The sequence below is a fragment of the Thermoactinomyces daqus genome (genome assembly GCF_000763315.1).
Classification (GTDB): Bacteria; Bacillota; Bacilli; order Thermoactinomycetales; family Thermoactinomycetaceae; genus Thermoactinomyces_A; species Thermoactinomyces_A daqus.
The window spans coordinates 171,758-229,428 of record NZ_JPST01000003.1 but is presented as its reverse complement, the minus strand read 5'-3'; the positions used below and the strand labels follow the sequence as shown (position 1 = coordinate 229,428).

51 protein-coding genes, 3 pseudogenes and 1 riboswitch (2 of these 55 running past the window's edge) are annotated in these 57,671 nt (G+C 51.8%); of the genes and pseudogenes, 38 read left to right on the top strand and 16 right to left on the bottom strand.

Annotated elements, in window-relative coordinates; all coding sequences use genetic code 11:
* The 5 genes from JG50_RS0101525 to JG50_RS0101505 all read right to left on the bottom strand — a co-directional run.
* On the bottom strand, nt 1-442 hold the 5' portion of the coding sequence (locus tag JG50_RS0101525) for an ABC transporter permease subunit (protein WP_052153877.1). It extends 338 nt beyond the left edge of the window; the window shows 442 of its 780 coding nt (coding positions 1-442); its start codon is at nt 440-442; its stop codon lies off the left edge, out of view.
* Nucleotides 429-1,586, bottom strand: a complete 1,158-nt coding sequence (ssuD, locus tag JG50_RS0101520) for an FMNH2-dependent alkanesulfonate monooxygenase (RefSeq protein ID WP_033099312.1) — start codon at nt 1,584-1,586, stop codon at nt 429-431. The genes JG50_RS0101525 and ssuD overlap by 14 nt, the downstream gene beginning before the upstream one ends.
* Nucleotides 1,587-1,611: 25 nt before the next feature.
* A complete protein-coding gene (locus tag JG50_RS0101515) occupies nt 1,612-2,583 on the bottom strand; it encodes a sulfonate ABC transporter substrate-binding protein (protein WP_033099311.1) in 972 nt (323 codons plus the stop codon).
* A 107-nt stretch (nt 2,584-2,690) separates the two neighbouring features.
* On the bottom strand, nt 2,691-2,885 hold the full coding sequence (locus JG50_RS0101510) for a YezD family protein (protein WP_033099310.1): 195 nt from the start codon (nt 2,883-2,885) through the stop codon (nt 2,691-2,693).
* Nucleotides 2,882-3,319, bottom strand: a complete 438-nt coding sequence (locus tag JG50_RS0101505; RefSeq protein ID WP_033099309.1) for an RrF2 family transcriptional regulator — start codon at nt 3,317-3,319, stop codon at nt 2,882-2,884. Before JG50_RS0101505 ends, JG50_RS0101510 begins: the two co-directional genes overlap by 4 nt.
* Before the next feature lie 315 nt (nt 3,320-3,634).
* On the opposite strand from JG50_RS0101505, the gene JG50_RS0101500 reads away from it, so the two are divergent.
* From JG50_RS0101500 to JG50_RS0101490, 3 genes are all read left to right on the top strand, one after another.
* Entirely contained in the window at nt 3,635-4,612 is a 978-nt protein-coding gene (locus JG50_RS0101500; RefSeq protein ID WP_033099308.1) for a 2-hydroxyacid dehydrogenase, read from the top strand.
* A gap of 148 nt (nt 4,613-4,760) precedes the next feature.
* Entirely contained in the window at nt 4,761-5,267 is a 507-nt protein-coding gene (locus JG50_RS0101495) for a DUF1572 family protein (RefSeq protein ID WP_033099307.1), read from the top strand.
* Between the two features lie 45 nt (nt 5,268-5,312).
* Nucleotides 5,313-6,482: an aminotransferase class I/II-fold pyridoxal phosphate-dependent enzyme gene (locus JG50_RS0101490; RefSeq protein ID WP_033099306.1), complete on the top strand. Its 1,170-nt coding sequence runs from the start codon at nt 5,313-5,315 to the stop codon at nt 6,480-6,482.
* Nucleotides 6,483-6,526: 44 nt separating this feature from the next.
* Here JG50_RS0101490 and JG50_RS0101485 read toward each other — a convergent pair whose 3' ends face one another.
* The gene (locus JG50_RS0101485; RefSeq protein WP_033099305.1) at nt 6,527-6,802 is read right to left on the bottom strand and encodes an Mpo1-like protein; all 276 of its coding nucleotides are present in this window, start codon (nt 6,800-6,802) and stop codon (nt 6,527-6,529) included.
* A gap of 187 nt (nt 6,803-6,989) precedes the next feature.
* Here JG50_RS0101485 and JG50_RS0101480 point away from each other — a divergent pair, with 187 nt between their 5' ends.
* From JG50_RS0101480 to JG50_RS0101440, 10 genes are all read left to right on the top strand, one after another.
* Nucleotides 6,990-8,480, top strand: a complete 1,491-nt coding sequence (locus tag JG50_RS0101480; protein WP_052153876.1) for a tagaturonate reductase — start codon at nt 6,990-6,992, stop codon at nt 8,478-8,480.
* Nucleotides 8,481-8,621: 141 nt separating this feature from the next.
* Nucleotides 8,622-9,497, top strand: coding sequence for an SDR family oxidoreductase (locus JG50_RS0101475; protein WP_033099303.1), 876 nt, complete (start codon nt 8,622-8,624; stop codon nt 9,495-9,497).
* Nucleotides 9,490-9,621, top strand: a complete 132-nt coding sequence (locus tag JG50_RS20840) for a hypothetical protein (protein WP_255517793.1) — start codon at nt 9,490-9,492, stop codon at nt 9,619-9,621. Before JG50_RS0101475 ends, JG50_RS20840 begins: the two co-directional genes overlap by 8 nt.
* A gap of 52 nt (nt 9,622-9,673) precedes the next feature.
* Nucleotides 9,674-10,615 (top strand): class I SAM-dependent methyltransferase, encoded by a 942-nt coding sequence (locus JG50_RS0101470; protein ID WP_052153875.1) that lies wholly within the window; start codon nt 9,674-9,676, stop codon nt 10,613-10,615.
* Nucleotides 10,616-10,720: 105 nt separating this feature from the next.
* Complete coding sequence (locus JG50_RS0101465) at nt 10,721-11,473, top strand: VanW family protein (protein WP_052153874.1); 753 nt, start codon at nt 10,721-10,723, stop codon at nt 11,471-11,473.
* 287 nt (nt 11,474-11,760) lie between these two features.
* Complete coding sequence (locus tag JG50_RS0101460) at nt 11,761-13,308, top strand: fatty acid--CoA ligase (RefSeq protein WP_033099302.1); 1,548 nt, start codon at nt 11,761-11,763, stop codon at nt 13,306-13,308.
* Between the two features lie 27 nt (nt 13,309-13,335).
* Complete coding sequence (locus JG50_RS0101455; protein ID WP_033099301.1) at nt 13,336-14,481, top strand: acyl-CoA dehydrogenase family protein; 1,146 nt, start codon at nt 13,336-13,338, stop codon at nt 14,479-14,481.
* A 24-nt stretch (nt 14,482-14,505) separates the two neighbouring features.
* Entirely contained in the window at nt 14,506-15,684 is a 1,179-nt protein-coding gene (locus JG50_RS0101450) for a CaiB/BaiF CoA transferase family protein (RefSeq protein WP_033099300.1), read from the top strand.
* A 24-nt stretch (nt 15,685-15,708) separates the two neighbouring features.
* The gene (locus tag JG50_RS0101445; protein ID WP_033099299.1) at nt 15,709-16,860 is read left to right on the top strand and encodes a thiolase family protein; all 1,152 of its coding nucleotides are present in this window, start codon (nt 15,709-15,711) and stop codon (nt 16,858-16,860) included.
* 23 nt (nt 16,861-16,883) lie between these two features.
* Nucleotides 16,884-17,651, top strand: coding sequence for a 3-hydroxyacyl-CoA dehydrogenase (locus tag JG50_RS0101440; protein WP_033099298.1), 768 nt, complete (start codon nt 16,884-16,886; stop codon nt 17,649-17,651).
* Nucleotides 17,652-17,713: 62 nt separating this feature from the next.
* Here JG50_RS0101440 and JG50_RS0101435 read toward each other — a convergent pair whose 3' ends face one another.
* Nucleotides 17,714-18,730 (bottom strand): acyltransferase, encoded by a 1,017-nt coding sequence (locus JG50_RS0101435; RefSeq protein WP_033099297.1) that lies wholly within the window; start codon nt 18,728-18,730, stop codon nt 17,714-17,716.
* Between the two features lie 392 nt (nt 18,731-19,122).
* Between JG50_RS0101435 and murQ the strand changes: the two genes are divergently transcribed.
* The 4 genes from murQ (at nt 19,123) to JG50_RS0101415 (ending at nt 23,311) form a co-directional block, all read left to right on the top strand.
* The gene (murQ, locus tag JG50_RS0101430; protein WP_033099296.1) at nt 19,123-20,037 is read left to right on the top strand and encodes an N-acetylmuramic acid 6-phosphate etherase; all 915 of its coding nucleotides are present in this window, start codon (nt 19,123-19,125) and stop codon (nt 20,035-20,037) included.
* A complete protein-coding gene (locus JG50_RS17985; RefSeq protein WP_052153873.1) occupies nt 20,034-20,825 on the top strand; it encodes a MurR/RpiR family transcriptional regulator in 792 nt (263 codons plus the stop codon). The genes murQ and JG50_RS17985 overlap by 4 nt, the downstream gene beginning before the upstream one ends.
* A gap of 105 nt (nt 20,826-20,930) precedes the next feature.
* Nucleotides 20,931-22,301: a PTS transporter subunit EIIC gene (locus JG50_RS0101420; protein WP_033099295.1), complete on the top strand. Its 1,371-nt coding sequence runs from the start codon at nt 20,931-20,933 to the stop codon at nt 22,299-22,301.
* Complete coding sequence (locus JG50_RS0101415; protein WP_033099294.1) at nt 22,298-23,311, top strand: MupG family TIM beta-alpha barrel fold protein; 1,014 nt, start codon at nt 22,298-22,300, stop codon at nt 23,309-23,311. Before JG50_RS0101420 ends, JG50_RS0101415 begins: the two co-directional genes overlap by 4 nt.
* Before the next feature lie 73 nt (nt 23,312-23,384).
* Here JG50_RS0101415 and JG50_RS0101410 read toward each other — a convergent pair whose 3' ends face one another.
* The 5 genes from JG50_RS0101410 to JG50_RS0101390 form a co-directional block, all read right to left on the bottom strand.
* Complete coding sequence (locus tag JG50_RS0101410) at nt 23,385-24,992, bottom strand: gamma-glutamyltransferase family protein (protein ID WP_033099293.1); 1,608 nt, start codon at nt 24,990-24,992, stop codon at nt 23,385-23,387.
* A gap of 129 nt (nt 24,993-25,121) precedes the next feature.
* Nucleotides 25,122-25,571 carry an Lrp/AsnC family transcriptional regulator gene (locus JG50_RS0101405; RefSeq protein WP_033099377.1) on the bottom strand — a complete coding sequence of 150 codons (450 nt, stop codon included), beginning with the start codon at nt 25,569-25,571 and terminating at the stop codon, nt 25,122-25,124.
* Between the two features lie 61 nt (nt 25,572-25,632).
* Complete coding sequence (locus JG50_RS0101400) at nt 25,633-26,535, bottom strand: ABC transporter permease (protein WP_081943643.1); 903 nt, start codon at nt 26,533-26,535, stop codon at nt 25,633-25,635.
* A 1-nt stretch (nt 26,536) separates the two neighbouring features.
* Entirely contained in the window at nt 26,537-27,490 is a 954-nt protein-coding gene (locus JG50_RS0101395) for an ABC transporter permease (protein ID WP_033099292.1), read from the bottom strand.
* 12 nt (nt 27,491-27,502) lie between these two features.
* Nucleotides 27,503-29,023 carry an ABC transporter substrate-binding protein gene (locus JG50_RS0101390; protein WP_033099291.1) on the bottom strand — a complete coding sequence of 507 codons (1,521 nt, stop codon included), beginning with the start codon at nt 29,021-29,023 and terminating at the stop codon, nt 27,503-27,505.
* A gap of 318 nt (nt 29,024-29,341) precedes the next feature.
* On the opposite strand from JG50_RS0101390, the gene JG50_RS0101385 reads away from it, so the two are divergent.
* From JG50_RS0101385 to JG50_RS0101305, 17 genes and pseudogenes are all read left to right on the top strand, one after another.
* Nucleotides 29,342-30,118 carry an IclR family transcriptional regulator gene (locus tag JG50_RS0101385; RefSeq protein WP_033099290.1) on the top strand — a complete coding sequence of 259 codons (777 nt, stop codon included), beginning with the start codon at nt 29,342-29,344 and terminating at the stop codon, nt 30,116-30,118.
* A 1-nt stretch (nt 30,119) separates the two neighbouring features.
* Complete coding sequence (locus tag JG50_RS0101380) at nt 30,120-30,890, top strand: SDR family NAD(P)-dependent oxidoreductase (protein ID WP_033099289.1); 771 nt, start codon at nt 30,120-30,122, stop codon at nt 30,888-30,890.
* Nucleotides 30,891-30,934: 44 nt separating this feature from the next.
* The gene (locus tag JG50_RS0101375; RefSeq protein WP_033099288.1) at nt 30,935-31,783 is read left to right on the top strand and encodes a fumarylacetoacetate hydrolase family protein; all 849 of its coding nucleotides are present in this window, start codon (nt 30,935-30,937) and stop codon (nt 31,781-31,783) included.
* 123 nt (nt 31,784-31,906) lie between these two features.
* On the top strand, nt 31,907-33,151 hold the full coding sequence (locus JG50_RS17980; RefSeq protein ID WP_235281573.1) for an MFS transporter: 1,245 nt from the start codon (nt 31,907-31,909) through the stop codon (nt 33,149-33,151).
* Nucleotides 33,152-33,439: 288 nt separating this feature from the next.
* On the top strand, nt 33,440-34,447 hold the full coding sequence (locus JG50_RS0101365) for a C-terminal binding protein (protein ID WP_033099287.1): 1,008 nt from the start codon (nt 33,440-33,442) through the stop codon (nt 34,445-34,447).
* Nucleotides 34,448-34,471: 24 nt separating this feature from the next.
* Nucleotides 34,472-35,734, top strand: a complete 1,263-nt coding sequence (locus JG50_RS0101360) for a nickel pincer cofactor-dependent isomerase, group 22 (RefSeq protein WP_033099286.1) — start codon at nt 34,472-34,474, stop codon at nt 35,732-35,734.
* Nucleotides 35,731-37,950 (top strand): dihydroxy-acid dehydratase domain-containing protein, encoded by a 2,220-nt coding sequence (locus JG50_RS0101355; protein ID WP_033099285.1) that lies wholly within the window; start codon nt 35,731-35,733, stop codon nt 37,948-37,950. Before JG50_RS0101360 ends, JG50_RS0101355 begins: the two co-directional genes overlap by 4 nt.
* A 19-nt stretch (nt 37,951-37,969) precedes the next feature.
* Complete coding sequence (locus tag JG50_RS0101350; protein WP_033099284.1) at nt 37,970-38,731, top strand: IclR family transcriptional regulator; 762 nt, start codon at nt 37,970-37,972, stop codon at nt 38,729-38,731.
* A gap of 157 nt (nt 38,732-38,888) precedes the next feature.
* Nucleotides 38,889-39,770, top strand: a complete 882-nt coding sequence (locus JG50_RS0101345; protein WP_033099283.1) for a fumarylacetoacetate hydrolase family protein — start codon at nt 38,889-38,891, stop codon at nt 39,768-39,770.
* 15 nt (nt 39,771-39,785) lie between these two features.
* A complete protein-coding gene (locus JG50_RS0101340; protein WP_033099282.1) occupies nt 39,786-40,094 on the top strand; it encodes a UxaA family hydrolase in 309 nt (102 codons plus the stop codon).
* Nucleotides 40,084-41,242, top strand: a pseudogene (locus JG50_RS17975) (UxaA family hydrolase). Before JG50_RS0101340 ends, JG50_RS17975 begins: the two are co-directional and overlap by 11 nt.
* A 30-nt stretch (nt 41,243-41,272) precedes the next feature.
* Nucleotides 41,273-42,734 (top strand): annotated as a pseudogene (gene gucD, locus JG50_RS17970) (alpha-ketoglutaric semialdehyde dehydrogenase GucD).
* Between the two features lie 77 nt (nt 42,735-42,811).
* Nucleotides 42,812-43,621: an ATP-dependent sacrificial sulfur transferase LarE gene (gene larE, locus JG50_RS0101325; protein ID WP_033099281.1), complete on the top strand. Its 810-nt coding sequence runs from the start codon at nt 42,812-42,814 to the stop codon at nt 43,619-43,621.
* Between the two features lie 17 nt (nt 43,622-43,638).
* Complete coding sequence (gene larB / locus JG50_RS0101320; protein ID WP_033099280.1) at nt 43,639-44,319, top strand: nickel pincer cofactor biosynthesis protein LarB; 681 nt, start codon at nt 43,639-43,641, stop codon at nt 44,317-44,319.
* A complete protein-coding gene (larC, locus tag JG50_RS0101315; protein WP_033099279.1) occupies nt 44,316-45,521 on the top strand; it encodes a nickel pincer cofactor biosynthesis protein LarC in 1,206 nt (401 codons plus the stop codon). Before larB ends, larC begins: the two co-directional genes overlap by 4 nt.
* A 173-nt stretch (nt 45,522-45,694) precedes the next feature.
* Nucleotides 45,695-46,702, top strand: a complete 1,008-nt coding sequence (locus tag JG50_RS0101310) for an LLM class flavin-dependent oxidoreductase (protein ID WP_033099278.1) — start codon at nt 45,695-45,697, stop codon at nt 46,700-46,702.
* An 88-nt stretch (nt 46,703-46,790) separates the two neighbouring features.
* Nucleotides 46,791-47,717, top strand: a complete 927-nt coding sequence (locus JG50_RS0101305; protein WP_033099375.1) for a S66 peptidase family protein — start codon at nt 46,791-46,793, stop codon at nt 47,715-47,717.
* Between the two features lie 35 nt (nt 47,718-47,752).
* On the opposite strand, the gene JG50_RS0101300 is transcribed toward JG50_RS0101305, so the two are convergent.
* Together JG50_RS0101300 and JG50_RS0101290 are read right to left on the bottom strand one after the other, a co-directional pair.
* On the bottom strand, nt 47,753-47,935 hold the full coding sequence (locus JG50_RS0101300; protein WP_033099277.1) for an H-type small acid-soluble spore protein: 183 nt from the start codon (nt 47,933-47,935) through the stop codon (nt 47,753-47,755).
* A 252-nt stretch (nt 47,936-48,187) separates the two neighbouring features.
* The gene (locus tag JG50_RS0101290) at nt 48,188-49,018 is read right to left on the bottom strand and encodes an aldo/keto reductase (protein ID WP_033099275.1); all 831 of its coding nucleotides are present in this window, start codon (nt 49,016-49,018) and stop codon (nt 48,188-48,190) included.
* 554 nt (nt 49,019-49,572) lie between these two features.
* Here JG50_RS0101290 and JG50_RS0101285 point away from each other — a divergent pair.
* Nucleotides 49,573-51,306 (top strand): ABC transporter ATP-binding protein, encoded by a 1,734-nt coding sequence (locus JG50_RS0101285; RefSeq protein WP_033099274.1) that lies wholly within the window; start codon nt 49,573-49,575, stop codon nt 51,304-51,306.
* A gap of 124 nt (nt 51,307-51,430) precedes the next feature.
* On the opposite strand, the gene JG50_RS0101280 is transcribed toward JG50_RS0101285, so the two are convergent.
* Together JG50_RS0101280 and JG50_RS17965 are read right to left on the bottom strand one after the other, a co-directional pair.
* On the bottom strand, nt 51,431-52,174 hold the full coding sequence (locus tag JG50_RS0101280; protein WP_033099273.1) for a CAP domain-containing protein: 744 nt from the start codon (nt 52,172-52,174) through the stop codon (nt 51,431-51,433).
* A gap of 303 nt (nt 52,175-52,477) precedes the next feature.
* Nucleotides 52,478-53,767 (bottom strand): annotated as a pseudogene (locus JG50_RS17965) (homocysteine synthase).
* A 69-nt stretch (nt 53,768-53,836) separates the two neighbouring features.
* Nucleotides 53,837-53,951, bottom strand: a riboswitch (SAM riboswitch).
* Nucleotides 53,952-54,259: 308 nt separating this feature from the next.
* Here JG50_RS17965 and JG50_RS0101270 point away from each other — a divergent pair.
* From JG50_RS0101270 to JG50_RS0101260, 3 genes are all read left to right on the top strand, one after another.
* Nucleotides 54,260-54,667: a DUF4395 domain-containing protein gene (locus JG50_RS0101270; RefSeq protein WP_033099272.1), complete on the top strand. Its 408-nt coding sequence runs from the start codon at nt 54,260-54,262 to the stop codon at nt 54,665-54,667.
* An 88-nt stretch (nt 54,668-54,755) separates the two neighbouring features.
* Nucleotides 54,756-56,540, top strand: a complete 1,785-nt coding sequence (locus JG50_RS0101265; RefSeq protein WP_052153872.1) for a B12-binding domain-containing radical SAM protein — start codon at nt 54,756-54,758, stop codon at nt 56,538-56,540.
* Between the two features lie 313 nt (nt 56,541-56,853).
* Nucleotides 56,854-57,671 carry the 5' portion of an MFS transporter gene (locus JG50_RS0101260; protein WP_232330988.1) on the top strand. 439 nt of this gene lie beyond the right edge of the window, so the window shows 818 of its 1,257 coding nt (coding positions 1-818); it begins with the start codon at nt 56,854-56,856; its stop codon lies beyond the right edge, outside the window.

Here is a 57,671-nt window from a genome sequence, read left to right as displayed (position 1 = left end):
GAAAAGTATTCAAATAGATCGGGAAGAACACACCCAGGGCCACGAGGAACAATTTTGATTCTTCACCGATTCCGAACCACATGATGGCCAACGGGATCAGGGCCAGATGAGGGATATTTCGCAACATCTGCACAGTGGAATCGAGGATTTTTTCCGCAAATCGAGAAATTCCGTTTAAAAAGCCCAACACCAGGCCGATGCTTCCGCCGATTGCCAAACCGAGCAATGCGCGGACGGCACTGTCATCAATGTGATGAATCAATTCTCCCGAACGGGCCAGGTGAATGGCCGTCCGGATCACGGTGACGGGGGCCGGAAGGGTTTCCGTGGAAATCCAGCCCATGCTGCTGAAGATTTGCCAAAGGATTACCAAAATGGCCGGGAGAGACCAGGACAGAAGGGCATCCATCTTTGTTCGCCATCGGAAATTACTCAGCTTCATGGGCAACACCTTCTTTTTCCCGGGGGAAATGGTCATTTGCCACGATTTCGCCAAAGGGACTGTAAACATGAGGATGAGAAGCAGGCGGATTATTGGTTAAAGGTAATTCCGGGAAGAGCAATTCGGCGACCCGATAGGCTTCTTCCAGGTGGGGATAGCCAGACAGGATAAACGTTTCTATCCCCAGGTCCGCATATTCCCGCATCCTTTCTGCCACGGTGCGTGGATCCCCGACAAGAGCTGTTCCCGCACCTCCACGAACCAGTCCGATGCCCGCCCATAAATTGGGGCTGATTTCCAAATCGGTTGTTTTTCCGTTGTGAAGCCGGGTCATCCGTTGTTGTCCGACAGAATCATAACGGGCAAAAATACGCTTTGACTTCGCGATCGCCTCGTCGTCAACATAGCGGATCAAACGCTCAGCTGCCGCCCAGGCTTCTTTTTCCGTCTCCCGGACGATCACATGCAAACGGATGCCGAAGCGCAATGATCTTCCCTGTTTGGCAGCCAGTTTCCTCACTTGTCCGATTTTTGCCTCTACTTGTTTCGGGGGCTCACCCCATGTGAGATAAACATCGGTATGTTTGGCCGCGACTTTCATTCCCGCCGGTGAAGACCCTCCGAAGTAAAGGGGGGGATACGGGGTTTGCACAGGCGGAAAAATCCGTTTGCCGCCGGAAATTTTCAAATGTTTTCCGGTGAAGTAAACATCTTCTCCCCGCATGATTTCCCGCCAGACGGTCAGGAACTCGTCCGTTAACTCATAACGGGTATCGTGATCCAGATGCAGGCCGTCACCGGCTAATTCGACTGGATCTCCGCCTGTTACGATATTGATGAGCAGACGGCCCGCGGATAAGCGGTCAAACGTGGCTGCCATTCGCGCGGCAAGCGTGGGAGAGATCAGGCCGGGACGGACAGCGACCAGAAATTTCATTCTCTCTGTGGCAGACAATAAAGAGGAGGCGACAATCCATGCGTCCTCGCAAGACCGTCCGGTCGGCAGCAATGCTCCGCTGTAACCGAGATGGTCAACCGCTTGGGCCAATTGTCTCAGATACGGAAATCCAATGGCGCGTCCGCCTGATGCGGTAGCCAGATACCGACCGTCTCCGTGTGTGGGGATAAACCAGAATATTTGCATGATTATCATCCTTTCTCAAAAAGAGTTATGATTTTTGCTCCCGCCAAACGACGTCACGAACCTGAATCGATTTGGGAATCAGGCCAATGCGCAGAAAAGTATTGGCGATCTGCTGTTGATCGTCGATAATGGATTGATTGATCGGTTCGATTCCATACTCAGCGCGCTGAATCGCCAGGTTGACCGGCTTCAGGTCCATCCCGATCTGTTTGGCCAAGAGCCGGGCGGTTTGATCGGGATTCCGGTTAAACGAATCGGCTGAATTTTTCAGCTCATCGACAATGATCCCGATCACGTCCCCGTGCTGCGCAGCATAGTTTTTTGCCGCAAGATAATAAGAGCGGTTGGACGTATATCCATGAGCATCCGTCAACGTTCTGGTTTGCAGACTGGTTTCGGCATCCGCATAATAAGGGTCCCAAATAACCCAGGCATCGACGTTTTTTTCGGCAAAAGCAGCCCTGGCATCGGCCGGTGCCAAATAAACCGGTTGGATGTCGCTGTATGTCAGTCCCGCTTTTTCCAATGCCCTGACCAACAGATAATGGACGTTGGAACCTTTGTTCAGTGCCACTTTTTTCCCTTTCAGGTCCCTGATGCCGCGAATCGGGGAATCTTTGGGAACGATGATCGCCTCCGCTTCGGGCCGCGGCGTTCCGGCTGCGAAATAGACGAGCGGAGCATTCGCTGCTTGCGCGAAAATCGGGGGTGTATTTCCGGTTTCGCCGATATCAATGCTGCCGACGTTCAGGGCTTCCAGCAGCTGCGGACCGGCCGGAAACTGAATCCACTTCACCTTGATTCCGCGGGATTTCAAACGTTTTTCCAATGTTCCGCGGGCTTTCAAAATGCTCAATATGCCGAACTTCTGATAGCCGATGCGGATTTCGTTTTGCCTGTCGTCGGAATCAGCCGGCTGGCAACCGATTGTCAGCGAAGTGAACAAAACGATGAGAAGGGCGATGGAAAAGAACCTCAGTGTCTGTTTGATGCGCATGATGTATTCACCTCATCTCGCCGAAAAATGAAAAAGGCCCCAAAACCCTCAGTTCGATGATGAGGGACGGGGCCTCCGGTGGTCCGGTCGGCATCGAATGGTCTCTCCTATTTTTTATTTGCCGCGCTGGCATGTTTTTTGGACAAGGATGAAGCTTCGGACGGAAAGCGATGTTTTTCGGTTCTTTCAATTTGCACGATATTGGAATCGTGAACGGTGATCAGAACCGTGCCGTATTGAAGACCTTTCAACGCTTCCCAAATGCGGTGGATTTTTTCATCCGGGAACGAAATTGGCTTCATGCTTTTTTCACTCTCCTTTCCTCTCTTGGAATGCGGCCTTCCAGCAAATCCTCCAGCGTCGTATTTTCCAGAAGCCGGGCGACGGTATCGCGGATCAGGGTCCACAGCGGTTTTAACAGACATCCCTCTTCCAGGGGACATGGATCATAAGCGGTAACACTGACACAACCCATCGGTGCCAATGGCCCTTCCAGCTGTCGGATCACCTCACCGATCACGATTTGGTCAGGAGGCTTGCGCAGTGCGTATCCTCCCCGAATTCCCCTTTTGCTTCTGACATAACCGAGGTTTTTGAGCTGGAGGAGGATCTGCTCCAGATAATTGACAGGAACCAACGTTTTTTCGGCGATTTCACCGATGGAGATGACGCCGGAATGCTGCCCCAGAAGGATCAGAGCACGCAATGCATATTCTCCACGGGTAGAAACTTTCATTTTCTTGTCTCCTTCTAAGCGGAGTTGGTACAGTAAACCGTCACGCCGCGATGTTTAATTTCTATAATACCAAGTGTATTAGTCGACTTTTGGGTGAATGTCTCATATATATGTTCTTTGGCGATGGTTTATACTTGGACAATATTTCCTTAACTCAAATTTATTATAATATTTCGCGTCAGTCAATCATTATTTTGTCATTTCCTATCAAATTACTATGTTTTAAAATAGGAACTAAACAGGACGAACGCATGTCATTGAAAACAAGAATAGAGTTATAATGGCCTTAGAAAAGAGCTTAAGAGGGGGAGAAAGATGAAACCGCATGTATTTCTGGCAAGACGCGTTTCGAAAGAGGCTGAAGCATATATTGCCGAACATTGTACATACCGGAAATGGGAAAAAGACACCCCAATTCCCCGCAGCCAATTGCTCCGGGAAATTGCCGATGCGGAGGGTTTGCTCATCAGCGGCGGGAAGATTGACGATGAGCTGCTTCAGCATGCCCCCAAACTGAAAGTTGTCAGCAATATGTCCGTCGGTTACAACAATTTTGATCTTGAGGCGATGAAGAGGAGAAATGTGCTCGGAACCCATACCCCCCACGTCTTGGATGAAACCGTGGCCGATCTGGCATTTGCCCTGATTTTATCGGCGGCCAGGCGCGTCCCGGAATTGGATCGCTTTGTAAAAGAGGGAAAATGGACCAATGGGGACGATACGCATTTGTTCGGCGTTGATGTTCATGGCCGGACGCTCGGGATTATCGGGATGGGCCGCATTGGGGAAGCGATTGCCAGACGCGGAAAGCTCGGGTTTAACATGGATGTGCTTTACTTTAACCGAAGGCGCAAGCCCGATGTGGAAGAAAGATTGGGCGTCCGCTACTGTGAGTTGGAAACCCTTTTGAAGCAGGCTGATTTTATTGTGTTGATGGTTCCGCTGACCGCGGAAACAAAGCACATGATCGGGCGTGAACAGTTTGCCTTAATGAAGGAATCGGCTATTTTTATCAACACTTCGCGGGGCAAGACCGTGGATGAAGCCGCATTGATCGAAGCGCTGGAAAATAAACGGATTCGTGCCGCCGGACTGGACGTTTTTTACCAGGAACCGGTTCCAGCCGACAACCCGCTGTTACGCATGCCCAATGTCGTCACACTCCCGCATATCGGTTCAGCAACAGCGCAAACGAGACATAAGATGGCCATGTTGGCTGCCAAAAATCTGGTTGCCGCTGTCACCGGCCAAACGCCGCCCAACGTGGTCGAAGAATTAAAGGATTTGCTTTAAACAGCGGGCAAGTTTCCGACGGGGTCAATTTTTATCAACCCGGCAAGCAACTGGAAAGCTCGCCGGGTATTGGTGAACTCTTGTGCGGATGACTTTGACAGGGAAGTGTCAGATCTGCTCTTCCGCAGAGGCGAAAGGAGAAAACCGGATGGATGCAGAGAAGGCTCCGCTGCGGTTGTATCAAAAAAAGCTGGAAAGCACGTTGGAGCGGGCAAAAGAGTGCATTGTCCGACTGAATGATGAGGACATCAATTGGTGTCCGAACCGGGAGAGCAACAGCATCGCTTGGCTTGTTCTGCATATGGCAGGGAATCTGGCATTTTTCTTGAATGAGACGATAATGGGAAAAGAAGTGGATCATGAACAATTCCGGCCGCGGAAGCTGACGAAAGAGGAAACACTGGCCTTGCTGGAATCTTCTTTCAGTGATGCGATCCGTGTCCTGGATCAGCTTCCGCCGGAAAAAGCCGGGCAATCCGTCAGATTTCGGGGAAAGCTCATTCCGGTTTCGGATCTGGTATTCAATACGGTTGTTCATCAGGCGGAGTATGCCGCGCAGATTATCTGTCTCGCCAAACAGAGGCTTGGTGCCTCCTATCAACGATTAACGTCGCCGTATTTGGTATTCTCCGGCGGGGACTGGCAACTGGATTGAACGGGTTGTGATTGACAATTAAATGATCGGAATGGAGGAAAAGAGATGAAATCACATCGCTTACATACATTGCCGCAGGGAATCTTCAAAAAATTGGCTGAACATAAAGAACAGATGAAACGGCAGGGGAGATCGATCATCGATTTGAGCATTGGCAGTCCTGATCTTCCTCCACATCCGGAGATTTTGGATGCGTTGTCAGGTTGGGCCGCTGATCCGTCCGCCTACGGTTATACCCTGAAGGCCCTGCCGTCTTTCAATGAAGCTGTTGCTGACTTTTACGACAAGCGCTATAAAGTGGCGATTGATCCGAATCATGAAGTATTGCAGCTCAGCGGGACGCAGGACGGGCTTTCGCAATTGGCGCTCTCCTGTATCAACCCCGGCGATCTCGCCCTGATTCCGGACCCTGCCTATCCGATTTATGAGATTGGTGTTCTGCTGGCCGGGGGACGGGTCATCCGGCTTCCGCTTAAGCAGGAAAACCGTTATCTTGTTGATTTTTCCTCTCTCCCCGGCGAAGTGTTGGAACGGGCGAAACTGTTATACCTGAACTACCCCGGCAACCCGATCCCGGAGATGGCTCCTTTGTCTTTTTTTGAAGAAGTTGTTTTTTATGCGAAAAAATACGATATCAAAGTGATCCATGATTTCGCTTATTCCGAGCTGGTCTATGACGGTCGGCGGGCCCACAGTTTCCTGTCCGTGCCCGGGGCAAAAGAGGTGGGTGTTGAATTCAACTCGTTATCGAAAACATTCAGCATGGCCGGATGCCGCATCGGTTATATGGCGGGCAATCAGGAGATGGTTGAATCGCTCGCAAGCCTTATGTCCCATACACACTACGGGATTTTCCTTCCTGTGCAGAAAGCGGCCGAAAAAGCTTTGCGGCAAGGGGAAATCCTGTTTCGGGATCATGTGAACACTTATCAGCGAAGAAGAGATTTCCTGGTGCAGCGGCTGAGAGAAGCTGGCTGGGAGGTTTCACAGCCGCCGGCAACGATGTTTATTTGGGCCCGGATTCCGTATGCGGTCTCATCCATGGAATTTTGCGAGGAGTTAATGGAGGAAACGGGAGTGGTTCTGGTTCCAGGAGAGACTTTTGGAAAACAGGGAGAAGGGTATGTGCGAATCAGCCTGGTTCAGCCGGAAACATTGCTGGATGAAGCGGTGCGAAGAATTAAGGGGTTTTTGGAAGTAAAAGCGGGAGCATGACCAAGTGACCCTGCCGCCGTGTTGATATGGGCAGGGTTATTATCTCACCTCTTGCCTTTTATTAATTTTCGCAGGAAATAGATCGGCCCCACCAGCAAATAAACGGGATTGGAAAAGAAAGTCGGTTTTTTTCCTTCAAACATGTGTCCGACAAATTGAAAAATCCAGCCGACGACGAACAAGAGCAGCGCCAGTTTCCATTGGAAGAAAAAGCAGGGAAGCGAGATGATGATCAAAGGAATGCCAATGGCATGCGTCATTTTATTCACAGGATGTTGATGGTTCTGATGATATTTTTCCAACATTTTAGAAAAATCCATTTTCATACTCCTTTCCTTGGAAACTATATATTTTTATTATGAAATATTTCACAGGGATCAGCAACCGGCAAAATAGAGAATAATCTTAATTCAACAGAGATTTGTTACAATATTTGTACAGGAATTTTCGTCATCGCGGGATGACAGGAGACACGCAATCCGCGTTGACAAAAAAGGAGAAGAAAAAGTGAAACCCATTTTGGGCAAAGAGTGTTTAACCGATACAGAAAGAAGAGCGTATGAACAGATGAAAAAAAGCCCGGTCAAAGTGCTGCAGATCGGCGAAGGGAATTTTTTGCGCGGGTTTTTTGACTGGATGATTCACTCTTGCCGGAAGCAGGGGCTTTTTTCGGGAAGCATTGCCGTCATACAACCTCGTCCTTCAGGCCGGCACAAACTGGAGCAATTATGCCGTCAGGACGGGATTTATACTCTGGTGATCCGGGGAATGGAGAAAGGAGAATGGGTGGAGCAGAGGGAGAGGATTGCTGTTTTTTCCACCTTGGTTGACCCTTATGAAGATTGGCCGGGCTTTTTGGCCATCGCCGAAAAGCCGGAACTAGAATGGGTTGTGTCGAACACCACCGAAGCAGGGCTGGTTTATCAACGGATGGAGTGGAACCCGGAGAAACCGGCCGAATCTTTTCCCGGAAAGCTGACTCATTTTCTGTACCGGCGTTACCTTCATTTTGCCGGTGATCCCGGGAAAGGCCTGATTCTTCTCCCTTGTGAACTGGTGGATCGCAACGGCGATGAGCTGAAAGCGTGTGTGCTACGTCATGCCAGGGACTGGGGGTTGCCCGGTGCTTTCCTTCAGTGGGTCGATTGCCATAATCGCTTTTTAAATTCGCTGGTGGACCGGATTGTCACCGGTTATCCCCATACGGAAGCGGAGCGGTGGTTTGATGAATGGGGCTATCGCGATGAATTGCTGAACACGGCGGAGCCTTACCATTTTTGGGCGATTGAAGGGGAACCCGAACTGGAGTGCAGGCTTCCGTTGCGACAGGCCGGGCTGAATGTGGAGTGGGTTGCGGATTTGCGGTCTTTTCAATTGCGAAAAGTGCGCATTTTGAACGGTGCCCATACACTGATGGCGCCGCTTGGCCTGTTATACGGATGCAGTCTGGTAAGGGAAGTGATGGAGCACCCCGAGCTCAGCCGCTTTGTCCGGGAGACGGTGGAAACGGAAATCATCCCTTCACTTCCGCTGGATCAGCAAAAAATGAAAAAGTATGCCAAAAGCGTGTTTGAACGTTTCGCCAATCCCTGCATCGAACATCGGCTCTCCGATATAGTGCTGAACAGCGTCAGCAAGTTCAGGGTTCGCCTCTTGCCTTCGCTTCAGTCTTTTCTGGCTGAACAAGGCCGGCTTCCGCAAGGCATTGTGCGGGCTCTTGCCGGCTTAATCCGTTTCTTTCAAGTGCGGAAGGAAGGGGAGGAATATATCGGAACCAATTTGGCGGGGCAGGATTATACGGTTCGGGATGACTGGGAAATCCTTGCTTTTTTCCATGCGCAATTCGCTGGCTGTTCTGTTCGGAATATTTCACAAAAGGAGCGGGTTGGGAGAATTTTGGGCAATGAGCGATTATGGGGGGGAGATTTGACACAGGTGGATGGATTGCCGGAATCGGTGTTGCAACATCTGGCACGGATGGAGCGGGAAACGACGTGAACACCCGCTGTTAAAAACAAAAGCAATTGCAGAATAAAAAAAGAAATCAGCCTCCGTGCGTACCGGGGCACGAATTGGCGGGGTATAAGAGGGTGGCGTTTTGGACAACCTAAGGATATAAAGAGCGAAGGAGGAAAGAAATTGTCCAAACAAAGTCAAACGAAGTCCAAGCCCATTCTTCCGCCGCAGCATCAGGAGAGGCGACCCGGACTGGAAGCGGAAATGGATCCGCGGCCGGTGTTTGATCGGCCCGACCGCCCCGGGTGTGGCAAACTTGCGGGAAAAGTGGCTTTGATCACCGGAGGGGACAGCGGGATCGGCAGGGCGGTCGCCGTGGCTTTTGCCAAAGAGGGGGCTGATGTGGCGATTGTTTATTTGAATGAAGAGAGCGATGCCGCGGAGACAAAACGGTATGTGGAAGGGTTGGGCCGGCGATTGTTGGCGTTTGCCGGTGACATTGGCGACGAATCGTTTTGCGGACAGGTTGTCACCGAAGTGGTGAGAGAGCTGGGCCGGCTGGACATTCTGGTAAATAATGCTGCTGAGCAGACACCGCAGTCGGGAGTGGAACAGATTACTCAGGCTCAGCTGGAAAAAACGTTCCGAACGAATCTCTTTTCGTTTTTTTATTTTGTCAAGGCCGCTTCCCCGCATTTAAAGCAAGGAAGCGCCATTATTAACACAACTTCAGTGACTGCTTACAAGGGAAATGAGCAATTAATCGATTACTCGGCAACGAAGGGAGCGATTGTCTCATTTACCCGTTCATTGGCGCTCTCCCTGGTGAAAAGGGGAATTCGCGTCAATGGCGTGGCCCCGGGGCCAATCTGGACGCCGCTGATTCCGTCCACTTTTCCGGCCGACCAGGTGGCCAAGTTCGGCACCGATACCCCGATGGGAAGACCCGGACAACCGGTGGAACTGGCCCCGGCCTATGTTTTTCTGGCATCGGATGATTCTTCTTATATGACCGGGCAGATTCTCCATGTGAATGGCGGAGAGATCGTGAATGGTTAAAAAAGAGATGGTGATGGAATGGTGTTCCGAATCTGTTCAGAATGCCATTCCATTTTTTTTGCTTGCCTCGGCCGATTGTCGGGAGAACATAATGCAAGAAAAAGAACATATGAATGAAAAATGATCTTCTCATTGATTGCCTGGTTATTCTCCTTAATGGGAGGTGGAAAGGACTGATGAGCCATAAGAGGCGAAAAAGCGCCCGGGCGAGTAAGACGGCTGAGTTCGTCGCTTTTTTTCGGGCGCTGGAGTATTCCTTTCCGAAAGAGAGGCGCTTGTTTGAAGACCCGTTTGCAGTGAGATTTTTAAGCCTTCCCTTGCAGGTGGCTTCCTGCCTGTCACGGGTACCGTTGTTCGGGAAAGTGGTTCCCTTTCTCGTCGATTGTTTTGGCCCGGGGGCAAGAGCATCCGGGGTGGCCCGCACCCGGCTGATTGATGATCATCTGACAAATGCATTGGAAAAAGGAATTGAACAAGTGGTCATATTGGGCTCGGGATATGACAGCCGCGCTTATCGGATTGCGGATATTGAGCGGGTGCATGTTTTTGAAGTGGACCAACCGCAAACCCTGTCGGTCAAGCAAAAAAAGCTGAAGCGGGTGCTCAAGCGCCGGACGCGGAAAGTGACGTTTGTAGAGACGGATCTGAATGTTCAAAAATTGGAAGATACGTTGCTGAAGGCGGGATTTGATTTAACCCGGCCCGCCTTTTTCATTTGGGAAGGGGTGACCAACTATCTGATTGAACAAGCGGTCGATCTGACGCTGCGATTTATCAGCACGGCGGCGCCGGGGAGTTTTATCCTTTTTACCTACGTCCATAAGCAGGCGATTGACACATTGGCAAGCAGCCCGGAGACGCGGCGGATCTACCGGTTGCTGACATGGATTGATGAGCCGTGGACGTTCGGGATGGTTCCCGAAGAACTTCCCGCCTATCTGGAATCACACGGGCTGAAGCTGGTGGAAGATGTCAATTCGGTTGAATTTCGGAAACGCTACATGAATCCGGGTGGTCCCCATATGAACGCATACCGGTTTTACCGGGCGGCTCTGGCCGAAGTGAAAAACAAAGGCGATGAGCCGCAAGTGCGCTTTTTTCGATCCTTTTTTCATTGATCGCGGTTTCCGGCAAAGCCCATTTTCCCCATGCGGGAATCTGGGCTCTTTACATTTTTTTGATGGATGGGGAGAAAATTACCTTTAGCAGGAAGGAGGTTGAAGATGAAGCGCTGGGCGATTTTTATTCTGTGTGCGCTTTTTTTGGGATCCGGCTGTGCGTTGAAGCAAAATCAAACCGGGAACCAGGCTCCTCCGAAGCAAACGGAAGTGAGCGTTCCGACAAGGGACGGGAGGCTGGAAACGCTTGATTTGCTCAATACGGGAGACAAGCTTCTCGCTTCCTATGCAACTTTTTTTGACCAGACCAAGACGAATCGCGTCCACAATATCCAACTGTCAAGCGAGGCGATTAACGGCCATGTGCTGAATGTGGGAGAGGTGTTTTCCTTTAATCAGGTGGTGGGAAAGCGGACGCCTCAACGCGGATATTTGCCTGCTCCGGAGATTGTGAAAGGAGAGTATACGGAAGGAATCGGCGGCGGGGTCTGCCAAACCTCTTCCACTTTGTACAATGCCGCGGATGCTGCCGGGTTGCGCATTATTGAACGGGTGAGCCACAGTCATGTTGTTACATATGTGCCGAAAGGAAGGGATGCCACTGTTTCCTGGAAAGAACCTGATTTCAAGTTTCAAAATCAATTAAACGTTCCAATCAGAATTGCGGCGAAGACTCAAAACGGGAGAATCACAGTGGCAATCTATGCTCCAGCTCATGTTAATGCGCTGAGGCGGAAAGTAGCCGCTCCGCCAACCACACTGCCGGAAATCATCCGCGTCACCCCGGATGAGCCGATGTCTCTCGATCCGAAAAAAATAAAAAGAGAGTTGCAAAATCCGCTGCGGATTCCACAGTAAAAAGTTAAGTTTGGACTCTTCCGAGGTTGTGGATTGGTGCCGCTTTTTGCTTCCGGCTCCCTGGTTGTAAAGGTTGCCGCAGAATAGTACCGATCCCCTTTGAAAGATAAAACAAGCTGGGCTGGGTTTGCGGGCCCGGCTTTTTCTTTCAGAAGTTAACGACACAGTTTTTCATTTTTTGTTACAATAATCATAGAAATGGTTTCATAATATAAAGAAATTAATGAATAGTGATTTGAAAAAGAATCAGGAGAGATCAGGCGATCCGATTTGGGGGAGGGAACCAGATGCATCCTACCATTGGGCGGATGTTTGAGCAAACAGTCAGCAAATTTCCGCAGAAGGAAGCGGTTTATGATGTCAGGAAGGGACGGCGTTTGACGTACAGAGAGTGGGACCGTGAGGTGAACAGGGCAGCCAATGCTTTTCTGGCAGCCGGTGTGCGCAAAGGGGACAGGGTTACTGCGTACCTTTATAACACGGAAGAGCTGGCCACTTCCCTCCTCGCTTGTGCCAAGATCGGCGCCGTTTTCAATCCGGTCAATTTTCGCCTGTCTGCTGAGGAAATCGCGTTTATTTTACAGGATGCCGAACCGAAAATCGTGTTGTTTGAACAGGCTGTTGAGCCCTGCGTTGCCGCGGTTCACAAAGGCTTCCCGGGAACCGCCTTCTGGTTTATTGACTCTGATCCTCCTGACTATGCGGTTGATTATCATCAGCAGGTTCTCGCTGCGTCCGATACCCGGCCCGATGCAGATGTATCGGAAGAGGATCTCTACGCGATCATGTATACCAGCGGGACGACCGGAAAGCCCAAGGGCGTCATGCACTCCCACCGGACTATGGTGGAGCAGGGTATGATTGTGATCGGAGCCAAACGGCTGACGGCGAAAGATCGTGGATTGACCGTCGCGCCGATGTTTCACTGTGCCGAACTGCACTGTTGCTTTTTGCCCCGTGTTATGGTCGGCGCCAGCCAGGTGATCATGCATCATTTTGCTCCAAAACAAGTATGGCAGATTGTTGCTGATGAGAAAATTTCCTACTTTTTTGCTGCTCCGACCATGTGGAATATGTTGTTGCAGGAGAAATTTGACTACAATCGTCTGGGATCTCTGCGCCTCGGTTTTTACGGAGGGGCTCCGATGGCTCCGGCACTGGTGCGCTCCTGCCGGGAAAAGTTGGGCATTGATCTGATTCAGGCTTATGGCATGACGGAAATGGGGCCTGCGGTCACCTTTTTATTCGAGGACGAACAGCTGAGCAAGGCGGGATCAGCCGGGAAAGCGTGCCTCGGCCATGAAATTCGCGTGGTCCAAGTGCGGGAAGGAGCGCCGTCAGAACCGGATGATGTGCTGGAACCTGGAAATGTCGGCGAAATTATCATGCGCGGGCCGTGCATGATGATGGGGTATTACAAACGGGAAGAGGCTACAGCCAGAGCGATGTACAAAGGCTGGTACCATTCTGGGGATTTGGGTTATGTCGATGAAGACGGCTATCTGTGGGTCGCCGACCGGGTGGATGACATGATTACCAGCGGTGCAGAAAATATTTATCCTCGGGAAGTGGAGGATTTGTTGCATGAACACCCCGGGGTGCTGGATGTGGCTGTCCTGGGAGAAGCGGATGAGAAGTGGGGGCAGCGGGTGGTGGCTTATGTGGTCAAAAAAAATCCGGATCTCACGGCCGATGAATTGGATCGCTTTTGCCAGGAAAGCGGAAAGCTGGCCCGGTACAAACGGCCCCGGAGATATGTTTTTGTCGGACAACTTCCGCGCAATGCCAGCGGTAAGATTCAGAAGTTTCTATTAAGGAGTGGATCGTGGCAATAAACAGCCCGAATGAGGGAGGGGAGAGGAATGAACCATCCGTACCTGACAGAAGATCACCAGCTCTTTCGCCAATCCCTGCGCAAATTTCTGCAAAAAGAGGCGGCTCCCTTTTATGATCAGTGGGAGAAGAATCGCGAAATTCCCCGCTCTTTCTGGAGAAAAATGGGGAATCAAGGGTATCTGTGTCCGGGTCTGGAGGAGCAATACGGCGGTTCGGGAGTCGACTGGGGCTACTCTGTGGTGATCAATGAGGAATTGGAACGCATCGGTTCCGGACTTGTCGGGATCGGACTTCATAATGATATCGTCGTTCCTTACATCGTTGCCTACGGTACGGAGGAGCAGAAACGCCGTTGGTTGCCGGGATGCGCCAACGGGGATATTATCACGGCCATCGCCATGACCGAGCCGGGAGCGGGTTCCGATCTGGCTAACATTCAGACGAGCGCGATCCGCGACGGCGACGAATTTGTGATCAATGGGCAGAAAACTTTTATCACCAACGGAATTTCAGCGGATCTGGTTCTCGTTGCCGTCAAGACCGATCCCGATGCAAGGCCCAAACATACAGGAATCAGCCTCATTTTGGTGGAACGGGGTACTCCGGGATTTTTCAGGGGAAGAAAGCTGAACAAAATGGGGCTTCACTGTCAGGATACGGCGGAACTCATTTTTGATCAATGCCGGGTTCCGGCCGTAAATTTGCTGGGGGAAGAAGGAAAAGGATTTGCGTACATGATGGAAAAGCTGCAACAGGAGCGCCTGGTGGTAGCGATCTGTGCACAGGTGGCGGCGGAAGAGATGCTCAGGATGACCATTGATTATGTAAAAACGCGCAAGGCGTTCGGACAACCGGTCAGCCAATTTCAAAACACACAGTTCAAAATTGCCGAAATGGCGACAGAGATTGAGGTGGGGCGGGCGTTTCTCGATCAATTGATTGCCGCACACATGGCAGGAGAAGATCTGGTGACCCGGGTATCGATGGCCAAATGGTGGCAGACGGAAATGGCCAAGCGAGTGGCTGCCGAGTGCCTGCAACTCCATGGCGGGTATGGATACATGGAAGAGTATCCGATCGCGCGCCGTTACCGCGATATCCCGGTTTCCGCCATCTATGCGGGCACCAATGAGATCATGAAAACCATTATCGCCAAACGCCTCGGTTTATGAGAAGCGAAAGAGGGGGATTCGCAAGTGCCATTGCCGCTTTCATCTCTGCGTGTGCTTGACCTGACCCGCCTGTTGCCAGGGCCGTATTGTACCATGCTTTTGGCGGACTTTGGCGCGGAGGTGATCAAGATTGAAGAGCCCGGCCTGGGCGATTACGCCAGGTGGTACGGGAACGAATGGAACGGGGAAAGTGCGCTCTTCGCCTCTCTCAACCGCAATAAAAAAAGCGTCACCCTTAATTTGAAGACAGAGGCAGGCAAGAATATTTTCCGGGAAATGGTGCAGCGGGCAGATGTTGTAATCGAATCCTTCCGTCCAGGTACGATGGAGCGACTGGGGCTTGGATATGATGCCTTGAAAAAAATCAACCCCGGGTTGATCTATTGCGCCATTACCGGTTATGGTCAGGACGGCCCGTATGCCGACCAGGCAGGGCATGACCTCAATTACATCAGCTATGCCGGGTTGTTGGCATTGCAAGGTGAAAGAGAAGGAAAACCGGTTCTGCCCGCGGTGCAGATTGCCGATCTCGGGGGCGGGGCAATGATGGCGGTCGCTGGAATTCTTTTGGTCTTGCGTGCCCGTGATCAGACCGGAAGGGGACAACTGGTGGATATTTCAATGTTGGACGGGGTTATTTCCTGGATGCAGACAATTCTCCCGCATTATCTGGCGACAGGGAAGGAACCGGTACGGGGGGAATTGCCCCTGTCGGGCGGGCTGGCTTGTTACAGCGTTTATGAAACGGCAGATCATCGGTATTTGGCAGTGGGTGCGCTCGAGCCCAAGTTTTGGAAAACCTTTTGCCACGGAATCGGCAGGGGAGATCTGATCCCCCGTTTACAGGCAACGCCAGCGGAACAGGAGGAGATGAAAAAGATCATTGCCGCCGCGATCAAAAAACAGACGCTGTCGCACTGGATGAATGTTTTTGCCGGAAAAGACGCCTGTGTCTCACCGGTTTTGAATATGGATGAAATGGTGCGTGACCCGCAGGTGCTCCATCGCCGGATGATCGAGGACACGAAACATCCCTCAGTCGGAAATGTCCGGCTTCCGGGGATTCCGATCAAACTGTCGGAAGCGGTGGGGACGATCCGCTCTTTTGCTCCCTCCTTGGGTGAGCATAACCAAGAGTATTTGCAGGAATTGGGGTATAACGAGGAACAAATCTTGCGTTTTCGGGAGGAAAACATTATTTAGAGAAATGGAGAAGGAGAGATTGATGTGCGCGAAGCAGTGATCGTGGAAGCAGTAAGAACGCCGATTGGGCGCCGAAACGGGGTTTTAAGCGGTATCCGCCCCGATGAACTGGCCGCGATGGTGTTAAGGGCGGTAGTCGAGCGAGCCGGCATTTCCCCTGAGATGGTGGAAGACGTGATCATGGGCTGTGTTTCCCAGGTGGGGGAACAGGCGGGCGATATCGGGAGAATCGCTGCCTTGATCGCCGGTTACCCGGTGGAAGTGCCCGGAACGACGATTGACCGGCAGTGCGGTTCCAGTCAGCAGGCCGTTCATTTCGCGGCCCAAGCGATTATGAGCGGGGATATGGATGTGGTGGTGGCGGCAGGGGTCGAGAGCATGTCCCGCGTTCCCATGTTTTCCAATATGCAGGGGGCGGAATACAGCGAGAAGCTCACTTCCCGCTATGAAATCATCAACCAGGGATTATCGGCGGAAAGGATTGCCGCAAAATGGGGTTTCAGCCGCGCGCAATTGGATGAATTTTCTTTGAACAGCCACGAAAAAGCCGTGAAGGCGCAGAAGGACGGGCGTTTTCAACAAGAGATTTTGCCTCTGGAAGTTACTTTGCCAGACAAAGGAAAGATAATTGTAGACAAGGATGAGGGACCGCGGGAAGATACTTCAATGGAAAAGATGAGAGCGCTTTCTCCTTCATTTCAGGAAAACGGGCTGATTCATGCGGGTAACTCAAGCCAGATCAGTGACGGTGCGGCGGCTTTGCTGATCATGTCCCGTGACAAAGCCGAACAACTCGGGTTAAAACCGCGTTTTCGCGTTCTGGCACGCGCTGTGGTCGGATCGGACCCGACGCTGATGCTCACCGGACCGATCCCGGCGACGAAAAAAGTATTGGAAAAGGCGGGCCTCACCCTGAGTGAGATCGATGTGTTTGAAGTAAACGAAGCGTTTGCACCGGTTCCGCTTGCCTGGCTGAAGGAAACCGGTGCCGATCCGGAAAAACTGAATCCCAACGGGGGAGCGATTGCTCTCGGACACCCGCTCGGGGCATCGGGGGCCCGGTTGATGACAACCATGATGCATGAACTGGAACGGCGCGGCGGGCGTTACGGGTTACAGACCATGTGTGAAGGTCTTGGCATGGCGAACGCAACCATTATTGAACGGCTTGTTTAACGGACGGGGAGGAGGAAGTCGGAATGAAAATCAAAGATTGTGTCGCCCTGGTGACCGGCGGCGCATCGGGTCTGGGAGAGGCGACGGTGCGGCGTTTGGTGGCGGAAGGAGGAAAAGCGGCTATTGTCGATCTCGCAGAGGAGAAGGGGGCAAAATTGGCGGCGGAGTTAGGAGATGATGCTTTCTTCCTCACGGCGGACGTGGCAGATGAAGCATCTGTCAGGCAAGTGGTCAACCGGATTGAGGAACGGTTCGGCAAAATCGATATCGTCGTCAACTGCGCAGGGGTGGCCGTAGCCGAAAAAGTGTTGGGGAAAAAAGGGCCGCATGCGCTTTCCTCTTTTGTGAAAACAATCCAGGTGAATCTCATTGGCACGTTTAACGTGATCCGTCTCGCCGCGGAGAAAATGTCAGCCAATTTGCCAAATGAAGGAGGGGAACGGGGGGTGATTGTCAATACAGCTTCCGTGGCCGCGTTTGACGGACAGATCGGGCAGGCGGCCTACAGTGCGTCCAAAGGAGGGATTGTTGGCATGACACTGCCGATTGCCAGGGAACTGGCCCGGTATGGAATCCGGGTGATGACCATTGCCCCTGGACTGTTCGATACGCCTCTGTTTGCGTCACTGCCACAAGAAGCACGGGAATCGCTGGGAAAGATGGTTCCATTCCCGCCGCGGCTCGGGTTGCCGGATGAATATGCGCGGCTGGTTCAATCCATCGTGGAAAATCCGATGTTAAACGGTGAAACCATCCGTTTGGACGGAGCGATCCGCATGCAGCCCAAATAAGGATCCGGAGCCCGGAGTAAATGAAAGGACTGCTGACATTCCATTTTGCCAGCAGTCCTTGTTCATTTTCCGACCAGATATGCTCCCGGCCGGAAACGATGCAGCCCCATTGTGATTAGCAGCGGAAGGGAGATCATGGCGGCAAGCAGCAAGAGAAAACCGTAGAATGGCTTGGGAACCAGTTGGAACTTAACCCAGAGCGCCTGAACCATCGGATGCATGAGATAGACGCCGAACGAGTGGCGGCCGATGAGAGAGATTCCTTTGAGGGAAAACTGCCGGGCAAGCCGGTAGACCAGCACAAAAAGCGTAATCGCATAAGGAACGGTAACCAGAGAATAAAATCCGCTCCGGTTTTCCAATCCGACTTCCAAGGTCATCAGAAAAGCAAGCAGAATGGCAGTCAGGGCAATTGCCGACAAGGAGATGCTGTTCAGCTGTTTCCGGACCTTCTGCCAGTTCATTCCCAACCATCCGCCAAACGCAAAATAGAACAACCAAACGGGAAAGAAACGGCGAATGTTGTATTCATCGACGGAAATGCCCCAGACCGATGTCCATTCATTCCAGTTGAAGCTTAAGGCGAGGATGGAGACCCACAGGGTCAGCACCAGGATCAATGAATCGGGCAGCTTTTTAAATCCTTTCAACAGAAGAGGAAACAGGAAATAAAGTTGAACGAGAACAAAGAGAAAGTAAAGATGGTAATATCCCTGGCCCAGCAGGATTTTGATGAGATTGTCCGTCACAGTGCCTGTGAGGTTGTGGGGGTTGTCCCACCAGAGGTAGGCGGTATAGATCAGTGACCAGATGAGAAACGGCGACAGGATGAACGCACTTCGCTTTCGCCAGAAATTCCACAGGGGAAACGGTTCGCGATCGTGATATTGGTAGAAGAGAAGCAACCCCGAGGAGAGAAAAAAGACGGGAACGCTAAATCGGCTTAAATGATTGAGATAAAAGTAAATGTTGCCCGGCTCAGCGGAAAATGAGAGAAATGTGCCCGTTGCATGAATGACGGCCACGGCCAGGATGCATATCCCTTTGATGACGTTCATCTCGCGGATTTGTTCTTTCATGTTCAGCCTCCTTTTCTGTCCGCCAAAAAAAAAGGAACAGAGCGCAAGAAATCACTCTGTTCCACTTGTCTTCGGTCAGGCGGGTTTTTTTCTTCCCGTGTTGAGGGGAGAATCAATAACAACACCTGTTTTCTCATTTATTACCCGGGATTGGATACAGGTAAACATGGATTTGTTTTTCCGGTCGCCGGAACCATGTCAAATCGCATTATACAGGCCAATCCGGCACTTTTTGGTTCTGCATTTTTCTGATCTGCTCGTTTGGGATCTTTAAAATAAAATTTCGAACAATGACATATTATGAATAAAATTTTGTTTCAAACGTGGTATAATGAAAATGAAAACGGATACATTTCTTATTCAGCTTTTATGGAGACCGGAGGCTAATGTTTATGAAAGAACGATTACACGCACTTACAACCGAAAAGCGAAACCCAAACAGCATGCAGATCGATCAGGCGAGTACGATTGACATCCTGAAGCTGATCAACGAAGAAGATCAAAAAGTGGCCCTGGCTGTTCGGGAAGTGCTTCCGGATGTGGAAGTGGCCGTTGAATACGCTTATGATTCGTTGAAACAGGGTGGCCGGCTCATCTATGTCGGTGCCGGAACCAGCGGTCGGCTCGGTGTGCTTGATGCCGTTGAATGTCCGCCGACGTTCAGTACGGCGCCGGAAATGGTGCAAGGGTTGATGGCCGGCGGGGAAAAAGCTTTTGTCAAGGCGGTGGAAGGAGCTGAGGACAAAGAAGAATTGGGGGAGCAGGACTTGCAGAGGATCAGTCTTACGTCCAAGGATACCGTGATCGGCATCGCCGCCAGCGGACGCACCCCTTATGTTATCGGCGCTCTCCGCTATGCACGCAGCATCGGGGCGAAAACGGTGGCCCTCTCCTGCAACGAACAGGCCCGAATCAGCCAAGTGGCCGATCATCGCATTGAAGTGATCGTCGGACCCGAGGTACTGACCGGTTCGACCCGGATGAAAGCAGGTACGGCACAAAAAATGATTCTCAATATGATCTCGACGACGGCCATGATCCGTCTGGGGAAAGTATACGAAAATTTAATGGTGGACGTGAATATCAGCAATTACAAACTGAAAGAGAGAGCGATCAGCATCATTTGCACCGTGACCGGCGTTTCCTATGAAGAGGCCAAAGCGTCGCTGGAACAGGCCAACCACGAAGTCAAAACGGCGATTGTCATGATTGAAGCCGGTGTTTCCTATGAGGAGGCAACCGAACTGCTGCACAGGGCGCAGGGCTACGTAAGGCAAGCGATTGTGCTGGGAGGCAAAAGGCAGTGACGACAGGCGGATTGAAGATGATTGCCGGCATGCTGGAGCAGTTGCCTCCCTCGGAACGGAAGATCGCCGCATACATTTTGCAACATCCCCATGAAGCGCTCAATCAGACAGTCCATCAGTTGGGAGTAGCAACAAACACGAGCAGCGCCGCGGTGATTCGCCTTTGCAAATCGCTGGGGCTGAGAGGTTTTGGCGAGTTGAAGATGCGGATTGCCGGCGATCTGATGAAGTCGCCCGAACAGGGATATCGGGATATTGATCCTGATGAATCGATGTACTCCATCGTGCAAAAATTGACGAACAACAGCCTGCAAAGTTTGCGCGATACTGCCGATATCATCAATTACGAGGAGCTGGAACGCGCTGTACAGGTGCTCTTGAAGGCGAAAAACATCCACTTTTTCGGTGTGGGGGCTTCAGGGATTATCGCGGCTGACGCCCAGCAGAAGCTGCTGCGCATCAACAAGGCGGCGACAGCCTTTTCCGATCTGCACCTGGTGGCCACTCTGCTCGCCAATGCGGATGAACAGGATGTGCTGTTTGCCATTTCCTTCTCCGGAGAGACGCCGGAGGTGGTCAAAATAGTGACACTGGCCAAAGAACAGCGCATCCTGACGATCAGCTTAACCAATTACGGCGTGTCGACAGTGTCCTCTTTGTCCGACATCCGTCTGCATACCTCGTATCAGAACGAAGCACCTTTTCGCAGCGCGGCGGCTTCTTCCCGTCTGGCCCAGCTTCACATGATTGATATTTTGTTTTTTTGCCTGGCGACTGCTCAGTATTAGCAAACAGTGAAATCGATTGACAAGACCCGGGAAGCGATTCGCAAGCTGACCGGGAAAAACAAGCGGTGAAATTAAAGCGCTTACAATATGAGAGGAGGACCAACCATGGCCCAAGAAAAGAAACATCAAGTGCTCGCCCGTAAAATTTTGGAGCTGTTTGGCGGGCCGGATAATGTTGATTCTTTTACTCATTGCATGACCCGACTCCGCGTAAAGCCAATAGACGGGAAACTTGTGGACAAAGAAGCTTTGAAGAGTTTGGACGGGGTGATGGGGGTCGTTGAGGCCGATACTTTGCAAATCATTGTCGGACCGGGTGTGGTGAACCGGGTTTCGGCGGAGTTTGGCAGATTGCTCCGGGAGGCGGGAAGGGATATTGATCTGCAAAAGAAAGCAGCCGCCAAAAAAGCGGAGCTGAAGGAAAAAAATGCAACACCGTTTAAATTGTTCCTGCGCCGGATCGCCGGCATCTTTATTCCGCTCATTCCGGCACTTGTCGCTTCGGGCTTGATTTCCGGCATTTCCAAAGCCATTGTGCAGGCGGGCTGGTTATCGGACAAGTCGCCTGTCGCCACGATACTGACTGTCATCGGTTCGGGTTTGTTCGCTTATCTGGGCATTTTGGTAGGATTGAATGCGGCGAAAGAGTTTGGCGGATCACCGGCGCTGGGGGCATTGGCCGGTATTTTGGTTATCAACCCGGATATAGCGAAAATCAGCATGTTCGGGGAAACGCTGGTTCCCGGACGCGGCGGTTTGATCGGAGTCATGTTTGCGGCGATCTTTATGGCTTTCCTTGAAAAACGGATTCGTCGTTTTGTCCCCGCTTCCCTCGATATTATTGTGACGCCGACCCTCACTCTTCTGATTACGGGACTGATTACCTATGTTGTTTTCATGCCGGTCGGCGGCTTGATCTCGGAGGGAATCACCAAAGGATTGTTGGCCGTGTTAAACATCGGAGGTCCGGTTGCCGGTTTTGTGCTGGGCGCTACTTTCCTGCCGCTGGTGGTAACCGGTTTGCATCAGGGCTTGACGCCGATCCATTTGGAATTGATCAATTCGACCGGAAGCGACCCGCTGTTGCCGATTTTGGCGATGGGCGGAGCCGGGCAGGTGGGAGCAGCCTTCGCCATTTACTTCAAGACGAAAAAAGCGCGTCTGAAACGAGCCGTGGGCGGTGCTTTGCCATCGGGGATGCTCGGGATCGGGGAACCGCTGATCTTCGGAGTCACATTGCCGCTGGGACGCCCGTTTCTGACGGCATGTCTGGGAGCAGGGATCGGCGGGGCCTTCCAAGCTTATTTCAAAGTTGCCACCATTGCCGTTGGCGTTTCCGGCTTGCCGCTGACGTTTTTGGTGGTGGCCCATCAGATTTTGTTCTATCTGATCGGACTGGTCATTTCCTACATCGCCGGGTTCCTGTTCACGTACTGGTTCGGTTTCAAAGATGAAATGGCAGGGGAATTTGCATGATCGGTGTATCGTTTTATTTAAATGATCCACTGGCTGGGAAACGGTTGGAAGAAGCGCACTCCAAAGGAGTGACACGCGCTTTCACTTCTCTCCACATCCCGGAGGAGTCAGGCGACTTGGCCGGGCGGGCGAAGATGTTGTTGCAGACAGCGAAGGAGATGGGCATTGACGTCTATGCCGACGTTTCCCGCAGTACCCCGCAACATTTGGGCATTGGACGGCTGGAAGAACTGTCTGAGCTCGGTGTGACCGGACTCCGGCTCGATGATTATTTTGATCATGAAACGATGGTTTGCTTGGCTGAGCGGTTTCAGATTGCGCTCAATGCCAGCACTCTGTCTGAAGCCGATCTGCAGCGGCTTTTTGGAATCGCATCGGAGCAGCTGATCGCCTGGCACAATTTTTATCCGCGCCGCGAAACCGGTTTGGATGAGCGATTTTTCCGAGCCCAGACTGATCGGTTCCGGCAGTATGGCATCCGGGTTGCCGCCTTTGTCCCCGGGCGCGGTGAGAAACGCGGACCGCTGTTTGAAGGTTTGCCGACGCTGGAAAAGCATCGGGAGCTCGACCCGTTTGTGGCGGCGGTGGAGCTTTTTCGCGATGGTGTTGACGAGGTGTATGTGGGTGATCCCGATGCAGGCGAAGGCTTGCTGGAACAACTTGTTGCCTATGCTTTTGACCGGGTCATTCCGCTGCGGATTCGGACTTCCTCCCTCGCCGGCGGGGAATATCAGTTGCGTCCCGATTTTGCCCGTGATGTGTTGCGCTTGATGGATACGCGCAGCCCCGGTCCCGTTCCGCCGGCCAATACCACGGCCCGTCCCCGGGGAACGGTAACGATGGATAACGACAAGTACGGGCGGTACCGCGGAGAAGTCCAGATCGTTCTCCGTGATCTGCCGGCTGATCCGCGCATCAATGTCGTCGGTTCCGTCTTCCCGGAAGATTTGCCTCTTCTGCTGCTCGTTCAGCCGGGACAGCGTGTTTTTCTGCATTGTCACGATGAATAGGACAAACCGGAAAAAGCTGGCCAACCTTTCACAAAAATTGGTTGACCAGCTTTTTTATATCCTGGAAACCGGTTTACCAAGCGGCAATCTGCCCGTCGGTACGCGGTTCGGTTCCTCCTGCCAACACGCCGTTTTCTTGTCGCCAGATGATCTGTCCCCGTCCAAAACTGCCGGAGCCCAGCGACCATCTCACATCGTGACCGCGCCGGGCCAGAGCTTCGACCAGATGGGCCGGGGTGGAATGTTCCACCTCTACCGTTTTCCCATCGATCCACTGCCATCTTGGCGCATCCAGGGCGGCCTGAGGATTGAGCCCGAAATCAATGGAATTCATGATTACTTGCAGATGTCCTTGCGGTTGCATGAAACCGCCCATCACGCCAAACGGGCCGACAGGCTTATTTCCTTTTGTCAGGAAACCGGGAATAATCGTATGGTAAGGTTTTTTTCCGGGTTGCAACCAGTTGGCATGCGTTTCATCCAAGGTGAAATTATGGCCGCGGTTATGCAGGGCGATTCCGGTGCCGGGGACGACCAGTCCGGAACCGAATCCCATATAATTGCTCTGGATAAATGAGACCATGTTCCCTTCGCCGTCTGCCGTACATAAATAGACCGTTCCACCCCGGGGCGGTTTTCCCGCTTCCGGCAGCAATGCTTCCCTGCCGATCAGGCGTCGCCGTTCTTCGGCATAGGCGTCGGATAATAACTCTTCCAGTTTTACGCGCATATGTCGGGGATCGGCGATATACTTTTTGCCATCGGCAAATGCCAGTTTGAGCGCTTCGATCTGTTTATGGAAAGTGTCGACCGTATCCCGCTCCGCAAAGTCGAAGCCTTTTAAGATGTTCAAAGCGATCAGGGTGACCAGACCCTGGCCGTTGGGCGGAATTTCCCATACCTCATAGCCGCGATATCGGACATGGATCGGTTCGACCCACTCCGGTTTGTAGGCGGCGAGGTCTTCTGCGCGCAGGTAGCCGCCGTATTGTCGGGAAAAGAGGTCGATTTTTTCGGCGAGATCGCCGCGATAAAAAGATTCTGCTTTGGATTCGGCGATTGATTGCAGTGTTTTCGCGTGGTCGGCAGAGCGCCAGATCTCCCCGACCTCCGGAGCTCTTCCTTCCGATGCGAACGTATCAAACCAGGCGGCAAATTCTTCGCCCCTCAGTTGTTTCTTATAGGTTTGGAAGGCGCGAGACCAGTAACTTTGCAGAACCGGACTTAACGGATAGCCTGTTTCGGCATAGTCGATGGCCGGACGCAGCACTTCGGCAAAGGGGAGTTTCCCGAATCTGGCAGAGAGTTCCGCCCAGGCGGCTGGTGCTCCGGGAACGGTGACCGGAATAAATCCGTATTTCGGAATCTCTTTGATTCCCGCCTTTTTGAGTCTTTCGCCCGAAAGGAGTTGCGGCGCCGGACCGCTGGCATTCAAACCGTGAAGTTTTCCTTTTGTCCAGACGAGGGCAAAGGCGTCTCCGCCGATTCCATTGGATGTGGGTTCGACCACGGTGAGGGTGGCGGCTGTGGCAATGGCCGCATCAACAGCATTTCCCCCTTGCCTGAGAATCGAGAGTCCGGCTTGGGCAGCAAGGGGCTGTGATGTGGCAACCATTCCGTTTTTGGCATAGACCGTTGACCGCCGTGACGGATATGGATGGTGGAGCGAATCGTAATTCATTTTTATTCTCCTCTCATGTCAGGGGATGGGACAGCGCGATGAAGCTGCAGGGAAAAGCGATGGATCTTCAAATTCCGATCGGGCCGGACTGCGTATCGGCGGGAGCGAGGGCCTTGACATCTTCATCTCTCACAATTTCATCCCCATCCTGCTTTTGTATCGTTTTAACAGCATCTGAGTTTCAACCCGCAAGATTCCGGGCATTTTGTACAAGGTTTCCAGCAGAAATTTTTCCATTTCCCGGTGATCGGAAAAAATCCCGTGCATGTGAAGTGTGCTCGGCCCGGTCATATGATAGAGGCTGGTGACAGCTGGTTCCTTTGCCAGGTCTTCGGCTACCTTTTCCAGATCATCGGGCTTCACATCGATATTAAAAAATGCCGAGACGGTGATGCCCACTTTAACGGGATTGATTACCGCGGTAAAGCGTTCGATTACCCCGGATTCGATCAAGGCCTGAATGCGGGACTGAACAGCCACGCGGGAAAGATTGATCTGTTTTCCCAGATCCGTGTAGGAAATCCGGCTGTTTTGCAGCAATAACTCCAGGATTTTCCTGTCTGTCTCGTCGATTTTCATCGGAGGAAACTGATTTTCATCCCCGTTTTGCTGTGCCAACCTTATCCCTCCCGGCTTTTCGTTAACGATCCAATTTGGGGTCCAATACTTCGCGGATGCCGTCGCCGAGCAGATTGAAGCCGAGCACCACCAGGAAAATGGCCAGCCCCGGCCAAAAAGCCAGCAACGGATCGATCGTCAAGTACCCTTGGGCGACATTGAGCATGGACCCCCAGCTGGGCTCTTCCGGTTTGGCGCCAAGCCCCAGATAGGACAAACCTGCTTCCGCGATAATGGCCGAAGCCATTGCCAAAGTGGTTTGTACCAGAATCGGTGCCAGGGAATTGGGCAATACGTGCAGAAACATGATGCGCCAATCGTTTGCCCCGACGGCCCGGGCGGCCTGGACGAATTCCTGGTTGGTCACGGACATGACCTGGGAACGGGTGATGCGGACAAATGAAGGGATAAAACCGATCCCGATCGCGATGATGGCATTGCCAAATCCGCCTCCAAGCACAGCGGCCATGGCCAAGGCGAGGATGAGGGACGGAAATGCCTGCATTGCATCGACAATGCGCATGACAATCCATTCATCCCAAAAACCGCGGAAATATCCGCATACCAGACCGATCGGAACTCCGATCACCAGAGCGATTCCCACGGAGACAACGGCGGCTTCCAGCGAAAGGCGGGCCCCGTAGACGAGTCTGGAGAAGGTGTCACGGCCGAGATCATCCGTGCCGAGGAGATGATTGTGCCCCGGACTTTGCAGAATGGCGGAGTAATCCTGGTCATAAATCGGATCGTGGGTGGAGATCCATGGGGCAAAGACGGCCGTAAGGATCAGGAAGACAAAAATGACCGCTCCCGCAACGGCCAGTTTGTTTCGGGCAAAGCGGCGAAAAAAGTCTTCCCACTGACTTTCCCGGCGCGTTTGGGTCTGATCGGGTGTTGGCACCGAATCGGCAGCTGTCCGGCTCATCTTATCCAACCTCCTTTCCCGACTTTATCCGCGGGTCGATGATGAAATGGAGAATGTCGACCAACAGATTGATCAGCACAATCAGCAAGGCTGAAACGAGAACCGCTCCTTGCACCGTGACAAAATCGCGGTTGAATATCGAATCGACGATCAGCTTGCCGAAGCCGGGGATCGAGAAGATCGATTCCGTAATGACCAGGCCCCCGAGGAGCCCGGCGACAACCAAGCCGCTCGTCGTGACGACGGGAACCAGGGCGTTTTTCAGCGCATGGCGGAGAATGACCAACCTTTCTTTCAATCCCTTCGCATAAGCGGTGCGAATGTAGTCGGCTTGAAGCGCTTCCAGCAGACTGCTGCGCATCATCCGCATGAGAACGGCCGATTCACGCAGGCCGGTGGCGATGATGGGCAGGATCATCGCGGAGAGATTTCCCAGGGGATCATCAAAAAATGGAACGTAACCGGATGCAGGCACCCAGCCCAACTTGACGGCGAACAAAATAATCAGCATCATGCCGAGCCAGAAATGGGGAACCGACATGCCGCACAGGGCAAACAAAGTGCCCGAATAATCGGTCAGGCTGCGCGGACGCACTGCGGACAGGATTCCGGCCGGAACGGCGATCAGGGTCGCGACGATAAAGGTGCCGAGCGTCAGTTCGATCGTGGCGGGCAACCGCTCCATGATCAACTGGGCAACCGGGGTATGGTCGACGAGAGAGTTGCCCAGATTGCCGTGCAGGACTCCGGACAACCAATCGAAGTACTGAACCGGGAGGGGCTTGTTCAAACCCAGTTCAGCCCGGAGAGCGGCCACTGCTTCCGGGGTGGCTTCCTGGCCGAGAATGACGGTTGCCGGATCACCGGGGAGCATGTGCATCAAGGAGAAGACCATGAGGGTGACGAGGAAAACGACAGGGATGGCGAGCAACAGGCGCCTGATGATGATGGCTATGTTTTTCCTCCTTTATTTTTTGCTGAGTTCCGCCGTACGGATCAGACCGTCGGGAATATATTGAAAGCCTTGCACATTCTTCGACAGGCCGGACACGTCATGTTCGTTGTAGAGATAAACATAGGGAACATCTTCATGCACGATTTTCATGATCCGGTCATATATCGCTTTCCGCTTTGATTGATCCATCTCACGGCGTGCGTCGATGAGCAGCCTGTCCACTTGCGGATTGCTGTAATGCGAATAGTTTTGCGAACCGGTTGAAGCGAGGAAATCGTAAATATTTAAATCCGGGTCGGGGCGTCCGCTCCAGCCGAGTGCGACAGCCTGCATATTTCCGGTCTCCGCCTGCTCGATCATGGTTCCGAATTCCACCTTTTCCAGCTGGACATGAATACCAGCCGGTCTCAACATATTTTGGATCATTTGCCCCACCTGTTGGCCGGCGGGGGTGGTCGGAATCTTCAAGGTAAAGGTAAATCCGTTTTTCATTCCCGCCTTCTCCAGCAGTTCCTTTGCTTTTTTTACATTGGGCGTTTCCGGTCGGTCATCGGGGTTATAGGCAAAGTGGCTTGGAACGAACGGTGAGTAGGCGGGAGAACCGGCGGGCCCGAATACGACTTTGGCGATGGCCTCGCGATTTATCAGGAGATCGACCGCTTGCCGGAGTTCCTTTTTATTGAAGGGAGGTTTCGCCATGTTCAAGTGAAATCCCTGATATCCCTCCGACTCATGATTTATCACCCTTACTTGGGCATCGTTGATGATCCGGCCGATTTCCCTGGGAGGAAATTTGTTGGTGATGTCCACATCTCCGCTGCGGAGGTTCATCAAGGCGACGTTCGGATCGACAATCACCTTGTAGACCACTCTGTTTACCTTCGGCAGGCCTTTTCGCCAGTAATGGGGATTCTTTTCCAAAACGATGGTCGAGCCTTTGATGCGGCTTTTATAGAGAAACGGGCCGGTTCCCACGGGATGATTCATGAAGTTTTTCCCCTCTTTTTGCACGGCAGCGGGGGAGACCATCATGCCGGCGCGATCCGTCAACACTGCCAAAAATGGCGCGAAAGGCTGCTTGAGCTGTACTTTCACCGTATACGGGTCGAGTGCGGTGACATGATCGACCAGTTTCAGTTCGTTTCTGCGTACGGAATCCGGTTGCATGTAACGCGCAAAGTTGAATTTTACCGCCTCGGCATTAAAGTCCGTGCCATCCTGAAATTTGACTCCCTTTCGCAGATGAAAGATAAAGGTTTTGTCATCAGGCGAAATTTCCCGCTTTTCTGCCAGCATCGGCACGATATTTCCGTGTTGATCCAGATCAACCAGCTTGTCAAAAATGCTTTGAAACACCATTCTGTCGACTAAAGCGCTGGAATAGGCCGGGTCCAGCTTCGGCGGATCGGCATTCAGCGAGATATTGATCGTATCTTCATCCCGGTCTGTTCCTGCCTGTTGGCCGTTGCAGCCCCCGAGAAGCAGAGAACTGCCCAGCAGCAAAATGAATGCGATCAACCATGATTTTTTCACGATTCAGCCTCCCCTAGTTTGTTCATATGGTAAGGGATGATTTCATGATTCTTTCGTTTTGTATTACTATATAATGAATCTATTTCATAAATCAATGAAGATTTATTATTTAATGAACATTTTGTTTAAAATGATAAGTGATTATATGGTTAATGTGAATGAATGCTCATGAATCATCATTGTATTTGTACAAAATATTTGTTATATTCTATATAATGAAATATAAACATAGTTTAATATAATAAACCAAGACTGTTTACAAATTTAAGATGAAGGATTATAAATCAATTAATCCTGTTTACGAAGAAGAGTGAACTAATGACAAAGTATCGGGTTCCGGCCATTGAACGGGCACATGCCGTCTTGGAAGTGCTTGCCCGTGAGCCGTCGAAGTACCGTCTGATTGACTTGGCGAACCGTTTTCACGTGAATAAGAGTTCGATGTTTGTGCTTCTCCGAACGATGGAACAGCTGGGTTGGGTACAAAAAGACAAAAAGGAGACGTATGCGCTCGGCCCTGCCCTGGGAGCGCTGGCCGCCGCTTATTTTCAGCAATTTGATCTCGTGCAAGTCTTTTACCGGGAGGCGGCCGCCGCGGTTGAGCGGGTCAAAGAAACGGTCCAGCTCGCCGTTTTGGATGATGACCATATTCTGTATCTGGCGAAAGAGGAATCGCGTTCTCCGGTGCAGTTGGTGACAAGTCCGGGAATGCGTTTTCCCGCTCATGCGACTGCTTTGGGCAAAGCGATGTTATCCCGGTTGAACCGTGAACAGTTTTGCCGTCTGTTTCCGTCCGCCAGCCTGAAATCGGTTACTCCGTATACGATCATTGATTCAGAGCTGCTGTGGAAGCAAACCCGCCAGGTGCAAAAAGATGGCTGTGCCTGTGATGAGCAGGAAGCCGTCATTGGAATTTATTGTGTTGCGGCCCCGATTTACAATCAGCTGGGGCGGATCGAGGCAGCCGTCAGCTTCGCGATGGGTGAGGCGAGCTGGGAGAAAAAAAGGGAGAGGGCCAGGGCGGAAATTATCCGTCTGGCCAGGCGGTTATCGCTGCATGCCGGTTTCTCATTTTTTTCTGAAGGAGGAAACTGAGTTGAGGCTAAAAGGAAAGGTCGTGCTCATCACCGGTTCCGGTTCAGGCATCGGCAAAGCGACTGCGCTTCTGTTTGCCGGGGAAGGGGCCAAGGTCATTGTCAACGATATTTCCGTGCAGGGCCGGAAGACGGTGGAGGAAATTCAGCGTCAGGGAGGGGAAGCGATATTTCTTCAGGCGGATGTAACCAAAGCGGCAGAAGTGGAGACGATGGTGGAAAAAGCGCTTGACCGCTATGGACAAATCGATGTTTTATTTAACAATGCCGGGATCTCGGGTGTCGGAGCCGTTCATGAGACCAGTGAAGAGATGTGGGATCGGGTTGTCAATGTAAACCTCAAAGGCGTTTTTCTGCCGAGCAAGTCGGTTATTCCGCACATGATGCAAAGAAAAGAGGGTTGCATTATCAACATGTCGTCCTGCATCGCGGAGATCGGTCTGATGAAAAGGGCGGTTTATTCGGCAACAAAAGGGGCGGTTCTCGCTTTGACCAAATCGATGCAAGTCGACTACGCTCCTTACGGGATCCGTGTCAATGCCCTGTTGCCGGGAACGATTCTCACCCCGTTCGTCGAGGATTATTTGAAACATTCGTATGAAAATCCGGAAGAGGCGTTGGAGGGAATTAAAAAGCGACAGCTGAACAGCGAATTGGGCAGACCGGAAGATGTGGCCAGAGCCGCTCTGTTCCTCGCCTCCGACGAATCGAGGTTCATCATGGGTTCACCGCTCTACGTCGATGGCGGCGTCGTCTTCGGCAAAATGGCGTAATCCGACAGAATCCATTCAAGGACAAACCTAAAGGAGAGAGCGCGATGAAACTGCTGACATACCGCACGAGCACAGGTTTGCGTACCGGAATTGTTACGGATAAAGGCGTTGTTCCCGTTCCGCATTCGGTGGAGGAAATCGTGAGCGGCGGACAGGCTATTCTTGCGGAACTGAACCGATTGGCCAAAAGCGAAATGGAAGACAAATGGCTGAAGGAAGAGGAATTAACTTTGGGGCCTTGTCTGCCGAAGCCGGGCAAAATGATTTGCGTCGGTCTCAACTACCGCAAACATGCTGATGAAACCGGTTCGCCGATCCCGGAGACGCCGATTTTGTTTAACAAATTCCCCAATACCTTGGCTGCGGATCGGGATGAAATTCTCATTCCTCACAACTCCAAACAGGTGGATTATGAGGCTGAACTGGCGATCGTGATCGGCAAGACGGCGAAACGGGTCAGCGAAGAGGAGGCACTCGATTATGTTTTCGGTTACTGCACCGCCAACGATGTCTCGGCACGCGATCTGCAATTTCGCACAAATCAATGGCTGCTCGGCAAATGTTGTGACGGATTCAGCCCCATCGGCCCCTATCTCGTTACCGCTGACGAGGTGGGAGATCCCGATAACCTGGGAATTCGCACTTATGTAAACGGCGAGCTCCGTCAAAATTCCAATACCTCAGACATGATTTTTTCCTGCCGCGAAATTGTCAGCTATATCTCGCAACATATGACGCTGAGCCCGGGGGACATTATTTTCACCGGTACGCCAGAGGGAGTGATTCTCGGTTATCCAAAAGAAAAACAGGTTTGGTTAAAAGATGGGGATGAAGTGGTCATCGAGATTGACAAACTGGGCCGGCTCACCAATTACATGAAGCAGGAAATATAGAGGTTTTCAGTATTTTGATTCCGGAAGGAAAGGAGGTGGTCAGGCGGCGCCCGCGGTGGCGTCGGTACATCGCCCCGGAGGAAAACGCTTTCCGAAACCCTGCTTGTGCAAGGAGGTTTACCTTTGAAAATCATCAAGAATCAGAAGAGGACGAAGGTTCGCTGGAATATAGCCATTCTGATGTGGGCTGCGATTGCGATCAATTATTTGGATCGGACCAATATCTCTGCCGCTGCGCCGACCTTAATGAAGGAATTTCATCTTTCTGCGGAGACGATGGGACTTGTCATGTCATCCTTTTTTTGGACTTACGCACTTTTTCAAATTCCGGCCGGATGGTTTGCCGATAAGGTGGGGCAACGAATCAGTCTGGCCGTTGCGGTTGCCTGGTGGTCGCTGGCCACGGCGGCTACGGTTTTGACACGCGGCGCAGCGTCGCTCATCACGACAAGGGTTTTGATGGGAATCGGTGAAGCCGGTGCCTATCCGAGTAATGCCGGGGTTACGGCCAAGTGGTTTCCGGATAAAGAAAGGGCAAGGGTTTCGGCCATTTTTGACAGCGGTTCCAAAGTGGGGACGGCGCTGGCCATGCCGGTGGTTGTATGGTTGCTCAGCAAATTCGGCTGGGAAGTTCCTTTCATTGTATCCGGGTTGATCGGGCTCGTTTGGGTGGCGATCTGGTGGGTTTACTATCGTGATCCGGAGAAGCACAAGTATGTGAACGAAGCGGAACTCACCTATATTCGCGAGGGACAGGTGAAAAAGGAAGGGATTGACCGCGTTCAACCCCTCAAATGGTACCAACTGTTCCGCTACCGCAATATCTGGGCGATGTGCGTCGGATTTTTCATGCTCAATTATGCGATCTATTTTTTTATTACCTGGTTTCCGACGTATCTGGTCGAAGCGCGTCACATGAAATTGCTGACGATGGGGTTTGTGGCGATGATTCCGCCTTTGACGGGGTTAGTCGCCGAGCTGGTCGGCGGATGGTTTTCCGACTACCTTTATACCAAAGGGGTATCGCTCACGGTTGCCCGCAAAATCAACCTCGTTGGAGGAATGCTGCTGGGCTTTTGCCGGATTGGTCGATTCCGCCGTCTGGTGCATTGTGTTGCTGTCCGTTTCCTACGCCGGGCTGGTTTTTGCCGCCTGTGCCATCTGGTCCCTGCCGGGGGATGTTGCCCCGAGAAATATGACATCGGTCGTTGGCGGCTTGCAAAACTGCGTGTCCAATCTCGGAGGAATTTTGGGACCAGTCATTACGGGATGGATTGTTGCGACCACCCATTCTTTTATCCCTGCACTGCTCGTGTCCGGGGCCGCTACGATGGCCGGTGCGCTCACGTACCTGTTTGGCCTCCGTAAGATCGAACCGATTGATCCGGGGAAAGAAAGCAGACAACAGGAAAAAGCAAGCGTTGACACGCATAATTAATTGACAATTATCATAAAAGATAATAACATAAATTTATAGAATATTATAATTTGGTGAAAGTATTTTTTATTGGTAAAAACCAGGCGGGAATGAGGGGTTTTTGGGACATTGTGAGGAATTGCGTCATGTCCCTTTTGTTTAGGAAAGGATCAGAACAGGGTTTTACAATCTAAAACAAATGCAGAAATCCTCGTTGACGACGGAATGGGGTGGAGAATTTGCCCAAATGGAAAGTGGTCGTTTCTGATTGGGAGTATCAGGATCTGCGCTATGAAGAAAAAGTGCTGGATCATGAACAGATCGAATTGATTCCTGCCCAATGCAAAACGGAGGAGGAGGTGATTCGGGCTTGCCGGGAGGCCGACGGGATCTTAAATCAATATGCGCCGATCAGCGGAAAAGTGATTCGTGAGCTTCAACGCTGCAGAGTGATTGTCCGCTACGGCGTCGGTGTGAACACGATTGATCTCGATGCGGCAACGGAGAGAGGCATTTGCGTCGCCAATGTGCCGGATTACTGCGTGGACGAGGTGTCGGATCATACGCTGGCCCTCATTTTAGACAAAGCCCGTAAAATCTCTCTGGCCGACGCATGTGTGAAACAAGGAAAGTGGGATTTCAAGGTGACCCAGCCTGTTTACCGCCTGCAGAACCGGACGCTCGGCCTGGTGGGCTTTGGCAAAATTCCGCAAAGATTGGCAGAGAAGGTGAAGCCGCTCGGCCTCCGGGTGATCGCTTATGATCCTTATGTGCCGGAACCGGTGGCGGAAGCGCTCGGTGTTGCACTGGTCTCTCTCGAAGAAGTGTGCAGGCGGTCCGATTTCGTTTCCGTCCATGCACCGCTGACGGCAGAGACAAAAGGGTTGATCGGCAGGGAGCAATTGAGGCAAATGAAAAAAGAGGCTTATCTCATCAATACATCTCGCGGTCCGGTGGTTGATGAAAACGCACTGATCGAAGCCCTGCGCGAAGGGAGCCTGGCCGGGGCAGCGCTTGATGTGGCCGGGGAGGAACCGATCCGGCCAGACCATCCGTTTCTCTCGATGAAATCAGTAACCCTTACCCCTCACATGGCCTGGTATTCGGAGGAATCAGCGGAAGAGATGCGCTCAAAAGCGGCGCATGGCGTGGCTGATGTCCTGCTTAAAGGCGAGTATCCAAAGTACCTGGTTAACCGGAAAGTGAAAGAGCGGGTCAAGCTTAAGCCGAACGCGCTTGCTTACTGATACTTCACTAAAGAAGGGGATCGCATGAACGTTATTGAGGAATTGCTCCGGCCCTATCCTCTTCCCAAGATGGTGAGGGTCCGTCAAAATTTTCCCGCTCCCGAGGTTGTGGACGTGGCCGGGGCTGTGCAAAAAACGATCAAGGAAGCCGGCGTCTTAACGAAAATCGCTCCGGGCAACCGGGTGGCCATCGCCGTCGGAAGCCGGGGAATTGCCGACCTTCCCATCTTGGTGAGAGAAGTGGCCGCCGCAATCAAGTCGGTTGGGGGCCGGCCTTTCATCGTCCCGGCGATGGGGAGCCATGGCGGAGCAACTGCCGAAGGGCAGATTGACGTGCTGAAACAGTTGGGGGTGACCGAACCATCCGTCGGAGCGCCGATTCATTCCAGTATGGAAGTGGTGGAAATTGGCAAATTGGCAAACGGCCTTCCTATCTATATTGACAAATATGCATACGGGGCGGAGCAAGTGGTGGTCATTAACCGGATCAAACCGCATACCGCCTTTAGCGGCCCGGTTGAAAGCGGATTGATGAAAATGCTCACCATCGGCCTGGGAAAACAAAAAGGGGCTGAAGCCGCACATGCCTATGGCTTCAAGTATATGGCCGAGCATGTGCCGACGATGGCGAGAGAAATTCTGAAAAAAGTGCCGGTGCTGTTCGGGCTGGCCACCATTGAAAACGCGTATGACCGGCCGGCCAAAATCGTCGCCGTTCCCGGAGAGAAGTTTGAAGAGACGGAGCCGGGTTTGTTGCTCGAAGCAAAGGCGCTCATGCCCAAAATCCTGTTTGATCCGATCGATGTGCTGATCGTCGATGAGATCGGCAAAGACATTTCCGGTGACGGCATGGATCCCAATATCACCGGGCGATATCCGACTCCTTATGCCAGCGGCGGCCCCGAGGTGAAGCGGATTGTCGTTTTGGATCTGACTGAACGGACCCACGGCAATGCCAACGGCATCGGGCTTGCGGATATCACCACAAAAAAAGTATTCGATGCGATTGACTGGGTGAAGGGATACGCAAATGCCCTGACAAGCACGGTCGTGAAAACAGTGAAAATGCCGATGTTTCTCGAAACGGAAGAATTGGCGGTCAAAGCGGCGATCAAGACATGCAACGCGTTTGATCTGAATCACGTTCGCGTTGTCCGCATTAAAAACACATTGGAACTGAAAGAGATTTGGATCTCCGAAGGATTGATTGACGAGGCGCGAGAGCGGGCGGAGATTGATATTCTGTCTGATCCCGTACCGCTTCAAAGTCAACTGGACGGATCATGAACTTCAGGGAGGGAAACCGGTTGCCGTTGTTTTCCAAAATAGAGGCCGACAGTAATCCTTACCGGGACAATGTACAGGGAAAGGCGAATGAGCCGATTACTGTGGCCGCTTTGCTGGATCGGGCCAAACAGATTCTCGGCCCTTCGTATGAGGGAACGATGCCGGACTGGACGTTGGAGGAAATTTACGACCGCCTGGAAGAGAACGCGCCACGCATCGCCATTATTGGCGGTTCAAGCGACCATCCGGCTCATATCATGGATTACCAAACCTCCGCGCTGGCAGCAATCCGCATTTGGCAAAACGGCGGAATTCCCTTTTATTTTTCCACGCCAGTCCTCTGCGACGGGACAGCCCAAAGCAATTACGGGATGAGTTATTCCCTGCAAAGCCGGAATGCCGTGGCGCAAATGGTGGTGAATCAACTGGAAGCCCACAGCTATCACGGAGCTTTTGTGATTCAGGGATGCGACAAACAGCCGCTCGGTGTCGTCAGCGCCCTGGCCCATATCGACCGCCTCCGTCGTAATCGCGGGGAAGCGCCGTTTTTTGCCACTTTTGCTCCGGCCCATGTCTTGAAAGGCGGGACGATTCCGGACGATTTGCGGACGGAGCTGGAGCGGTTGACAGAAGATGCCGAGAAAGCGGGGGCCCGGGATATTGCCGATGATTTGCGCGATACGATGGCTTATATATTGCAATGTACCACCAATACGGCGTTTCAGGGGATTTTTTTGCGAGCGAGGGAGAAGGGGATCATCTCGGAAGCGAAGCATAAGGAGTTTGAGAAACGACTCGCTGTGAACACCTGTGACAGCAAAGGGGGCATCTGTGCCTTCAACGGTACGGGAAACAGTTCACGCCACCTCGTCGCCGGGCTGGGACTAGTCCATCCGGCGGTCGAGCAATTGACGGGACCGCCCGGGCAGGACAAGATCAATCAGGCGATTGACGCGTTGGCTCTCATGATCAATCAGCCGGCTTTCGGGGTGGCTAACCTCGTGGGAGCCAATATCCGCAATGCGATTCGTATTCACAGCGCCTCCGGAGGTTCAACCAACCTGATGATGCATTTGGTTGCGGCCATGCTTTACGGAGGCTATCGTTTCAGTTTATGGGATCTCAATCACATTCACCAGGAAGTGCCGGTTCCCGATTTATTCGACTACAGCCTGACCGAAGGCAGAGACATTTTCGCGCTGGCGATGCAGTGTTGCAGCGGACGCATCCGCGGGATGGAAACGCTGTTTTATGAACTGGTGCAAAACGGGGTTCCGATGGATCTGGACGCCCCCACGGTTACCGGAACAAGCTGGAGAGAGCGCCTGAAAGACAATGATCGCCTCCCCGCGGCAAATGTCAGCGACAATCCCGTCATCCTTTCCAAACCGCGCCGTTCTTTCAGCGGGGTCGATGTTCTGAAAGGAAACTTTTTTGAAAGCGCTGTAGTGAAAATCAGCGGGATGACCGGCAGCCAATTGGATGAATTTGACTGCAAAGCGGCCTTTGTTCTCTATTATGAAAATGAAGACGATGCCAACCGCAGTTTGCTCGACCCCCGGTTGCTGGAGCGGATTTGCGAGGGACGGCTGTTTTCCCGTGAGCGGCTGCTGGCGGTATTGAAACAGAATGCACCGGGCGAGTACGATCGCTGCGCGGAGCTTGACTATGATCAGCTGTTTGCGCGCATGGTTGATAAAGCGATTCTGAAAATCGCCATCGTCATAGCCGGGCAGGGTCCGGTCGCCTTTGGTATGCCGGAGATGTTTACCCCGATGCAGCACATAAACGCCAACCGCCGGTTGAAAAAGCTGGTCACGCTGATCAGCGACGGCCGGTACTCCGGGGTTACCTATGGTGCAGCCATCGGTCACATGACACCGGAAGCGCTTGAAGGAGGCGGGATTCTTTACCTGCAAACCGGCGACCTTCTCTACCTTGATTTACGTGGAAGGCAGATTCAATTTATCGATCCGGACGCGTTGATGGAGGGACGAATTTCGTTCGCTTTCGATTCTGTTCCAAAGGAGCGCCGGCAATTGGGGGAAGAAAGACGGGCGAAACTCAGGCAGCGCCAGCGTTTGGTGGCCACCAGCAACCGGTTGTCCGCTCATACCGATGCCGCGTATGGAGTCGTCCCCGTCGCCGTTGCAGAAGAAGCTGAACACGACTACCGGACGGATGTCCTGTTTCTTTCAAAAAAACTGAACAATTGATTTGGATGTGAATGTGCTTATGCCCATCATTCAGGCTGTGGATCGCGCATTGCAAATTTTGGATCTCTTTGATGAATACGAAACCGAATTGAAAATCACTGAAATCAGCAGGCGCCTCGGTCTTCATAAAAGCACGGTTCATTCTTTGCTCAAAACGCTTCAGTCGCGCGGGTACATCATTCAAGACCCGGACAGCGGAAAATACAGGCTTGGCCTTAAATTGATGGAGCGGGGAAATCTCGTTTCGCAAGGGATGGATCTCCGCAATATCGCTAAGAAATTTCTGATGGAATTATCGCTGAAAACGGGACTCACCGTTCATCTGGTCATTCTGGACGGGAAGGAAGGGGTTTATATTGACAAAGTCGAAGGGGCATCGGGAGTGATCATGTACTCCCGCATCGGCCGCCGCGTTCCCATTCATTCCAGCGCGGTCGGGAAGGTTCTGGTCGCCTTCAAGCAAGAGCAGGAATTGGCGGAAATTCTCAACGGCTATGTTTATACCCGGCAAACGCCCAATACCATTACCTGTGAAGCGGAATTTCTGAATGAGCTGGCCGCTGTCCGCAAAAAAGGGTACGCCGTGGATGATCAGGAAAATGAGCGCGGGGTAAGATGCATGGCCGTGCCCGTCCGGGATCACACCAGACAGGTGATCGCGGCAATCAGCGTCTCCACTCCGGTTTCGGCCCACGATGACGGAACGGACGAACAAATCGTGGATTGCTTGAAAAGCGCAGCCGGCAAGATTTCCGAACAAATGGGTTACGGATTTTGCTGAACGGAAAATTTCATGTCTTATTGTCATACCCCCGGAATGAAAGTGTGAAGCAAAACAGGAGGGAGTGGAGTCCCTCAGAGGGGAAAAGGGGCTCCGCGGCCCGTCCTGTGACGACCATTGACAGCAACGCCATCACCTGTCCAAGGAGTTGTGCACCATGAGAGTGATTCGATTTTTGGAGAATTCCCTTCCTGTCCTCGCTGCAGTAACCGAGGAAGACAGCGTTTATCCGCTTCCCTTTGCCGGATTTCTCGAGCTGGTCAATCAAGCGGAAGCAAAGCAAACCACTCCGCTGCGTCTGATTTTGAACTCGATTGAAAAAGCTGCTCCCTTGCCCCGGGATCTGGAAAGCCTCCAGTTGATCACGCCGCTGGATGCGCCGGAAGTCTGGGCGGCAGGGGTAACCTATGAGCGGAGCAAAGAAGCCCGCAACTATGAAGCAACCGGCGGAAAAATGGATCAGACCACCTTTTACGATAAAGTGTACGATGCAGTCCGGCCGGAAATCTTCTTCAAGTCGACCGCCAGGCGCACGGTGGGGCCGAATCAGCCGGTTTATCTGCGGGGAGATTCCAACTGGCAAATTCCTGAACCGGAACTGGGTCTCGTCCTTAACCATAAAGGAGAGATTCTTGGCTATACAATCGGCAACGATATGAGCTGCCGGGATATTGAAGGCGAAAATCCGCTCTATCTCCCTCAGGCGAAGATCTGGCGCCATTCCTGTTCCCTGGGCCCCGCTGTTTTGCTGGCTGAAGCGGTTGAGGATCCTTACCGGATGGAAATTACCTGCCGCATTTACCGGAACGGGCAAAAAGTGGTCGAAGGGTCAGCCAATACGAGCCAATTGAAACGGAAATTTGCCGAGCTGGTCGATTATTTGAAAAGGGATAATGAAATCTTTGACGGAACGGTTCTGCTGACGGGAACCAGCATTGTCCCGCCCGATGATTTTACCTTGGCGGACGGGGACCGGATTGAGATTGAAATCTCCGGGATCGGCGTACTTTCCAATCCGGTGAAGAGATCAGCCGGTTAAAAAGGAGGCGTGGCGATGGGAACGGCTTACAAAACCGTCATGATGAAGCCTCAGGATAATGTTGCCGTTGCATTGAGCAACATTCCCAAAGGAACGGTGATTCAGGTGCAATGCTGGGATTGGAGCGTCACGGTAAAGCTCGTGAGCGATATCGAGTTTGGCCACAAATTTGCCGTCAGGGCGATTCCGGCCGGCGGAGATGTGATCAAATACGGCGAAGTGATCGGAGCGGCCGTCACAGAGATTGCCGCCGGGGAACATGTGCATGTCCACAATGTGGAAGGAAAAAGAGGGAGAGGGGATCGGATGGGCCATGCAAACTGAATTTTGGGGCTATCGGCGTCCGGACGGAAAAGCAGGCGTGCGCAATCATGTGTTGATCCTCCCGACGATTACATGTGCCACCCAGACGGCTTACCGGATCACGGAGCTGGTTCAGGGAACGGTGACGTTTATCCACCAGCACGGTTGTGCCCAGGTGGGAGCCGATTATGAACAAACCTTTCGCACTTATGCTGGTTTGGGAAAAAATCCAAATGTCTACGGAGTTGTTGGGGCTCGGCTGTGAAACCCATCAGGCACGGAAAATTGCCCAGGATATCGCCAAAAGCGGAAAACCGGTTGAAGTCGTTTCTATCCAGGATCACGGCAGCACTTTGGATGCAATCGCGCAGGGAGCAAAAATCGCCGCAAAAATGGTGCAGGATGCGTCTGCTTTGCATCGGGAACCCCTCCGATTAAGTGAATTGATTGTCGGGACGGAGTGCGGGGGATCGGATGCCTGTTCCGGAATTTCGGCCAACCCGGCGGTGGGCGTTGTCAGCGATTTGATCGCCGATCACGGGGGAACGGCCATTTTGGCGGAAACGACGGAGTTGATCGGGGCCGAACACCTGCTGGCGGAGCGGGCCGCTGACGACAAAGTGAAGAAACGCGTTTACGAAGTGATCCAGGCGATGGAAAGCCGTGCTTTTGCGATGGGGGTGGACATTCGGACGGGAAACCCCAGCCCGGGCAATATCAGGGGAGGACTTACCACCCTGGAGGAAAAATCGCTCGGGGCCGCTGCCAAAGCAGGTTCCCGGACACTTCAGCAACTGGTTGATTATGCGGAGATCCCAAGCAAAAAAGGGTTGGTCTGGATGGATACACCGGGCCATGATATTGAGCAGCTGACCGGGATGGTGGCCGGCGGCGCACAAATCGTCCTGTTCACCAGCGGCAGGGGCACACCCACCGGCTCCCCGATTGCGCCCGTGATCAAAATCGCCACCAACACCCCGATATTTGAACAGATGAGCGACAACATGGACCTGAACGCCGGAACGATCATCGATGGCACGGAAACGATTGAATCCGTGGGAAATCGCATCTTTGACGAAGTGATCCGAGTCGCTTCCGGGAAATTGACGAAAGCGGAAATTTTGAAACAGCACGACTTTGGAATTTGGCGGATCGGACCCACATTCTGAAAACGGATGCCCGCAGGGAGGAAAGAAAACATGGTGGATCAAAAAAACGCACGCACGTACCTAAACTATGTAAACGGAGAATGGCGGTCTGCGTCGACCGGTGAGGTGGAAAAAAGCATTAATCCGGCCAATATTGAAGAAGTTGTCGGCTATGTGCAAAAATCGGGGATTGAAGATTTGAACCGGGCGGTGGCCGCGGCCAGATCGGCGCAGAAAACCTGGCGCAAATTGTCCGGGGCCACCCGGGGAAACTATCTGTACAAAACGGCGGACATATTGGAAAAACGCCTGGATGAGATCGCGGAAACGATGACGCGGGAGATGGGCAAAACACTGCCGGAAGCCAAGGGAGAAACCACCAGAGGTGTAGCCATCCTGCGCTATTATGCCGGGGAGGGAATGAGAAAAACGGGGGATGTGATTCCATCTTCCGAAGCAAATGCCTTCATGTTTACAAAGCGGTTCCCGCTCGGGGTAGTCGGTGTGATCACGCCGTGGAACTTTCCGGTTGCCATCCCGATCTGGAAGATAGCGCCGGCGCTGATTTACGGCAATACTGTGGTCTTTAAGCCGGCTCCGGAAACAGCGGTCACGGCGGCCAAAGTGGTCGAGTGTTTTGCTGAAGCGGGCCTGCCGGCAGGCGTGGTGAATCTCGTGATGGGCGACGGAACGGTTGGACAGGGGATCGCCGAACATCCGTAGGTCGACGGAGTTACTTTTGCCGGTTCGGGACAGGTGGGAAAACTGGTCGGTCAGATTGCTCTGGCGCGCGGGGCGAAGTACCAGCTGGAGATGGGCGGCAAAAATCCGGTGATTGTCCTGAAAGATGCCGATCTCGATCTGGCGGTTGAAGCGACGGTCAGCGGAGGCTTGCGTTCGACCGGTCAAAAATGCACGGCCACCAGCCGGGTGATTGTTGAAAGCGCCGTTTACGACCAGTTCAAGGAGAAACTGCTGGCGAGAGTGAGCGAGTTAAAGGTGGGAAACGGCCTGGAGGATGGCACATGGATGGGGCCGTGCGCCAATAAAAAGCAACAGGAGAAATTCCAATATTATGTGCAAAAAGGGCTGGAAGAAGGAGCTGTTTTGCTCTGCGGAGGGAAAGTGCCGCAGGGAGACCGTTTCCGCAACGGCTTTTACGTGGAACCGACTGTTTTTGAAAATGTGAACCCCCATTCGCTTCTGGCTCAGGAAGAAATTTTCGTCCGGTTTTGGCCCTGATGAAAGTGGACAGTTTGGAAGAAGCGATTGAGATCGCCAATAACTCCGACTATGGCCTGAGCGCTTCGATCTTTACCAAGGACGTATCCAATGCCTTCACCTTTATCGAGGAGATGGAAGCCGGTCTGGTGCGGGTGAACGCGGAGTCGGCCGGTGTTGAACTCCAGGCGCCGTTTGGCGGCATGAAGCAGTCGAGCTCCCACTCCAGAGAGCAGGGAGAGGCGGCAAAAAATTTTTTACCGCAGTGAAAACGGTGTTTATTAAACCGTAAAAAATCAACCTTGGAGGCAGACACAGCGTGAGTATGACCCTCACGCTCCGTCTTTGCCTCGTGAGCGGGGGAGAGGGATGAACATTCGGGAAAAAAATCAAAAGTTGGGAGAGATCTTGCGCGGGATGGATCAGGTGATCGTCGCTTTTTCGGCGGGCATCGATTCCACCTTTGTCCTGGCAAGGGCGGTCGAGGAACTGGGGGAGCGGGTGCTGGCAGTCACCGCCGCTTCGGAAACGTTTCCGGAGAGGGAAATGCAGGAAGCGGTTGCCCTGGCGAAACAGCTCGGCGTAAAACATGAAATCATTCAGATCGCCGAAATGGAAAACCCTCACTTTGTCGCCAACAATCCCGATCGCTGCTACCATTGCAAGGCGGGGTTGTACGGCAGTTTGACCCGTCTGGCCAAAGAGCGCAATATTCCCTGGATACTCGACGGGGCCAATATGGATGATCTGGGGGATTACCGGCCGGGAAGAAAAGCGGCGAAAGAATATGAAGTGCGCAGTGTGCTGCAAGAAGCGGAAATCTATAAAAAAGAGCTGCGCGAACTGGCGCGGGAAATGGGCTTGCCAAACTGGGACAAACCATCTTTTGCCTGTCTGTCCTCCCGCATTCCCTACGGTGATCCGATTACGCTGGAAAAGGTGCGGCAGCTGGACCGGGGGGAACAAGCCCTGCGCGAGATGGGTTTTCGCACCTTGCGGATTCGCCATCATGATACGATCGCCCGGATCGAGGTTCCGCCCGGGGAATTCGCCAAAGTTCTGGCCCTTTCCGAGCGGATTACCGCGGTTTTGAAAGCGGAGGGGTTCACTTACGTAACCCTGGATTTGCAAGGATACCGCTCCGGCTCAATGAATGAAACCCTGAAAACGGCAAAATGATCCTTGGGGGACAGGTCATGGACACTTTTAAGGATATCGGTTTTTGCAAGCTCGATATTGACCGTGAAAAGAGAACGGGTTATCCGGAAGTGATCTTCGGGCAAGGAAAAACGGAGAAGCAGGTTGCCGCGATCTTTGCCGAGTTGATGAAGGCACACAACCGGGCGATGGCCACACGGGCGACGAAAGCGATGGCAGCGCTTGTCAAAGATCAGTTTCCCGAGGCGGTGTATGATCCTGTTTCACGCCTGCTGACATGCGGGGAGTCGCCTCGGCGTTATGCAGGCACGGTGGCCGTAGTCTGCGCGGGGACGTCGGATTTGCCGGTCGCGGAAGAAGCGGCGGGAACAGCACAATGGATGGGGTGCGAAGTGGAGCGGATCTATGATGTGGGAGTAGCCGGCATCGACCGTTTGCTCGCCTTCAGGGAACAACTGAGAGAGGCCCGGGTCGTTATTGTGGTCGCCGGAATGGAAGGGGCACTGGCAAGCGTCGTCGGCGGGCTGACCAGACGCCCGGTCATTGCCGTTCCCACCTCGGTAGGCTACGGGGCGCATTTTTCCGGGTTGACCCCGCTGTTCTCCATGCTGACTTCTTGCACCGCCGGAGTAACAGTGGTGAATATCGATAATGGATTCGGTGCGGGTTATGCCGCGGTGATGATTCAACAATTGGTGCAGGAGGCTGTCGGCAAATGAGCACATTATATCTCGATTGTATATCCGGCATTGCGGGTGATATGACATTGGCCGCCCTGATCGATTTGGGGGCCGACCCCGGTTATATCGAAAAACATTTGAAAAAACTTCCGCTCGATCCTTTTTTCATGCAGATCAAACAGGTGGTAAAACGGGGCATTTCAGCCAAACAACTCTGCCTCCACGTTGAACCGCAACCTCATCATTCCCGTCATCACGCCCATCGCCATGCTGCCAATATTCTGGCGATGATCGAGCAAAGTGAGCTGCCGTCCCGCGTTAAAGAAAGGAGCCGCTCGATTTTTTCGCTGATCGCTGAAGCCGAAGGGAAAATTCACGGGATTTCGCCGGAGAAAGTGCATTTTCACGAAGTAGGGGCGATGGATTCGATCATCGATATCATCGGAACTTGTTTAGCTTTGGAAAACCTGGGGATTGAACAAATTTTCGCCTCTGAAGTGCCGGTCGGAAGCGGAAAAGTGCAGATGGCCCATGGTTTGTATCCGATTCCGGCACCGGCCACAGCGGAGCTTTTGACAGGGATCCCGCTGGCATTCCTCCATGTGAATGGAGAATTGACGACCCCGACGGGCGCCGGGATTTTGAAAGCGCTCGTCAGCGAGTTCAGGCCGATTGGAGGCTTTACCATAGAGAAGATCGGGTACGGTGCAGGGGAGAAGGATTTCGATCATCCGAATGTGTTACGGGCGCTTCTCATAAAAGATGGTGAAGAAAAAAAGGAGTATGACAGGCAAAGGGAAACGATCGCCGTTCTGGAAACCCAAGTGGATGACATGAGCGGTGAAGCCCTTGGTTATGCGATGGACCAACTGTTTCGCGCCGGGGCGCTCGATGTGTTTTATACGCCGGTTTATATGAAAAAAAATCGTCCAGGAACGTTGATTACTGTTTTGGCGCCGGAGCATTTGGCCGAACGTTGTGAAGACGCCCTGCTCAGGGAAACGACAACTCTCGGCGTGCGGCGAACGAGGTGGACGAGATCGATTCTCAGGCGGGAGACCGACAGGGTGGAGACCCCCTATGGAACGATTGCCGTCAAGCGGGCATACCGGGATGGAACGGCCATTCGGCAGATGCCGGAATACGAAGAGGTGGCCCGAATCGCGCGGGAAAAAGGGGTTCCGTTCCAGGAGGTGTACGAAACGGTGATCCGCTGCGTGCACGATAAGGAGCGGGCATAGCGGAATATAAACGGGAGAGCTTTGCAAGAGCCGCAGGATTTCAATGATCGGAGGAAACCTGTGGCTCTTTACATGAAGCTTGACATTAAAGTGTATAATTTAAGGTAACTATAAAAAAATTAGTATGTCCACCGCCATCTTCAGGGATGACGGATGATTAGAGGTGAACTTCGTTGATTAAACTGAGCGTGTTGGACCAATCCCCGATTCCGGAAGGAAAAACGGCAGAAGAGGCCTTGGCGGACACGGCCCGTTTGGCGCAGGAAACAGAAAAGCTGGGATTTCACCGTTTTTGGGTATCCGAGCATCATTTCACCCGCAGCCTGGCAGGTTCCAGTCCGGAAGTGCTCATCAGCCATCTTGCGGCCAAAACGGAGAAAATGAGGATCGGCTCCGGCGGTGTTATGCTCCCCCACTACAGCGCTTATAAAGTGGCTGAAAACTTTAAGGTGCTGGAAGCATTGTACCCGAACCGGATCGACTTGGGCCTGGGAAGGGCACCGGGAGGAATGCCGCTGGCGACCAAAGCGCTCCAAGAAGGAAAAATCTCTTATGCAGACCATTATCCGCAGCAAATAGCGGATCTGATTTCCTTTCTCCATGATCATGAGCACCCTGAGTACCCGGGATTGCGTGCGACTCCGCTGATCGGAACTGCACCGGAGATCTGGTTGCTCGGTTCCAGCGGCGGCAGTGCCTTGCTCGCTGCCCAACAGGGAGCGGGGTATGCATTTGCGCAATTTATCAACGGAGAAGGCGGAGCCGATGTGGTTCGGTTTTATCGGGAACATTTTCGCCCGTCGCAATTGAATCAGCAGCCGCAAACCATTCTCGCCATTTTCGTCGTCTGCGCGGAAACGGATGATGAGGCGGAGCATTTGGCCGCGAGCCTGGATTTATCCCTGCTCTTGATTGAAAAGGGGGGTGCAGCCAACGGGATTCCTTCCGTTGAAACGGCGCTCCGTTATCCTTATTCTGCCTATGACCGCTATCGCATAAAAGAGAACCGCAAACGGATGATCGTCGGGTCAAAAGAACGGGGGAAAGAGCGAATTCTTCAACTCGGCGAAGAATATGGTACAGAAGAATTTATGATAGTAACCCTGATGCATGACTTTGCCTCCAAACTGAAATCATACCGCCTGTTGGCGGAGGCGTTTGCTTTGAAAAAAGACTGCTGACCAACGCATGGTCGGCAGTTTCCATCCCGTCATCCCTGAATTCCGAACAGATCGAATTTTTTGTCCGGATGCTGAAAGGGGGAAAGAAATGAAAGCAAAATGTTTACAACCGGGCGACACGATTGGCATTATCGCCCCGGCGAGCCCGACTGATCCGGTGGAACTGGAAATGTCACTTGAAATTTTGGCGGGCTTTGGTTATCGGGTGAAGCCCGGTCGTTCGCTGGGAGAGCGCTACGGTTATCTGGCTGGAAGGGATGAGATTCGGGCGGAGGATATCAACCGGATGTTTGCCGATCCCGAAGTGGATGCTGTTTTTTGTCTGAGAGGAGGGTACGGAACCCCTCGTCTGCTGGATCTGATCGATTATGAAATCATCCGGGCCAATCCGAAAATTTTTGCCGGCTATAGCGATATTACCGCATTGCATGTGGCGATTTATCAGCGGACGGGATTGGTTACCTTTCACGGCCCGATGGTGTTTGAACTGGCAAAGCGCTTCGATGCCCTTTCCTGGCATACGCTTTTTACGCACCTGTCCCGGCCTTGTCCAGTTGGCGGATACCTCTCCTCAGCGGAAAGCTGTCCGTTCACCATTGTCCAAGGTGAAGCGGAAGGGAAGTTGGTCGGCGGAAATTTGTCCCTCCTGGCGGCTTTGCTCGGTACGCCGTATGAAGTGGATACCAGGGGACACATTCTCTTCATCGAAGAGATTGAGGAAGAGCCATACCGGATTGACCGCATGCTCACCCAGCTGAGACTGGCCGGAAAGTTGCAGCAGGCAAGCGGGATTGTTATAACGGAATGTACCGACTGTGAAGCAGCGGATGATGCGAAGAGTTTAACCGTGAGACAGGTTTTGGAAGATATTTTGAAGCCCCTTGGCATCCCCGCTTTTTATGGATTGAAAGCGGGACATACCAATGTCAACTTGACACTGCCGGTCGGGGTCCGGGCAAAAATGGATGCAGGCGGGCGATGGCTGCAATTTCAGGAAGCCGGCGTAACCTGCTGAAAAAAAACTGCCCCAGTTCCCTGAGGCAGTTTGCTCTAACCTTTATCTTCCAGATCCCAAACAGGCACGATCATGACATTATCCTTGTTGACTTCTTCATGCACCTGAGCTTTTTCAGCGTGTTCATCGACCATTTCAATCCAGACCGGGCGTCCCCGGTAGGTGACTTCGATGTGTTCCGGAGACTTTAAAATCTCTTTTGCACGTTCCAGATCCATGCGCAATCCCTCCTCATCTATCCATAGGGTTACGTATTGTGGCCGGAGTTATACGTTGTACGCAGCGCACCGAACCCGTTTTTTCCGAAGAAACCCGGGCCCTTTCCCTGATTGGGGCTGTTGGCAAAATTCAACGAGAGGGACGGCGAAGGAACTGGAGCAAAAAAGCACCCGGTCCGACGGACATTTCCGTTTCGGGAGTTTGCCGTAAGCGGAAAACCCGGGGCCATTCCCGTCCTATCCGCTTTTTCATCAAAATTTGAAATGATCGGGATGCTGGCCGAAACGGTGGTTCTGGTTCATTGCATCGATCTGGTCCATTTCTGCGGGGGAGAGTTCAAAATCAAAGATATCTGCATTTTCCTTGATGCGGTGTTCGCGCACGGATTTGGGAATCGTGACGACTCCGTGCTGCAAGTCCCAGCGCAAAATGATTTGAGCCGGAGTCTTGCCGTGTTTTTCGGCAAGGGCTGTCAGTGTCGGGTGATCGAGGTTATTTCCTCTCATAAGCGGACTCCAGGCTTCCAGCTGGATCCCTTCCTGTTTGCAGTATTGAAGCAGTTCCTTTTGCGTCAGCAGGGGATGGTATTCCACTTGATTTACCATCGGCAGCAGATCACTGTGTTTTTTCAATTCCTCGATATGATGGATTTGAAAGTTGCTGACACCGATCGCCCGAACCTGTCCTTCCCGGTATAATGTTTCGAGTGCTTTCCATGTGTCGATAAATTTCTCTTTTACCGGCCAATGGATAAGATAGAGGTCAATATAATCCACCCCCAATTTTCGGCGGCTCTCGTTAAATGCCTTCAGGGTGGTGTCATAACCTTGATCGGTATTCCATACTTTGGTGGTCAGGAAGATCTCTTCCCGGGGAATCCCGGATTCTTTGATTGCCCGGCCGACACCTTCTTCATTTTCATAGAGCGCGGCGGTATCGATGCTTCGATATCCCGTGTTCAGCGCCGCCTTGACTGCGTTGATGACTTCAGTTCCCTCCCGGGCTTTGTAAACGCCGAGACCGAGCCAAGGCATCTTCACACCATTATGTAACGTGGTCGTGCTGGTAAGATCCAGAGCCATGTGATCGCTCCCTTTTTGTGAAAATATGTTTCTGGGCAAGACATGTTGCCGTCGGGCAGTGGTGTCCCTGAATTTCCCGATGGCCGTTCAGGGGAGAGCCACTTCCCTCCCCGGTTTGTTTCCCGGGGTAAAAGAAAAGTTGTTTTTGTTGGATAACGTTCTCCTTTTCATAGTAGTACGTAACCGGGGCGGCTTCAAGGCAGAGCCAACGTTGACCGCCATCTCCCGGCAAAGCCGAAACCGAGGCTCGCATGCTCTGTTGGCAGGGAGAACAACTCGGTTGACGTATATGATTTTTTTCGAACTGTTACCTGTCACTCCGTGCAAAGAGATACATGTTTATGATTATTTGATATATTATAAATTCAATAAATATAGTGATACTTCTGCATAAACTCATTTAAAATGAAATTATTAACGAACAAGGAGGCCGTTCACATGAAAAACATGACAAATCAAACCGTACAAACATATAAGGGTGTGACATCCTCTTATCTGTAAATGATGTACCCCTTATATGTGTTTATTTAAATAACACAAAAAAGGGGTAAATCATGCGTTTTCCGGTAAAAAAATTTTTCTCATATTACAAACCGTATTTAATGCCGTTTCTTTCGGTATTGGCATGCGACTTGATCGTTTCTGCTGTGAGTTTGGTGTTTCCATTGCTCGTTCGGTATATAACGAAAGATGTTCTGGAAGGAGACTTATCCACTACGTTAGGTGAAGTGTACCAGATCGGCGGGCTGATGCTTGTTTTGGTCGTGATCCAGAATGTCGGAAATTATTTTGTAGACTACAAAGGTCATGAGATTGGTGCCCGTATGGAAAGGGATATGCGCGGTGAGTTGTTCGCGCATATGCAGAAGCTTTCCTTAAGCTTTTACGACAAGGAAAAGACAGGTCAGCTCATGTCTCGGATAACGAACGACCTGCTACTGCTTTCCGAGCTCTGCCATCACGGCCCGGAAGACTACGTCAAATATCTCGCCCGTTTTATTGGAGCATTTGTCATTTTGTTCTTCATTAACGCCCCTTTAACAATCGCTGTGTTCTGCTTTTTGCCATTCTTTGGTGTCTTCACATTGTATTTTAATAAGAAGTTGAACAAGGCATTAAGAAGAAACAAAGAGCGAATCGGGGACGTAAACGCACAGGTGGAGGACAGTCTGTCGGGAATCCGCGTGGTAAAATCGTTTGCCAACGAGCACGTGGAGATTGAGAAGTTTAACCGGGAAAATAATTGTTTCCTCGATAGCCGGAAAAAAACTTACAAGGCGGAAGCGTATTTTTTCAATGGTGTTGAAGCGTTTATCCAACTGATTATGATCACGGTGATTATCTTTGGCAGTGTCAGTATTGTGAATAATACTTTAGAGTTAGCTGATTTAATTACTTTCCTACTGTATATCGGCTTTATGATTGAACCCATTCAACGGTTGACTCATATGAGTACGCAGTTTCAAGAAGGGATCACGGGCTTCCAGCGCTTTATGGAAATCATGGATCTGAAGCCGGCAATCGAAAACAAACCGAATGCCATAACCTTGCCACAGGTACATGGAGAGATTGAGTTCAAGAAGGTTTCCTTCCGTTACGAAGACCATTTGGACAATGTATTGGTAAATCTATCGCTTCGTATACAACCCGGGGAGTACGTTGCGTTGGTTGGTCCGTCCGGTGCGGGAAAAACTACATTATGCTCGCTCATCCCCCGTTTTTATGACGTGACAGAGGGGGAGGTGTTGCTGGACGGAATCAACGTCCGCGATCTTGACCTGCGATCATTAAGAAATAACATCGGTATTGTACAGCAAGATGTTTACCTTTTTGCGGGAACAGTGTTGGAAAATATCCGCTACGGAAATCCAGCGGCGAGCGATGCAGAAATTATCAGGGCAGCCAAGCATGCCAATGCACATGACTTTATTATGAGCTTGCCAAACGGCTATCACTCCGAGATCGGACAAAGAGGTGTCAAATTGTCTGGTGGGCAAAAGCAGCGGCTGAGTATTGCCCGCGTATTCTTGAAAAATCCACCCGTTCTGATTTTGGATGAGGCAACGAGCGCGCTGGATAACGAGAGTGAAAGCATTGTCAAAGAATCACTGGAATCACTGGTCAAAGGACGTACAACCCTCGTGATTGCCCATCGCCTTTCCACAATCCGCAATGCCCGACGAATTATTGTACTGACGGAGGGTGGTATTGTGGAACAAGGTACGCACGATGAGTTACTTGCACGAGATGGGGTATATGCACACCTGTATTCCAAGCAGTTTGATTAGAGTTGGAAACCGCTTCAGAAAAGGGACCCCGCGCTCTTTATTCGCCCTTTCTGTCATGCATCAGCCAAAGCGCGAGACAAAAAACATGCAGCCCGCCGTGAGCTGCATGTTTTCAAATAACCGTTTATTTTCCGATGAATTCTTGTACCCAGTAATTTCCGTCTTTTACATAACCGACACCGATGTAATTGAAATCTTTATTCAAGATATTTTCACGGTGTCCTTTGCTGTTCATCCAGTCTTTCACAACCTCTTGCGGAGTGGGTTGCCCCATGGCAATATTTTCTCCGGCGCTGTTGTATTGGATGCCATACTTATTCATCATGTCAAATGGGGAGCCGTAAGTCGGGCTGTTGTGGTCAAAATAATGTTTGTCATGCATGTCTTGTGCTTTGTCCCGTGCCATCCGGCTCAATTTCGAATCGATTTTCAGGGCAGGCAACCCGTATTTGGCCCGTTCCTGATTGACAAGGTCAACCACTTGTTTCTCGTATTCGCTCAGCGTATAGCCGGTTTGTTGTTGTCCGGAAGAAGACGGTGGGGTCGATGCCGGTTTTGTCGTCTGGTTGGTTGCAGGTTGCTTTTTGACCGGAGCCGGTTGCTGTTGGATCTGCTTGGGCTGTACCGGAACGGATTGCGGCCGGTTTTGGATGATTTCCAGCGAGTCCACTTTGATGCCGTATTGTTTGAGAAGCTGATCGAGATGCAACTCTTTCAAGGTTTCTTGAATATAGTGACAATAAGAGGAATTGGCGGAATCAGCTTCTGTACCGGGATCTTGTTTGCCGGCAGCAAAAGTTGTAAGCGGGCTGGTGACAGCCAATGCTCCTGCAATTGCCAATGAAGTCAAAATACGACGATTTTTCACAGAATAACCCTCCTGTTCATTTCCTGGCTCAACAGTGAAGCTGAGCGTTTCTCTATTAGAGGATAACATAGGTTTTGACGATATTTAGTAGAAATAGTTGGAAGTGGGATTGGTTTCCTTTCAAAGGTGGGGGTTAAAGCAAATGGAGAGAAAAGGCATCCGCTGACCGGATGTTAGCCAGCAGGTGAGGGGGGACACCGTGGCATTAGCCGGCAACGAACTTTCACAGAAAAACACCTTCCCCCCATGGCTATTGCCGGAGAAAGGTGTTTTGCCTTCAATTGAGTGAACTTGCTTGTGTATTTACTGTTGGCTTTTCTGCAAAGCCTGATCGAGATCTTCAAGAATATCGTCGATCGACTCAATGCCTACGGACAGGCGGACGAGTTCAGGCGTTACACCGGCACTGCGCTATTCCGCTTCCGACAGTTGCTGGTGGGTCGTGCTCGCCGGATGGATGACCAATGATTTGGCATCACCGACATTGGCGAGATGAGAAAAGAGCTTCACATTTTGGATAAATTTCTTGCCGGCTTCCAAACCTCCCTTAATGCCGAAGGTGAAAACGGCTCCCTGGCCTTTGGGGAGGTATTTTTGCGCCAGCTCATAGGTGCGGTGGGTTGGCAAGCCGGGATGGTTTACCCATTCCACTGCTTCATGCTCTGCCAGATATTTCGCTGTTTTCAGGGCATTTTCACTATGCCGTTCCATTCTCAGATGCAAGGTTTCCAGTCCCTGCAAGAGAAGGAAAGCATTAAAGGGAGAAATGGCGGCGCCGGTGTCGCGCAGCAGTTGAACGCGGGCTTTGATTATGTAGGCCAATGGGCCGACCGCTTCGGTATATCGGACGCCATGGTAGCTGGGATCAGGCTCGGTAAGATCCGGGAATTTCCCGTTCGTCCAGTCAAAACGGCCGGAGTCGACGATTACCCCGCCAATGCTGTTGCCATGACCGCCGATAAATTTCGTTGCGGAGTGGACGACGATATCAGCCCCGAATTCAAAGGGACGGCATAAATATGGCGTGGCAAACGTATTGTCGACGATGAGAGGAACACCGTGATCATGGGCAACGTTCGCGACTGCCTCGATGTCCAGGATATCGGTTTGCGGATTGCCGATGGTTTCGGCGAAGACTGCTTTGGTTTTATCAGTGAAGGCTTTGCGGAAATTTTCCGGATCGGACTGATCGACGAAAATCACTGTGATCCCCAGTTTGGCCAGTGTATGCCTGAAGAGGTTGAACGTGCCGCCGTAAAGATGGCTTGAAGCGACAATTTCATCTCCGGAATTGGCGATATTAAGAATGGAATAAGTGATCGCTGCCTGTCCGGAACTGGTCGCCAGCGCCCCGACGCCTCCTTCCAGTTCGGCCACCCTTTTTTCAAATACGTCCTGGGTCGGGTTCATAATGCGGGTATAGATATTGCCGAATTCCTTTAACGCAAACAAATCCGCCGCATGCTGGGGATCATTGAACACATAGGAAGTCGTTTGGTAAATCGGTACGGCCCGGGCATTGGTTGTCGGATCAGGTACCTGTCCACCGTGGACGGCAATCGTTTCAAGCTGGTGCTTTTTTTGTTCGCTCATGTTTTTCCTCCTTCTCAGTAAAAAGCCTCTTCCCTGATCCAGAGAAGAGGCTTTGTGATCCATTTTCCTCTCCTATCTCTTAGAAACTGATGCTCAGTCTCTACAGGAATTGGCACCTTCCGGTTCGTCTCACCGGGGTTGCCGGGCTTCATCGGGCCAGTCCCTCCGCCGCTCTGGATAAGAGTATAAAACGTGAAAATATATGTTTTTTTATCGATTTACTACATTATAATAAATTGTGATTTTTTTTGCAATGTATTTTGCAAGGGAATTTGTTTGGGATCCAAAAACGATGAAGGAGATTTTTGCGTTCCGGACTCTGGTGAAAAGTCATGATCTTTTCCGAAGGGTCCCGCAGCGATGGTGAGCCTTGGGAAAATTTATTTTAAAATAAAAAACAAACAGAGAGACAGGTGAATAAATATTGTCTGTTTTTTTAAAATTGGTATAATAAGCAGGAGAAGTGGAATATAAGCATTGAGGTGGACGCCGATGAACGGAATCCCGCGCCCGCTGGTACGTGCCAACCAATGGTTTCAGGTACTGTCGGTTGTTTTTGCCCTGATCACAGGTCAATACTGGATTTTGCTGCTCCCGTTGCTCACCGGGCTGTACAGTCTGATCGTGGGCCAAAATCCGGTATTTTGGGTTGTTCGCCCGTTTTTAAGAAAACCGCATTCGCACTATGCGATGGAAGATCCTGACCAGCAGAGATTTAACCAGATGATCGCAGCTGTCTGCCTGGTACTCAGCCTGATCGGATTTTATGCCGGAGTGCCGGCGGTTGGGTATGTATTTGCCATTCTGTTGGGAATCGCGGCCTTTGTGGCCATTCTCGGTTTTTGCATCGGATGCTTTATCCGTTACCAATATCTCCGCTACAAGCAGCGGAAAGCTTGAACCCGCCTCGTTGCGGGTTTTTTTTTGCGGTTCATTCGGTGTAGAATAAGGGGAGGTTTTGCAAGAACGTTAAATGAGGTAGGTTTATATGAAAATCGTACTATCGACGTTAAACGCCAAATATATTCACACCTCGCTTGCTTTGCGCTATTTGAAAGCATTTTGTGAGCGTGAATTTGCTGTGGAAATCGCGGAGTACACCATTAAGGATCCGGCGATGAACATCGTTTCCGACCTGTTTAACCGCGCTCCCGACGTGGTCGGTTTCTCTTGTTATATCTGGAATATCGAAGAGACGATCACCGTGATTGACATGCTGAAGAAAGTAAAACCGGATGTGAAAATCGTCCTGGGAGGGCCGGAGGTGTCCTATGACACAAAAGAATGGATGGAGCGGTTGCCCCAAGTCGATTTTATTGTGATGGGTGAAGGGGAAGAGACATTTCATCACTTGCTGACCGAGTTGAGCGGTGAACAAAAGTTCCATTTTGTGTTTGGACTTGCTTGGCGCAAAGGTGATGAAATCATCATCAATCCGCCGCGCCCCAAATTGGATCTGAACAAAATTCCCTCACCGCACCGGTTTGAGGAAGACCTTCCCCATCTGCCCAATCGCGTTGTTTACTTTGAGACCAGCCGCGGCTGCCCGTTCAGCTGCCAGTTTTGTTTATCCAGCATCGAAGTGGGGGTCCGTTATTTTGACATCGAGCGGACGAAGCAGGATTTGCTCTACCTCATCCGCAACGGTGCAAAGCTGATCAAATTTGTCGATCGCACCTTCAACATTAAGCGGGATTATGCACTGGAGATTTTTCAGTTTTTGATTGATCACCATGGGGGCTGTACATTTCAGTTCGAGATTACTGCGGATATTATGCGCCCGGAAGTGCTGGATTTTCTGGCGGAAAAGGCCCCGCCCGGCATTTTCCGCTTTGAGATCGGCGTGCAATCGACCAACGACCCGACAAACGAAGCGGTCAAACGGCGGCAGAACTTTGCCAAGCTGAGCCGCACCGTGACCAAAATCAAGGAGTCCGGAAAAATCGCGCAGCATCTCGACTTGATTGCCGGGTTGCCGCTGGAGGATTACAACACTTTCAAGAAAACATTCAATGATGTGTTTGCATTGAGGCCGGAAGAGTTGCAGCTCGGCTTTCTGAAAATGCTGCGGGGAACCGGGATGCGGCTGGAAGCGGAGAAGTACGGCTATGTATTTATGGAGAAAGCGCCTTATGAAATCCTGGGGAACGAGATTCTCCCGTTTTCCGACATTGTCCGCATCAAGCGCGTCGAGGATGTTTTGGAAAAGTACTGGAATGCCCATCGCATGGATCATACCATTTCCTATCTGGTGGAGCGGGAGTTTCCGTCTCCCTTTGATTTCTTCCAGGATTTCGGGGATTTTTGGGAACGCAAGGGCTGGCAAAAGATCGGTCATCAGCTGGAAGATTTGTTCACCCGCTTGCATGCTTTTTTGTTGGAACGGGCTACCAGGCATCTTGACCTGATTCTCGGCTTGATGAAATACGACTACTACCTCGGACACAAACACCGCCCGCGCAAGGTTTGGTGGGAGCTGAGTTTGAGCAAGGAAGAGCAGGCTGCTCTGTTGCGACAGGCTGCGGAACAACCGGAACTTCTTTCAGGCGATTTCGCAAACCTTGGGCTTTCCGAGCGCGATCTGTTCAAACATGCGGTTGTCGATATGTTGCCTTTCGATTTGGACGTTTATCTGCGAACAGGCGAAATTCTTCGGCGGGACGTCGCTCTGTTTGCCGTTTACCGGCCTGATCAAGGAATGTCGGCCAGATGTTACACGATGCCGGTGAACGACCGCCAAGTTCCGCCGCCCGATGTGCGTAAAGTCGTTTGAACGTTCGTTCCGGGGCAAGCGAAAAAGCGGAAAGGCTTTGTTTTCACATTCGCATTAAGACGAAACCTCCTCCGGATGGGGGAGGTTTTCTCGTAATATTGATCGTTTTCCGGATCATGGAGCCTCCTACCTTCCATTTCTGCCACACATGTCAACGAAATGAGTGAACGGGGAATGGAGCGGGAAAACATTGACAATGAATGGTGTTTTTCAATACGATTAAATTATTAGATAATAGGAATATTTTTGTATATGGGGAATTGTCTTTGTTGCCCGCGGTCAGTTAACCAGCTCAAGAAGGGGGTTGACCAGTTTGTCTGCATCACAAAATCAAGCTGTGAAAGAGAATCATGGTGCGAAAAAAGTGAGACAAATGAATTTTCGCTGGTGGTTTGCCGTTTGCTTATGGGTTTTGCTCTTAATCTCCTACATCGACCGGACCAATATTTCCATCGCCGGTCCCGAGATGGTCAAGGACGGAGTGGTCACGGAGAGTGCACTCGCTCTTGCCAATAGCCTGTTTCTCTTTATGTACGGATTGTCCAATCTGTTCGGCGGTTACCTGGGTGATCGCTTCGGGCCGAGAAAAGTCGCCTTGTTCGCGCTGATCTGGTGGTCGCTCATGACCTTGTTCACCGGTTTTGTCTGGAGTTCATTGGCGCTCGTTTTTTCACGGGTTCTCCTGGGGTTGGGGGAAGGGATGCACTGGCCGCTCAACTCAAAGTGGGTCAAAGAGTGGTTCCCGTCCCATGAACGGGCTCGCGCAAACATGTTCTGGGAATTCGGGCTGACGATGGGGCCGATTATCACCGGGCCGTTTGTGACCTGGCTCATCCTGTCAACTGGCACATGGAAAACCCCGTTTATCGTGATGGCTGTCATCGGGATCATCATCATGGCCCCGATTCTTTGGAGTATTGCGAAGGACCGGCCGGAGGAAAGCCGTTTTGTTTCCGCGGAGGAGCTCGCCTATATTCAAAAGGGGCGCAAGGATGAAAGCGCCTCCAGCGTGGGTGTCGGCGATGTTTTAAGAAAAGCGGATTTTTGGCTGCTTTTGATCAACTGGTCGGGGATGGCGACGGTCTTTTACGGAATTTTATTCTGGCTTCCCTCCTATCTGATGAAGGTGCG

Excerpts from the sequence above, each read along its gene's own strand:
- JG50_RS0101420 (WP_033099295.1), top strand. The coding sequence starts at position 20,931 with ATGGCCCAAGAAAAGAAACATCAAGTGCTCGCCCGTAAAATTTTGGAG.
- JG50_RS0101360 (WP_033099286.1), top strand. The coding sequence starts at position 34,472 with ATGAACGTTATTGAGGAATTGCTCCGGCCCTATCCTCTTCCCAAGATG.
- JG50_RS0101290 (WP_033099275.1), bottom strand. The coding sequence starts at position 49,018 with ATGGCTCTGGATCTTACCAGCACGACCACGTTACATAATGGTGTGAAG.
- JG50_RS0101510 (WP_033099310.1), bottom strand. The coding sequence starts at position 2,885 with ATGAAGCCAATTTCGTTCCCGGATGAAAAAATCCACCGCATTTGGGAA.
- larC (WP_033099279.1), top strand. The coding sequence starts at position 44,316 with ATGAGCACATTATATCTCGATTGTATATCCGGCATTGCGGGTGATATG.
- JG50_RS0101455 (WP_033099301.1), top strand. The coding sequence starts at position 13,336 with ATGAACCATCCGTACCTGACAGAAGATCACCAGCTCTTTCGCCAATCC.
- JG50_RS0101375 (WP_033099288.1), top strand. The coding sequence starts at position 30,935 with ATGAAACTGCTGACATACCGCACGAGCACAGGTTTGCGTACCGGAATT.
- JG50_RS0101490 (WP_033099306.1), top strand. The coding sequence starts at position 5,313 with ATGAAATCACATCGCTTACATACATTGCCGCAGGGAATCTTCAAAAAA.
- JG50_RS0101340 (WP_033099282.1), top strand. The coding sequence starts at position 39,786 with ATGGGAACGGCTTACAAAACCGTCATGATGAAGCCTCAGGATAATGTT.
- ssuD (WP_033099312.1), bottom strand. The coding sequence starts at position 1,586 with ATGCAAATATTCTGGTTTATCCCCACACACGGAGACGGTCGGTATCTG.
- JG50_RS0101305 (WP_033099375.1), top strand. The coding sequence starts at position 46,791 with ATGAAAGCAAAATGTTTACAACCGGGCGACACGATTGGCATTATCGCC.
- JG50_RS0101485 (WP_033099305.1), bottom strand. The coding sequence starts at position 6,802 with ATGGATTTTTCTAAAATGTTGGAAAAATATCATCAGAACCATCAACAT.
- JG50_RS0101300 (WP_033099277.1), bottom strand. The coding sequence starts at position 47,935 with ATGGATCTGGAACGTGCAAAAGAGATTTTAAAGTCTCCGGAACACATC.
- JG50_RS0101500 (WP_033099308.1), top strand. The coding sequence starts at position 3,635 with ATGAAACCGCATGTATTTCTGGCAAGACGCGTTTCGAAAGAGGCTGAA.
- JG50_RS0101415 (WP_033099294.1), top strand. The coding sequence starts at position 22,298 with ATGATCGGTGTATCGTTTTATTTAAATGATCCACTGGCTGGGAAACGG.
- JG50_RS0101400 (WP_081943643.1), bottom strand. The coding sequence starts at position 26,535 with ATGAGCCGGACAGCTGCCGATTCGGTGCCAACACCCGATCAGACCCAA.
- JG50_RS0101410 (WP_033099293.1), bottom strand. The coding sequence starts at position 24,992 with ATGAATTACGATTCGCTCCACCATCCATATCCGTCACGGCGGTCAACG.
- JG50_RS0101405 (WP_033099377.1), bottom strand. The coding sequence starts at position 25,571 with ATGAAAATCGACGAGACAGACAGGAAAATCCTGGAGTTATTGCTGCAA.
- JG50_RS0101385 (WP_033099290.1), top strand. The coding sequence starts at position 29,342 with ATGACAAAGTATCGGGTTCCGGCCATTGAACGGGCACATGCCGTCTTG.
- JG50_RS0101435 (WP_033099297.1), bottom strand. The coding sequence starts at position 18,730 with ATGAAAGAACAAATCCGCGAGATGAACGTCATCAAAGGGATATGCATC.
- JG50_RS0101470 (WP_052153875.1), top strand. The coding sequence starts at position 9,674 with ATGAGCCATAAGAGGCGAAAAAGCGCCCGGGCGAGTAAGACGGCTGAG.
- larB (WP_033099280.1), top strand. The coding sequence starts at position 43,639 with ATGGACACTTTTAAGGATATCGGTTTTTGCAAGCTCGATATTGACCGT.
- JG50_RS0101345 (WP_033099283.1), top strand. The coding sequence starts at position 38,889 with ATGAGAGTGATTCGATTTTTGGAGAATTCCCTTCCTGTCCTCGCTGCA.
- murQ (WP_033099296.1), top strand. The coding sequence starts at position 19,123 with ATGAAAGAACGATTACACGCACTTACAACCGAAAAGCGAAACCCAAAC.
- JG50_RS0101285 (WP_033099274.1), top strand. The coding sequence starts at position 49,573 with ATGCGTTTTCCGGTAAAAAAATTTTTCTCATATTACAAACCGTATTTA.
- JG50_RS0101460 (WP_033099302.1), top strand. The coding sequence starts at position 11,761 with ATGCATCCTACCATTGGGCGGATGTTTGAGCAAACAGTCAGCAAATTT.
- JG50_RS0101265 (WP_052153872.1), top strand. The coding sequence starts at position 54,756 with ATGAAAATCGTACTATCGACGTTAAACGCCAAATATATTCACACCTCG.
- JG50_RS0101440 (WP_033099298.1), top strand. The coding sequence starts at position 16,884 with ATGAAAATCAAAGATTGTGTCGCCCTGGTGACCGGCGGCGCATCGGGT.
- JG50_RS0101495 (WP_033099307.1), top strand. The coding sequence starts at position 4,761 with ATGGATGCAGAGAAGGCTCCGCTGCGGTTGTATCAAAAAAAGCTGGAA.
- JG50_RS0101515 (WP_033099311.1), bottom strand. The coding sequence starts at position 2,583 with ATGCGCATCAAACAGACACTGAGGTTCTTTTCCATCGCCCTTCTCATC.
- larE (WP_033099281.1), top strand. The coding sequence starts at position 42,812 with ATGAACATTCGGGAAAAAAATCAAAAGTTGGGAGAGATCTTGCGCGGG.
- JG50_RS0101350 (WP_033099284.1), top strand. The coding sequence starts at position 37,970 with ATGCCCATCATTCAGGCTGTGGATCGCGCATTGCAAATTTTGGATCTC.
- JG50_RS20840 (WP_255517793.1), top strand. The coding sequence starts at position 9,490 with ATGGTTAAAAAAGAGATGGTGATGGAATGGTGTTCCGAATCTGTTCAG.
- JG50_RS0101465 (WP_052153874.1), top strand. The coding sequence starts at position 10,721 with ATGAAGCGCTGGGCGATTTTTATTCTGTGTGCGCTTTTTTTGGGATCC.
- JG50_RS0101355 (WP_033099285.1), top strand. The coding sequence starts at position 35,731 with ATGAACTTCAGGGAGGGAAACCGGTTGCCGTTGTTTTCCAAAATAGAG.
- JG50_RS0101270 (WP_033099272.1), top strand. The coding sequence starts at position 54,260 with ATGAACGGAATCCCGCGCCCGCTGGTACGTGCCAACCAATGGTTTCAG.
- JG50_RS0101505 (WP_033099309.1), bottom strand. The coding sequence starts at position 3,319 with ATGAAAGTTTCTACCCGTGGAGAATATGCATTGCGTGCTCTGATCCTT.